The sequence below is a fragment of the Neisseria sp. P0020.S003 genome (assembly GCF_051957095.1).
Classification (GTDB): Bacteria; Pseudomonadota; Gammaproteobacteria; order Burkholderiales; family Neisseriaceae; genus Neisseria; species Neisseria subflava.
In genome coordinates this window covers 1-57,671 of record NZ_JBQCWU010000008.1, presented here as the reverse complement: position 1 = coordinate 57,671, position 57,671 = coordinate 1, and the positions used below count along the sequence as shown (strand labels likewise).

Here is a 57,671-nt window from a genome sequence, read left to right as displayed (position 1 = left end):
TTTTTTTACTCTGCTGATAGATATTTTGGGCATTTTGTGGGATTGCTTCCAAATTCAAAGGCTGATTAGTGTACATATCATCCCCATTGCTAGGAGCTGGAGTATGAGCCATGTTGGTATTCCAAGGTTGACGCAAAATCTTAATACCATCTATTCCCGTAGCAGAATGTACTCTAACAACATCATTATATTGGCCTGTTTTTTGGCCTGTTTTTTGTTCTTTTAAATGAATTCCTAAATCACCATTTTTGAAATTTTCAATTTTAAGACCATTTACATCTAATGTCCCTGTATTTCTATCCCATTCATATACCATTCTAGAACTGCGGTAAACAAAACGGTCTGGCTTAGATAAATCGCGTACACCTCCCTGTAATATATAACCATTTAATGACACTTCACCCTTGCCGTCTGAATCTCGGATAATATCTGAATTATCAGCACGATATTTGTCATATCCTTTACCACCAAACAATTTATCTCTTCCGGAATTACCAGCTAAAATATCATTGCCATTACCACCAATTAATACATCATTACCATTACCGCCTAATAAAATATCATTTTGATTAGTACCTTTTAGAACATCATCTCCAGCATCTCCATACATATATGCACCACTTTTTAAATAAGTCTTAGATCTGCCTATCAATAAACTATCACGACTATATGATCCATCAGCAACAATTTTATTGTTACCCTTATTTCCAAAAGTGTCATAATTTGCCATATGTTTAACAAATAATTGTTTGAAATTGGGGCTTAAGAATGCTTCTTCAAAGTCTTTGGAAAAATTGGTACGAGTATTCAGGAAATATTCAATATCAGTTTCATAATAAGTCATTCTGATCGATCCAGTTCCATTACTTGGGTACATGCCATACATATTCTGACGAGCAATTAGATCTTTAACCTCTCCAAAACTCTTACCTTTAACGTATGGGTAAAGATTACCACTAATTCCTGTGCTATATGCTCTACCATTATATCTTTCTTCGTAAGCAACCATACGCGCTTCGTTAAAGATTGCCTCAGCTTCTCCATAGCCTCGCGCTTGAGCATAAGCCTTAGCAGTATTGTAGTAACTAGCTGCTTTAGCTTGATGTTTACCTAATGCATGGCCCACTTCATGAGATATTGTCCTAGCGGTAATATATCTGGAACCTTGTTCTAAATAGATATTCCCATCTTTCGAATTATAAAAGGCCCCCTTACTTCCATCTACAATCCTAAAAAATCCATGACCTTGACTGCCAAATTGATTAATTTGCCTTACTAACTCATCATTAGCCTTTATTCTATCCAATTCAGACATAGTAGAATTAAAACGTTGATTATGGAAACCTAATATTTTTAATTGAGCTTCTGCTTTTTCATTTAATCTAGTCATGATTTATTAGCCTTTGTATCAAAAACCCATAGGGCTCATTTCTGTATTACTGTAAAAAGTAAATGCATGAATAGCACCGGAACCATTGTTTGCCGCAACCATTTCTCGACCATTTTCACGCCAATAATAATTAACTAATTCTTTAATTGGGTCATTTTCTTGACGTGGGTAATAGTCCCCATATCTAGGAGGCATTTCTCTTTCATTAGGTTTAGGCAAAAAATCAGGAAATTTATTTTCAGGGAAAATACTTATTTTTTCTTTGTAGTATTGTTTAGTTGGTAAAATAACGAAACTTGTTTGAAAAGAATCATGTCTTATTGCTACATACAAACCAATGGATGATGAGAGATTTCTATGTAATTGATTACTATCATAACCTTCAACAACCGGAATTTTCCAAATATTTTCTAATTCTAGCGCATACATTGCATACAGGCAGTCATCCTTAAATGCTGTATCATACATCTGCTTAATTAGATCATCCCGATTTTCCACTTTGTGCAACATACTTCGGCAACGATTGCGCACTTGTTCCATAGTTATTTCCTTTTGTATATTCTGCATCTTGGAAGAATCCTTAATATTTTTATTACTAATCTGCGGAGTACAGGAGGTCACCAAGCATGCAGTTAATATGGCTGTAATCGCTGATAGTTTCATATAAATTCCTTTTTAATTATTCTGGAAATTTAATTTTCAGACGGCCTTGAGCTTTTATTACTATTACCGTTTTCCTTTTAATGAGGCAACTTTCACTGCCTCCATCAGTCGTTTGGTAAATGTTCCATCTTGATAATAACGGATTTTCCCCACTTGCGCCGGATGTGACATACCTTCGTAAAGGATAATTTCTTTATCTTGGCTCATTGCCTTTAACTCTTGCGGCAACATCAGTGCGCGACGCTCTTCGCTTTCTGAGACACTACGTTCACGTCCACGGCTGACATTTTTTCTTTTCACTGTAGTATAGCCCAACATTTCGGAGTATTCATTTGCATCCTGCTGTTCTCTAGGTGTATAGATGATTTGCAAAGCATGGTTGGTGATAATAGTACGTGCATATTCTTTGCCATAGACAGCATCCAGCTGGGCAACTGATTGGATAATCGGAAATAGGCGAATGTTGTAACCTGCCATATAGCTGACAGAATGAGCAATAATTTCAACTTTACCGATACTGGTAAATTCGTCCATTAACAGCATACATTGGTGCTTCAAATCTGGGTTGTCCTGAGGCAGCTCTTTCGTATTTTGGTTGATAAGTTGAGAGAAAAAGAGGTTAACAATGACTCTTGACTCAGCAAGTTTGTTAGGAAGAATGCCGATATAAATAGTCATTTTCTTTTTACGTACGTCAGTCAACAGAAAATCATCAGCGGAAGTGGCGGCATCAATGACAGGATTAATCCACGGGTTGAGGGGTTCTTTAAATGTACCCATGATAGAACCGAAGGTTTCTTTTTCTTGAGAGATTAAACCGGAAAAAGCAGTTTTTGTAGCCTCGCTGAGGTATGGTTGTTGTGATAGAGATGTAAAGTATTCCTTGAGTTCTGTTCCATTACCTGATGAAAGACGGTATATTTTTCCTAATGTACAGGCCGGCTCATTTTCTTTGCCCACCACGGGAAAATCAGCCATTGCTTCATGCTCATCAAAACAATAAAGTGAAAACGCCAAAAACGCATTTCTTGCCTGCGCTACCCAGAACTTATCACGACTATCCCCATCAGGATATAGCATTGCAGCTATCGACATTAAATCCGATACTCGCTGGTCAGGATCGGAAGAAACATAGGTAAACGGATTCCAACGGTGCGTCCTTCCATCTTCGGCAAACGGGTTGAACAAATAGACTTCCTGACCTAATACTTCTTTGCGGTAGCCACTAGTCAAATTGAAATTCTCCTGTTTGATGTCCAAAACCACTACCGATCCTTTATAACTTAACAGGTTCGGAATAACGATACCGACACCTTTACCCGAACGTGTTGGCGCTGCCAACAATGCGAATTGCTGGCCATTGTAATGTAACAATTTGCCGTTGTATTTACCGATGACAATTGAAGTATCCGTTTGTTTGAAAAATCCTGCTTTTGTCAAATCAGCCATCCCGGCAAATCGTGCTTCTCCATGAAGACTTTGGGAAGCTGTACGCCAAATAGGAATTAAACCAAGCAGACCAATCAGAAAAGTAAAACCAAATCCAACAATTCCTGATGTTTTAATTTGTAGTGAATATTTGGCAACCTGAGGAATATCTAGCGTATTATAGTATTTGAACCATGTTGTAAGTAGTAAGGGAGTTTTATCTAAGCCTAACCATTGCAGCAGGATAAAGCCTGAAAGGTAACAGCCTAATATGAAAGAAATTAATAGTAAAACTACCGTAATAATAGATTTGTTTTTTAGAGTCATTTCAATACCTGTAAGTCAAAGTAATAGATTATTTTAGCTTTCTAGTGAAGATATTAGTTTTCAGATAGCCTAAGGTTAAGGTGATGAGTGTATTATGAAATTTATCACTCTCTTTTAGTACTATCCTTGGCAGTTTCACTGTATGTTTGAACTAAATATTTTTTGCTTTTTTTGATAATACTCATGCACACTGCTCTATACAAACTCTTAGGGATACAGCTGGCAATAGAACTATAGATAATAGTAGGACGAGAGGCTTCATCAGCAATTATCCTTTATGATAAACACATAATGATTAGGCCGTCTGAAAAAAACAGACGGCCCTTTAAAATTACTGCATAACCGAACTAAAATCAATGTCCTGGGCAGTATAAATATTAATCAAGGTCCCTTGGTTGATCGTTACTGTATTAGGACGAGCATTATTTCGCTCAAGCTGGCTGATAGCCTGTTGCTTCAATGTATTGGCTGTATCACTCTCGTAAGGATTAGTGGTAGTCGATGTGTTGGTTGTAACTGTTTGTCCTTGTGGACCATATTCAGTAGCAGCATATTTAAAAGCATCTGAAATCATACTAATCAATAAAGCCGATGCCAAACGTGATCCCCAATGAGACTTAAATTTACCAACATGGCCAGCCGCACCAAGATTATCTACTCCAGGGGATTCTAGTGTTACATCAACGCCTTCTGGTGTTATGATTCGATTCCAAATGACCTCCATCCGCGGGCCAGTAGGATTGCTGGAACCATATTGTCCCATTACTTTCGAACCTTTCGGCAACAAGAGATATTTTCCACTGGCAGAGTATACAGGCTCAGTGATGATACAAGATGTAAACCCTTTTACTTCAGAAACAATTTTAGTTTCTAATACACAGCGTAAATAAGTACCCTGCAAAAGTAATTTATCCCTGTTATGCATATAACGGACAGCATTAGCTTGAGCTATGCCTGCTCCCGATTCTTTCTGAGCAGCCTCCCCATCTTCAACAAATTTAGAATCCGTGTTGGCATACATATCCGCCGGCTGCACGGGAATATTAGGAATTATAGGCGGAGGGGTATCTATTATCGGTGGAGATAGTGTTTCTATTGGTGGCGTAACAGATTCGGTAGTTTTAGAACTCTCTGGATCAGGCTTCTGCTCTTCCACTAAGTCAACCGGAGGTATCTGAGTAGCTTGAGGCTCCGGAGCAGGTAAATCTGGAACAGTAACCACCTGAGGACGTTCCGGTGGAGGTGTCTCCTCAGTGCCACTAAATTGATGATATGCAAATGCCCCTAACCCAGCCAATCCAAATCCCGCTGCCACAATAAAAGCAATTGCTTTTTTGTTAACAGTACGATCAACTGGAGCATTCAGTTGAGGAGCATTCTCCTCCAGCCCTGCCAATTGATCTTGCTCATACTGATTTGAATATAAGTTTTGTGATGACTCACTATCTTTATGATGTTCATTATTTAGCTTATCAGACATACTCAATTTCTCCTCAACCCAACTACATCATCTCCATGTCTTAAAACTAAAAACGGATAAGTTCCATGGATAATAACCACATTACCTTCAACATTACTATTTAGGACAAACTCAGTCCCTCTTTCAAACTTTCGACCATAAACGGTAGGAAAATCTCCTGTGAATTTTCCCTTACTCAAATGTACATAAGTAAATCTACCGTCATCATAAACCTTTAAAGGAACTAGCCAACGAGATGTGTCACTTACAGCCACATCATAATTAGTATTGTAAGTTTTAGAAGAATCATATTTCAGGCTATAACCAGCTAAAGTACTTGCCCGGAGACTAAAGTCTGTAGAATCAGGATATCTGAATTTAACTTGATAATTCACTCCCTTATCTGAAGCGTCAGCCAAGTTACCTACAACATTTTTCATAACTTTAAGTTCAAAAATGTATTGATGTTCCTGAGTACGCACAATGAGATTTGTATCAACTGCATCAGATTTTGGACGCAGATAAAATACATTTTCTCGGCGTACCAAGTCCCAACCACCACTCAGACCTGCACCAAAATCTTTAACCTTTTCACGAGAATCAAGTTCAATTTGTGTAACCACACCCTGTGCAGTATGAACAGGATATGTCGTATTTTCTTGAAACGTATATTCTTGAATAGCTGCAGCATAGACACTTCCTTGCAACAACCACGTTGCTGTTGCTGCTAAAACCATTTTTTTTAACATTATTAATTCCCACTTTCAACAGATATAGGAGAAGTACCGGGGACAGCATTATCCACAGATGTAGGGACTTCTGGTTGAGGTACACTTTGTATTTGTTGCTGAGTCTGACTTTCAGGCAATGTTCCACTAGAAAGATAATCAGAAGACAGATCTTGAACAGAAGATTCGCTGGCATCAGGATCGACACGATAAGACAACACTTGGAATCCTAGAGGGTTTTTTAACCTATACTTTTCATCCATCTTCAAATTACTATTATAAGTGTAGGTTAGAGTAGCAACATTACTATCTATGAATCTTGATATACCAGTACTCTTATTCAATAAAAATCTTTGGAATCTAACTGTCGCACTGGCATCACGACCATCAGCCTTTCCGCTATTATTAAGAACGATACTCAAAATTTTAACGCGAATTGACTGAGTTGACCCGTAAAGATTAAATGGACTATTCGGGTTACTTTTATTCATTAAGTTACGATAGCTATCTGATACTCCTGCCACCGACATAGAATAAACTGTTGCCCAGTCATTATCATAAATAATTTGACTATCAAAAGACTCTCTAGCAATAATGAAGTGAGAAATATTACTCTTACTTACCGCCTCATTTTTAGTAATATCTAAATTATTCCAATCACCAGTCAACTTGGCAACAGTAGCTTGCCCTGTGTAGACATCTGCCATGACAAGATAAGGTTCTTTTTCTTTCAACGGCAAGATATAAAATAACCCCCCGAGCAAGCACAAAGAAGAAAAAGTAGCAACACCGGCAACTACCCATGCCCTTTTCTCACTTTTCTTACGGATATCGACTAGAGTCGTTTCGAAATCCAAAGATTTTTTGATAGCTTTTTGAATTTTATCATTGGTAGTATTTTTATTTGAGTTAAACATATATTCCCATTTTAGTTTTGAGATTTAACATCAGTTTTTACTGATTTCTCATGCTTTCTCTTTTCGCTGTTTTTTACAGCAGCCCCCATTTTTTTATGCGCCATAATGACACCATTCTGAATGTAGAAAACCATTCCACGATCCTCATAGAGTTTGGATAATTCACCTAACGCATTTTCAATATTGGTATTTCGTACAGTCAATACCTTCTTATACAATGTAAAATCAAGCGTATGGTCATAAACGACAGGCATTTTTGCCTCTTCCCCCCAACGCTCTAGCAAACCTTTTACAGTCGTATCAAGTTGCGTCACCTGATAAACATGGGGCCTAACAAGAGGAATTTCAGTTACCTGATCTGGCAATTCATTTAATTGCTTCCATGACTTTGGAAAATCTGGAGCAGACTGGCTTGCGCAACCCACCACTAGCACGCCTACACCCACAGACAGCAACAACGTTCTTAAAAGAAACATACATAGCACCTTAATAAAACAACTGTAGTAACAACCAAAGCACCTTAACCAAAAGTTAAGAAAGACAATTTACGCTTGGTTATTTTTATTGGTTAAATCTTGTTAATTATTTTAATCTGTGCTAAATTTCACGTCAATACAAATTCATATTTTCATCTCAACATCATGTTTTTTTCCTGCACCGACTTAGCTGTCCCGCATGATATTATGCATCATGTCGTGAGAGTTGAATCCTCAGGCAACCCATACGCTATAGGTGTTGTAGGCGGACGCTTACAAAGACAGCCTAAAAATTTGGCTGAAGCAGTTGCTACTGCTAAAATGTTGGAACAAAAAGGATTTAACTTCTCCTTAGGATTAGCTCAAGTTAACCGATACAATTTAAAAAAATACGGGTTGCATTCCTACGAACATGCATTCCAAGTGTGCCCAAACGTCAAGGCAGGTTCGCATATATTGCGAGAATGCTACAATCGTGCAAAAGACTGGGGTAAATCTTTCAGCTGTTATTATTCCGGTAACTTTGTAACTGGTTATAAGCATGGATATGTGCAAAAAATTTTTTTATCTATGGGGAAAGGGAGAGCAATCCCACAAAATGCCATTCCAGTCATCAGCAATACTGTGAATACCCCTCGCCCTATGGGCCAAATGCCAGCACAACAAGCTAACCGCCCAAATTTGACAGTTACCGCTAATCCACAACCATACTCGGCCACTGTCTCTAAAAACCAACATTCCTTGCAAGATAATAGTACTGCACAAGCGAAAAGCAATATTTATACAGATAGTGCAGCAGTCTTCTAGACAATACGATTTTTTTCCACATCAACCTGTAATAAACATAGGAAATTTCAAATGAAAAACACTCAGATCCAAAAAAAATCCCGCTTTACTGCCGAAAACGTTGCAACAGCAGCTTTTGTTGCTGCAGCATTTTTAGCGCCAGCTGTAGGTATGGCAGCCGATGATTTCACCTCAGCTTCTGGTGGTGCCTGTAAATTTATTAAAAACATCCATACCGTATTGAACTTGATGTCTGTTGCTGTCGTAACCATCGCCATCATCTTTGCCGGTTACCAAATTGCTTTTGCTCACAAACGCATTTCCGACGTCGCACCTATTTTAATTGGTGGTGTGTTAATTGGTGCAGCTGGTCAAATCGCAAAAATGCTGGTTGGTAATGCAGACTCCTGCTCTGCAGGTACAACTTCAGCAATGATGCAAGTATTGCAATTCTTCGCATAATTATTCATTATGCAAAAAAACATCGTTTTTCGAGGATGTACTCGTCCGGCAACCTTTCTCGGCGTACCCTATATACCTTTCTTTATAGGAGCCGGCTCAGGATTATTAATGGGAATGTACTTCAATTTGTTTTTTTTGCTAACCATCCCATTCATCATTCTGATTATGAGGCAGATGGCCAAGCGAGATGACATGATTTTTCGTTTTCTAGGCTTACGCCTGAAATTTAGGCTTAAAGCCAGAAATCGAGAAGAGTTTCCTGACACATGGTGCTTCTCGCCTAACGAGTACCGCAACAATCCTCCCAAACAATGACAACAAAACGTCCGACAGATATTTTTTTCTGTCGGACAATTCCAACACAAAAAACAAATAAAATGTTTACTCCTGACGCATCAATCAGTCAATTCGTATCCCTATCCACTCATGTCTCTCCAACCATTGTTAAAACCACTGGTGGAGATTACCTGACAACATGGCATCTATCCGGCCTTCCCTTCGTAGGTCGTGAAGAATGGGAGCTTGAGCACAAACACAATACATTTAACCGTTTGCTCCAATCCTTGCGTGCCCCCGACTACGTAAATGTCGCCTTTTGGGTACATGACATTCGACGTCATCGTAATATCGATTTACGTCCTGAATTTCAAGAGTCTTTCAACCAAAGCCTCTCTGATCGTTATTTCTCTCGACTCTCCCAAGAAAAGCTCATGAATAACGAGCTTTACTTGACCATGATCTATCGCCCAGTTGTCGATGGCAAAAAATTCGTTGATAAATCGGGTAATATCGATCGTCTCAAAGCCGAGCAGGAACAAGCTATTGGTACACTTAACGAATTAGCAACCAACCTTGAAGCTGTTCTCAAAGACTACCATCCATACCGACTTGGTATGTATGAAGGTAAAAACGGGACTGTATTCTCTGAAACCCTCGAACTTTTCGGTTACATCCTTAACCGCATTAACGAGCCAGTTCCTGTACTTCCTGCACCAGTTTACAACTACTTACCCCTTAGTCGACATCTCTTTTCTTCCAAAACCGGCGACTATATCGTCCGTACTCCTGAGGGTAAAAACCACTACGGGGCCATACTCAACCTTAAAGAATATCCTGATGGTACCTACCCTGGGATACTGAATGGTCTCAAATATTTGGATGTTGAATACGTCATCACCCATAGCTTCAGCCCAATGAGCCGATACGATGCTATGAAAACCCTCGAGCGCACTCGTGGCATGATGATCTCTTCCGGCGACAAATCCTTTACCCAAATTGCAGAACTCGACCATGCAATGGACCAGCTCGCATCTGGCAATTTTGTTCTTGGCGGCTACCATTTTAGCCTTGCTATCTATGCCGACAGCCAAGAGCAACTTTCCCAAAACATTGCCTCTGCCCGAGCCGAACTTTCCAATGCCGGCTTTGTAACGACTAAAGAAGACTTAGCTGTCTGCGCCGCATATTATGCCCAACTTCCAGGCAACTGGAACTACCGCACCCGCATTGCCAACCTCTCATCGTTAAATTTCTTGGGCCTCTGTCCTCTTCACAACTTTGCCGTTGGTAAACGTGAGGGCAACCCATGGGGGCAATGCGTTACCGTTCTTCAAACAACCAATGGTCAGCCCTACTACTTCAACTTCCATGCAACCCTTGAAGGCGAAGATTCCGAAGGTGAAAAAGCCATTGCCAATACCATGGTTATCGGTAAGTCCGGTACCGGTAAAACGGCACTTATCAACTTCCTCCTCAGCCAGGTACAAAAATATGATCCCAAACCCACTATCTTCTTCTTCGATAAAGACCGTGGTGCCGAGATCTTCGTCAGAGCTTGCGGCGGTGCTTATATGGCGCTGGAAAGCGGTCAGCCGACCGGCTTCAACCCCTTCCAATGCGAAAATACAGAGGCAAATGTCCAATTCCTCTGTGGCCTTATGAAGCAATTAGGTGGCAAGGCGCACTATTCAGCAGCAGAAGACGACGATATCCTGCGCGCCGTTCGAGCCATGCTTGATACCCCAATGGCACTGCGCAGTATTTCTAACTTCCAAAAATCGCTGCCCAATACCGGCGACGATTCCCTCTATGCCAATATCCGCAAATGGACTAGAGGAAACAGTCTCGGCTGGGTCTTTGATAACCCTCAGGACAAAATCGACTTCAGTGGTGCCAACATCATCGGCTTCGACTACACCGACGTGATTGAAAACCCACAGGTACGCGATCCAGTCATCGGTTATCTGATCCATCGAATGGAAGAGCTTATCGATGGTCGCCGCTTTATCTATATCATGGATGAATTCTGGAAAATCCTTGATGGCGAAGGCGGCTTGAAAGAGTTTGCCAAAAACAAACAAAAAACCATCCGTAAGCAAAACGGTATGGGTATCTTTGCCACCCAGTCTCCGGAAGACGCCCTCAAAAGCGATATTTCTGCAGCACTGATTGAGCAGACAGCTACCATGATACTGCTGCCAAATCCGAATGCAGATAAAAAAGACTACATCGATGGACTGAAGCTGACCGATTCAGAGTTCCAAGTGATTAAAAGCCTGGACGAGCGCAGTCGCTGCTTCTTGGTCAAACAGGGTCATGCTTCCGCAGTATGCCAGCTCAACCTGCGCGGATTTGACGATGAATTGGCAGTCATCTCCGCCAGTACCGACAACATCGACATCATGGACGGCATCATTAAGAAAACAGCTGAACGTTTAGGTGTCGACATTGATGCGGTAAGGCCAGAGGATTGGTTACAAACCTTCTACGATGAACGTAAAGGTTCCGGCAAGAAGGCGGCTACTAATCTCATGCGCAACGCTGATTAGACCTCTTCGAAATGAATGTACAGAAAATAGGGCCGCCTGAAAATAATAGATTTTCTGACAACCCTATAATAAGAAAAACTTGGATATTCGAAATTAATTGAATCAAAGAAAGATAAAAAAATGAAAATTGGAATGAAAAAACTGGCAGCTATTCTAGTATGCGCCGGAATGTTGGGAAGTATGCCCGCAATGGCTGGCGGAATTCCCGTATTTGATGGTGCAGCCTTAGGTCAAATGATCAAAGACGGTATAGAAAAGTTTACTCACTATAAAAAAATCTATGATCACTATAATAAGCAATACGAACAATGGAAAGAGCAATTTAACAGCCAAATTCGTGGTCCGCTTTCTTCTGTTCAGCAAATAGATTCGATCAAAGAAATGTCAAATGAGGAAATTTTGCAGATTTTGAATAAACGCATCCAACAGTGTAATAGTCTAGTCAATGAAAAATCTAAACAACTGTGTAGTAACTCCATTCAAATCGACAATCAGAAGATCAAACTTTATTTTACTGCCGAAGACCGCATCTCGCAAAATATGAAAAGACTAGAGGCAACATTAAAGAATTATGAAAGAGTCAGTTCAAAAAACAATGACGGTAAAAACTCAGGTGTTCTCCAAACCATAGAATCCGACATCCGTAACCAAATGTTGAACATCAACAATATCGTCAAAATCTACGAGCATCAAATCAAATTGTTGGATGCTAAACAAGAAATGATTCAGAAGGCCCGTACTGCCGTAACACAAGAGCAACTCCAAGGTTCTTTTTCAGTAAAAGGGATGGCTGCAAAAGCCGCTGTTCATGCTGCTATTGTCACTACGCTAAAAAGCCAGGCAGGGGACTATAAAACTAAAGCTGAAGGTCTTCGAAAAGGATCCTCAGATTCTTCAAATAAAGCATTTTACCGATAACAGAAAAAGATTAACACTATGGATCAATTTATCAGTGGCGTTGGCGAATTAGCCATCTATACCAGTATCCGTGACTACATCTATGCTCGCATAGAATTTTTAACGGAACACCTACTTTCCAAAAACCTCAGTATGGCTTTGTCTTTGGTCTTAGCTCTACTTACCCTTTGGATCATGGTTCAAGGTTATCTGATTGCAACCGGTAGAAGCCAAGAAGGGCTTAAAGGGTTTGCATTTGGTTTGGGTAAAGCCTATTTTATTGTCTTTGTCGCCTTGGGCGTTGCCTCAAGCAGTAATTTTGCCATAAGAACACTGACCGATACGACAGCAGATACCCTATCTGAAATTATGCGTGGCGACAATAAAATTGGGGCAGCCTGTCTGACCCAATCAACCGACAGCTTTGTTGGCTGTAAAATCGACCAAAACCTTACTGTTGCCCAATCCATTATGGGCATGTTGAACAGAATCGATACCGCAGGTGATCCAAACATTTTCACCCAACTCAATCAGGCAAAATGGTTTGCCGGTGTCGGTACGGCCGGACCGGGCGTAGTAGCAGGAACCATGCTGATCGTATTCCGCATCGCCATGGCTCTCTTTATCGGCTTTGCGCCCATCTTTATTTTATGCCTTCTGTTCAAAAAGACCGCCCCGCTCTTTCAGAAATGGCTATACTATGGGCTGGCAACTATCTTTTCAGGGGTTATGCTCGGCGTGATGTCAGATATTGCCATGGACTTAGTTTCCAATGTTGGTACCAGTCTTTTTCTTTCAAAAGAAGCTGTACAGTTTGTGACTAAAGAAACCATTTTGGGCCTTGCCGATACAGCTACCCAACAGTTGGGTTTAGGTCTGATTCTCTCGACTTTGCTGATTGTAGTGCCGCCTATGGCAGGAATGTGGTTTAATGGCGTGATGGGCAGCTTCAGTGGCTACAACCCAGCAGAACGTTGGAATAATCCAAGTAATGGACAACCGAGTACGATGCCAGGGCATAATGCACCTCCTCAGATTAATTCTACTCAGCAGCAAATAGGAAATAATACTGACTTAAATACTAATAGACCTCAGGGTAACTGGCAATCTGGTAACGCAGTCTCAAATACAAATGTAGTTAAAACTCAAGGACAATCTACATTAGGAATAGCTACTGGTGGCAAAGATCCGAAGAATCCAATAAATTGAGGAACAAATATATCATGAAAAAAGTAACCTTTATTCTTTGTATGGGCCTGTTTCCCATGTTTTCTTTTGCCTGTTCTCCTGGGGTAGGCGGTGGCCCCTCTGGAGATCCACACTGTATGGCTCCCATTTTAGCAAATGATCCATACTACAACGGTTCCATGAATCAACAACAAACTCCAGTTATTGTTCATATCCCTTCTAAATACGGTGCTGTGGCTATGAATATGGATACTGGCTATGCAAGCGGTGTATTAAATCAGGACTCTTTGTCTAAAGCAAAAAAAGCAGCTTTGACTCAATGTAGACAAGGAAACCCAAAGGCTTCTTGCAGAGTAGCTTCTTGGGTTAGAAACGGTTGTATTGCTGCTGCGAGAGGCCAGATAATTAATAACCCAACTCAATGGACGTCTTTTTTTGCAGGAAAAGAAAAGGGATTGGCAGAAGCTGCTGCATTGGCCAAATGTAAAGCTGATCCTAAAGTGAGAGATTGTCAAGTTTATTTACCTGAAGGCTGCTCCCTACCTTAATAGCTATCCCCAAAAGGCCGTCTGAAACTTCAGACAGCCTATACTGAAATATATAACTTTTATCCATTTTAACTTTATGAATAAATTTATTTTAACCCTTTGTTTCGGTATCTCTTCTGCATTCTCTTTTGCCTGTTCTCCAGGTGTAGGTGGCGGGCCCTCTGGAGATCCACACTGTATGGCTCCAATTTTGGCAAATGATCCTTATTACAATGGCTCTATGAATCAACAATCTAGGCAGCCTCAAACTATACCTTCTAAATATGGTGCCGTAGCTATCAATAACAATATACCAACCTCTGCAGGAGTCCTTAACATGAAGTCCCTGCGTGAAGCTAAACGAGAAGCTATTAGAAGATGCGAGGCTGGAGGAAATGCTCCGTGTAAAGTTTTAGGTTGGATTCGTAATGGCTGCATTGCAATAGCTGAAGGTAAAAAAGGGGATAAATGGGTTTCATATTTTGCAGGAGAAGAACAACCTGGGGTTGCAGAGAGAAATGCTGTTAATAAATGTATTGCAGCAAACGCCTCTAATTGCAGAATTTTTGTTCCAGAAGGCTGCTCTCTACCTTAATAGCTATCCCCAAAAGGCCGTCTGATATTTCAGTCTGAAATTCAGACGGCCTTTTGTAAATAGTCGGTTTCGCGCCTATCTTTATATTGTGCCTCCTATTCAAAAGAACCGCTCCGCTGTTCCAAAAATGGCTATACTTCGGATTGGCTACCATCTTCTCCAGCGTCTTACTCGGTGTCATGGCGGAGATTTCCATGGACTTGGTGGGCCACTTATTTGGCGGTGCGGCAGCCGGCAAATTTGTGGCAACCGTTATCGGTGAAGGCGGCACTACCGGCATTATGGAAACCGTTACCCAGCAGCTGGGCTTGGGCCTGATGCTCTCCACCCTGCTGATTACCGTACCGCCTATGGCAGGCATGTGGTTTAATGGTGTAATGGGCAGCTTCAGTGCTTACTCAGTCATCGGCAATGGAAATGGAAATCGTCAAGAAGTACCACCACATTTGGATGGAGGAGCAAGTCAGCGGACTAATTATAATGTACAAAATAACACTACTAGCGCTGATACGTCCAGACATAATATTCCACAACAGCCAATATGGACAACAGGTGGTAGTCAGACAGGAAGTACCACTACCGATGCCATGAAACAACCTCGGCAACCTGGCAAAGGAAGTAATCCATCCTAATCTAGTATTTTTACATTCAAATATTAAAAATCTAAGAAACAAAAGATTGGACTTATAATGAAAAATTTGCTTTTTGTATTATTCGGACTGACAAGCCTTAATATTTATGCTGCTGACCCCGTAACTAGAGGAGCATTACAAAACAATCCGGCGCTGTGTCAGTATGGCTATAATCCCAACTGTACGTCGTCTCGGCAGTATCAACAAAATCAACCTACGGAAATTGTTAATATCAATGTTCCTTCAAAATATTTGGCACTGGCCATAAATACAAAAACAGGTATGTCAGGTGGTGCACTCGATATGGATTCTCGAGCTGCAGCAGAGAGAGAAGCCATCAGAACTTGTGAACGTGGAGGAAGTAATGCTCCATGTAAAGTACTTGTATGGGCACGGAATGGTTGTGTCGCCAGTGCACACGGTGATGAGGGCAAGAGACCAAGACTATTCTCAGTTACAGGGAAACCTGGATTTGCTGAAGCAGAAGCTTTAAGAAGATGTCGAGCTGCTGGTGTCCCTGGATGCAGGATTTTAATCCCAGAAACTTGCTCTCTGCCTAAATTCTGATAGACTCAAAGCCATCTGTTGTTCACAAGACCTTTGATATCCTCCTCCAATTACCAATTTAATTTTAACGAGTACGACACGATGAAACACTTATCCATTTTTGTTTTAACCGCGGCTCTGTTGCCGTTTTCTGCCTCTGCCGTCAACGCTTCAGATATTGCCGGCAAACTGCTGACTGGTGATAAAAAATATGCCTGCGAGGCCATCACCTGCCTGACTTCTCCGGGTACGCCGCCTAAAGAATGCAACCCTGCACTGCACAGGTTCTATTCCATTCACCACAAATACGCGCAAGACACCATCAGCGCACGCCGCCGCTTCCTCCAGCAGTGCCCTGCTTCCCGGTGACAAAGAGATTGCACCCATTATCGAAATAGTCGTACATCGATAATCTATCGACACAAAGGCCGTCTGATATTCAGACGGCCTTTTCTCTTACAAAGAGATTTTGCAAGTTACCTTCAAATCTAACCGTCTAGTCTGCTAGATTATTTACACAAGCTTAATCTTATCTTTGCCAATATAGGTTAAGGCTTTTATATGGATTTGAAATGCCGTCTGAAACAACTGAGCACCATCCGCAAAGCGGATCGAACAAATAAAGAATGGTTTGTTTTGTTCTGATTCTTCCCTTTTTACCCCACCAAAACCGACGTCATACTAAGCGAGCCTGCAATCAAATTATCATTGAAAAACGTAACTTCATCTTGCGGTTCGCATAATGCCATGATGTACAGTAAGGGCAAGTAATGATCCGGCGTTGGCACGGAAAGCTCGGCCTTTTTGCCTAGTTGCTCATAATGTACCAAAGTTTTATCATCTCGCGTTGCAATCGCCTGATTGACTGTTTCACGGAAAGCAAACGCCCAGTCATACCCTGCACCGATTTGATCGATATGTTCCCAGCTTATCGCTCTTAGATTATGCACAATGTTGCCACTGCCGATAATCAACACGCCTTGTTCTCGCAAAGCAGCTAATTTTTTCGCCAAGTTGAAATGCCATTCTGCCGATTGCAAACGGTTAAGGCTAAGTTGCACTACTGGAATATCGGCATCGGGATAGAGATATTTCAACACCGCCCATGCGCCATGATCAAAGCCTCGTGTTGACATTTTCCGGCTGTAATAATGATCGCACTTGCTCCGCCAACTCAGGCGAACCAGGCGCAGGATATTGCACTTGGCTGAGTTCATCGGGGAAGCCGTAGAAATCGTAAATCATTTCAGGGTGTTTGCCAGACGTAACCTGCAAACGGCTGCTGTACCAATGCGCTGAAATCATCAAAATGGCTTTTGGTTTGGCAAACTTTTGCGTAATTAGGCTAAAATTCTGATTGAACGGGTTTTCTTTATCTAACGCATTCATCGGACTACCATGCCCGACAAACAATACAGGCATTTTTTTCATGATTTACTCCTCGTTATCGGATACAGCAAATTGTACGGATAAATTTTTATTCAAAAAATACCGGTTTATGAACAACATTTTTTACTAATAAGAAATCATGACTGATAGGGGCTTGAGTTTCTGAGAGAATATGTAGGATAAGGATTTATATAAAAGGCCGTCTGAACATTTTATTTCAGACGGCCAAAAATTTCTTTATTTCTGTATTGACAGAAATAAAAGATAAAAATAGAATACCATCACTATGAAACTGAATCCGACCACTGAAAAATTTATCCTCCATTGGGGCGAAATGGGTACAAAATGGGGCGTAAACCGTACCGTTGCGCAAATCCATGCCCTGCTCTACATCTTAGGCAGACCGATGAACGCCGAAGAAATCACCGAAACACTCGGCGTAGCGCGCTCCAATGTCAGCAACAGTATTAAAGAGCTGCAAAACCTGAGACTGGTGCATACTGTGCATATCTTGGGCGACAGGCGTGATCATTTTGAAACTTCTGATGATGTCTGGACTTTGTTCCGCACCATTGCAGAAGTACGTATGCAGCGTGAAATCGAACCGACGCGGCAATTTTTGCAAAGCCTGATCGACAGCCCTGAATTCAGCCAGGAAAATGAAACTGCTAAGCAGCGAATCCAACAAACCCATGATTTCATCAGTACGCTGACCGTGTGGGCAAATGAAATGCTGAAGCTTTCTACTTCAACCATGGTGAAAATTTTGAAAATAGGCGCGGGGATACAGAAATTTTTCCGATGATGGCAATGGACTTGTGAGCAATAAACACAGGCAATATTATTTTAGAATATGGAAACATGCACATGGCGACCTTGTATGGGCATGTTTATCTGAAGCTTAATGTTCCTTTGTAGATTTTGAATCACTTGATATGGATTTCCCACCCAAAGAAACAATCCCGAAGCCTATCCAAAATTTTTTACGCTATAATTTCGCTTTTAACAGAAATTATAGAAATTTCAGACTGATTATATTTTTGAACTGAAATGAAATTAGGAAACCAATATGCCTGACAACACTACGCACAATCTCCCCGCCTACCTGCCTTACTCGATGGGGCTGCTATGGCTCTGGAGCGGTACCCAGCCTCTGTTTTTCATGCCTGAAATGTCATTGGATTTACTGCATTCAGTCGGCATTCCCAATCCGTTGCAATGGCCAACATTAATTACCGCTTCACTATTGGATATCGGTTTTGCCTTTTTATGCTTCAGCCGCTTTCGCTCTTGCTCTGCAATATGGCTGCTGCAATTGATAACCGTCGCGGCATACAGCCTGATCATTGCCTTCAGACTGCCCGAAATGTGGGCACATCCATTTGCGCCTTTGGTAAAAAACCTGCCAATCATGGCTACTTTGTTTTTCCTGTATCAATCCGTAGGAGATAAAAAATGAACACCTATTTAATCGTTAAAACCCTGCACATCATCTCGGCTACTTTAATGGTCGGCACTGGTTTTGGTACAGCGTTTTACCTCTTTTGGGCAAACCGCAGCGGTTCAGTTGCCGCGCAGTCGGTCGTCTCGCATTGGGTTATCAAAGCCGATTGGTGGTTTACGACCCCCGCCGTCATTTTCCAACCCTTATCCGGCTTATGGATGCTGTATGAACGCAGCTACACTGTTGCCACTATGCTGGAACAAAATTGGGTATGGATGACGTTTGCCTTATACATCTTTTCAGGCATTTGCTGGCTGCCCGTTGTCTGGCTGCAAATCCGCATGGCCAAGATTGCCGAACAAGCACACAAAGAAAACGCAGATACCATTCCGGAACCCTACTGGCGTTACGCTAGACGCTGGGAATTGCTCGGCTACCCTGCCTTTTGCGCCACTATTGTGATTTACTTCCTGATGGTGATGAAACCGATTTAAAGGTTTTCAGACAGCCTCAGCAACAACATAAAGAAAAAAACATGAACATCATTATTTTCGGAGGCAGCGGCTTTATCGGCAGCCGTACCGTTCAAATCCTCAAAGAACAAGGCCACCAAGTTTTCACGCCCGACCGCCGCGCCTTCGATTTTCTTCATCCCAACGAAACCGCCGCACGCCGTTTATTGGAAGGACAAGACGTCCTCATCAACTGCATCGGCATCATGAGCCGTCATGCCGAAATACTAGAAACCGTACACTACCACACTCCCAAACAGCTCGCCTCATGGGCAAAAGCAGCAGGCGTAAAACGCTGGGTGCAACTATCCGCACTGGGTGCCGATCCATCTCAACCCATCAACTTTGTCGGCAGTAAAGGACGTGGAGATGATGCCGTTACCAAAAGCGGCATCCCGATTGCCATAGCCAGACCATCCGTCGTTTATGGGCGAGGAGGAACCAGTTGCGAACTATTCATCAAACTAGCCCGCTTCCCTTTACTTCTCCTACCGGAAGGCGGCCGCTTTCACTTGCAGCCTGTACACCTTGCCGATGTTGCCGAAGGTTTGGCGAAACTTGCCGCCCAAACCGACACCGGCCATAGTGTCATCAATATGACCGGCAGACAACCCCTGACTTTGGCGGAATACCTGACCATCCTCCGTCAAACACTGCACCATAAACCGCCACAACGTATCCTACCCATTCCCCTGCGTCTGATTGATCCAGCGCTACCGTTGGCAAACATCCTCAGCAACGGCATTATCAGCCGCGACAGCTTTGCCCTACTCAAGCAAGACTCATGCGCCGACTATTCTGATTTTGCAGCTTTACTAGGCAGGGAACCATTGGCAGCAAAAAACTTTGCCGGTTGCCTATAATTTGTTTAGTTTTAAAATGACAAAACAAAGGCCGTCTGTTTGTTGTTCAGACGGCCTAAAGCTTTTATAAAATACTTCTTTGCAAAACAATTCACACTTTTATCGGCTTATTGCTTCTACCTACCCAACTACAAAGGCTGGGCCAAATCATTTTCCGTGTTGTAGCTGATAAAATCCTGTTCATGAGGGAAATGGACAACCCTTGCACGCTGTTGCTGCAGCCAGCCGCGGATGCTGCGCATTCCTGAATAAAGGTATGGCACGGTACTTTGCAGGATTTGCGGCCGGATGAACATCACGCTGTAATGCGGTCTGGCAGGGGTCTCCACATAAAACGCATTGCACAATGGCGTGCGCCGCGCGATGGTTTCAAATTGGGAAACCAAGTTTTCCGGCAAACGCGGCATATCGCAGGATACGATTAACAGCCAATTGGCAGTGGCAATTTGCAAATCGTTGGCGGCAGTACACAAAGCAGCTAAAGGGCCGTAATGCTGCCATTGGCGCGCATCCGAGAAAACGTGTGCGCTGCGTTGTGCGTAAGATTCAAGATTACGGTTGGCACTGATGGCGATATGGCTGACTTGGGGGCGGATTTTTTCGATAACATGATCTATCAAGGCTTTGTTGTGCCATTGCACCAACCCCTTATCGACACCTCCCATCCGGCTTCCCTGCCCGCCGGCCAATATCAGTGCGAAAATTTTCATTTTGGTAGTCCTTTGCGAAGCAGAGTATGGAGTATGGTTCAAGATGTTGTGTTTATTGGATAAGTTTCAAGGTTTCAGGCCGTCTGAAACCTTATTTTTATGATTTAATTCACTTGAGATGAATTTTATCATAACATGATTTTACATTAAACCCCTGTTTTTTCTTATCATAACCATACAATTATTTTAGACAGGTTGTTTATAGACCAAAAGAATGATATTTTTATAAGATTATCGGATTAGTTCCCTGCGTGCTTTATGCGTTTATTCTCCGGATCTTCAGACGGCCTGAGCCTGTCTTCGCGTTTAAAACTGCTGACTTTTTTATGGGTCAGTTCGGCGTTTTTGTCGATTGTCTTTACCCTGCTGCTTTCTTGGCGTTTGGAAAACGCAGCCAAAACGATTGAAGATGCGGGCAGTTTGAAAATGCAGGTGTATCGTTTGGCTTATATGGCAAGCGTCCGTACACCCAATGCGCAAATTGACAACCAAATCAAAGAATTTGAGCGTACGCTGGCCAATGTGACGCAAAGTGATGCCATTCATCCGCTGATTCCGTCTCAAACGCCGCTGGCTTATGACTTGATTCAATCGATGCTGTTGATTGATTGGGAATCTAACATCAAGCCGTCTTTACAGCATTACGAGCGTCCGACCCAAATCGGCCTGTATCGTTTTGCCGGCAACATCGAGCTGTTTTTACAGGCGATGGAAAATGCCAACGAGCAAAATACCTTGTGGCTGCGCCGCTTTCAAATGGCCATGATGCTGATGATTGTTGTGGCTGCCGGTTTGATGATTGTTTGGCATTATTCATGGGTTATCCGGCCCTTGGAAAAACTGCGCGATGGTGTAGAGACCATCAGCAAAGGGCATTTCGGCGTTCAAATCGAGACAGACCAAATTCGTGAGTTTGCCCAAGTAAGCAAGGGCTTCAACCAAATGAGCCGCCGTCTGCATACGCTTTATACAGACTTGGAAGGACAAGTTGCCAAACAAACCCAAGACTTAGCGCGGCAAAACCGTGATTTGACCCTGCTCTACCAAACCACGCGCAATCTGCACCAAACTTTTACGCCGCAACAGGCGGCAGAAGAATTTTTGACTCAGATTCTGCCGGCGTTTTCCGCTTTGGGCGGTACGGTATATCTTTCCGATGAGGAGCGTAAACGTTCTGATTTGGCGGCAAGCGTCGGTGAAACCGAAGAAGGAAATCGTGTAGAATTTCCGATCGTTTATCAAGATGAACAGCTTGGCGTATTGACCCTATATTTTTCAGACGGCCATATGCCTGATGAGCAAGACGAAAAACTGCTGCATACTTTAAGCGGACAGCTGGGCATTTCCATCGCCAACAACCGCATGGAACAAGAGCGCCGCCTGCTTGCAGTCTTGCAGGAGCGTAACTTGATTGCGCAAGGTTTGCATGACAGCATCGCGCAAGCTTTGACCTTTTTGAATTTGCAGGTACAAATGCTGGAAAGCGCGTTTGCTTCAGACCAACGCGAGCAGGCCGAAGAAAATATCGGCTTCATCAAAGACGGCGTGCAGGAATGCTACGAAGACGTACGCGAACTTTTGATGAATTTCCGCACCAAAATCAGTAATAAAGATTTTCCTGAAGCGGTAGAATCGCTGCTGGCGCGTTTTGAACGACAAACCGGTATTCCAGTTGATTTAAAATGGCAGGACGACGGGCAGGCTTTGAATTATGATGAGCATTTGCAGATCATCTTCATCTTGCAGGAAAGCCTGTCTAATATCCGGAAGCACGCGCGTGCGCAACATGTCAGCGTCGAAATTGCTAACCACGGCGATTTTGTCATGACGATTCGTGACGACGGCGCAGGCTTTAATAAAGAACACCTATCAAACCGGCCTTCAGGCGAACATGTCGGCTTGGGCATTATGCAAGAACGGGCCCAACGGATTAACGCAGAATTGGCCATTACATCGCAGATTGGGCAAGGTACGGCGGTTATGCTGACTTTGCCGCAACAAATGAGAACAGCATCATGACGATTAAAATTACCCTTATTGACGACCACACCCTATTTCGCAGCGGTATCAAGGCCTTGCTTTCGCGCCAGCCTGATTTTGAAGTCGTCGGCGAAGCTTCAGACGGCCTGGCCGGCGTAAAAATGGTTGAGCAGCTCAAGCCTGATGTGGTCTTGCTGGACTTGGATATGCCGGTTATGAACGGCCGCGAAGCATTGGCACAAATTTTAAGTATCAATCCGCAGCTGACCGTCATCATGCTGACTGTTTCTGAAGACAGCGATGATTTGACCGAGTGTATGCGTATGGGTGCAAAAGGCTTTTTGCTGAAAAACATCAACGCCGACTTCCTGTTGGAAAGCATCCGCAAAGCTGTCGATGGCGACAACGTCTTTTCTCCAGAAATGACCAGCCGCTTGGTGCAATCGCTGATTTCTCCCTCTCCTTCCCGCTCCGACCATCTGCTGGAGCAACTGACCCCGCGCGAAATGGAAATCTTGGGCTATCTTGCCGCCGGACACAGCAACAAAATCATTGCCCGCCATTTGAATCTGGCAGAGTCAACCGTCAAAGTGCATGTACAAAACCTGTTGCGCAAGTTAAACCTAAGCAGCCGCGTCCAAGCAGCGGTTTATGCGGTGCAACACAAAGTACCGCAACCGGTATTGTCTTAAAAAGGCCGTCTGAAACCTTCTTTTTAAAAGGTTTCAGGAAAAGCGTTTATTCGCTATAATCACGCCGATTTATATGCAGGGTTGTCTGATTCTTTCAGACGGCCTTTTTATTTGATTTTTCACTGATTTAAAACAACATGTCCGAAAACATTCCAGAAAATACACCCGAAAATACCGTTCCGGAAGAACACAAACGCAGCATCCGCAGTTTCGTCTTGCGCCAAGGCCATATGACCGCTGCCCAACAGCGCGCCATCGATACGATGTGGCCGCAATTTGGTGTGGACTTTCAAGAGACTCCTTTGGACTTGAACCGCGCTTTTGGACGGGACAATCCTAAAGTATTGGAAATCGGTTTCGGTATGGGCGTCGCGACAGTAGAAATCGCCAAACGTCTGCCCGATACCGACTTTTTAGCGATTGATGTTCACGGCCCAGGTGTCGGTAATATTTTGAAGCTGATTGATGAAGAACACATTTCCAATATCCGTGTGATGCGTCATGATGCGGTGGAAGTAGTGGAAAAGATGCTGGAAGACGGTTCTTTAGACGGCATTCATATTTTCTTCCCTGACCCTTGGCACAAAAAACGCCACAATAAACGCCGCTTGGTACAAGTGCCGTTTGTTGAAAAGCTGCTGCCCAAACTCAAAAGCGGCGGCTATGTCCATATGGCGACCGACTGGGAAGAATACGCCGTGCAAATGCTGGAGGTTTTGAGCAGTTTCGACGCTTTGCAAAACACGGCTGCCGATTACGCCCCTACACCTGATTATCGCCCTGAAACCAAATTTGAAGCTCGAGGCAAACGATTGGGTCATGGCGTTTGGGACTTGGTGTTCCGTAAGAAATAAAGCCAAACATAAAACACAAGGCCGTCTGAAAAATTTCAGACGGCCTTTTATCTTATTGATTAAGCCAAGAAAAGTTTATAAGCCGGATTATCGGTTTCTTCTTTATAAACATAACCCAAGCTCTCCAAAAAGTCGGTAAAGGCTTCATTGTCGCTTTCAGGTACATCGATACCGACCAAAATACGGCCGTAGTCCGCACCATGATTGCGATAATGGAACAAAGTGATATTCCATTCGGCGCGCATATGGTTCAAGAAACGGGACAATGCGCCGGGGCGTTCCGGAAATTCAAAGCTGACCAAACGTTCACTGGATACTTTTTCCGTACGTCCGCCGACCATGTAACGGATATGGATTTTGGCGATTTCGTCATTGGTCAGGTCAACATTCGGCAAACCTGCGTCAGCCAGTTGTTTGCTGATGACGGCCAAGTCTTGCGCACCGGCAGTTTGCAAGCCGACAAAAATATGAGCATTGTTGTCATTGCCGTAGCGGTAGTTGAACTCGGTAATATTCCGACTACCCAATATATTGATAAACTTGAGGAAGCTGCCTTTTTCTTCAGGAATGGTAACGGCAAAAATACCTTCATTACCCTCGCCCAGCTCACTTCGTTCTGAAACATGGCGCAGGCGGTGGAAGTTCATGTTGGCACCGCTGGTGACGGCGACCAAGTTTTGACCTTGGATATTGTTTTTCGCAACGTAAGCCTTCAGGCCGGCAAGGGCCAATGCGCCCGCAGGCTCGGTAATGCTGCGCGTATCGTCAAAAATATCTTTAATCGCGCCGCACAACATATCCGTATTGACCGTAATAATCTCATCCAGCAGCTCTTTACACAGGCGGAAGGTTTCATCACCGACAACCTTGACCGCCGTGCCGTCTGAAAACAGGCCGACATCTTTCAAATGTACGATTTCCCCAGCCTCTACCGATTGCTTCATACAGCAAGAATCATCGGTTTGCACGCCAATGACTTTAATTTCAGGGCAAACCTGTTTGATAAACGCCGCCACGCCTGCTGCCAAACCGCCGCCGCCAATCGGGACAAAAATCGCATTGATATTGCGGTGTTGACGGAGGATTTCCATGCCGATGGTTCCCTGGCCCGCAATCACATCAGGATCATCAAACGGCGCGATATAGGTCAGTTTTTCCTTTTCTGCCAACTCCATCGCATAATCATAGGCATCGTTGTAAGACACACCTTTCAATACCACTTCACCGCCACGGCTCTTTACTGCATCAATTTTGATTTTCGGCGTAGTTTCCGGCATCACGATGACGGCGCGGCAACCCAAATATTGAGCCGATAAAGCCACACCCTGCGCATGGTTGCCCGCGCTTGCTGCAATCACGCCGCAATCCAAGGCTTCTTTTGGCAGCTTCGCCATTTTGTTGTACGCGCCGCGAATTTTGAACGAAAACACCGGCTGCAAATCTTCACGTTTGAGCAAAACCTGATTGTTCAGACGGCCTGACAGACTACGTGCCAAATCCAAAGGCGTTTCTACGGCCACATCATAAACAGAAGCGGTCAAAATACGGGTTAGATAATCAGAAAGAGGAAGGGAATGGTTCATGGTATTTTAGTGTTCGGAAATAAATTGCAATTTGGTCAAATCGACCGGAGGAAAAAGTTAAAACCATACCCCTGAGGCCGTCTGAAGGCAAGAAAAATCTTAGCAAAGCCTAAATGAGACGGTATAATGCCCGCTTAATATCTATTTAATATGCCAAACTGTTTGCCTCATAACAGTGTCCACTCATATTCAAATCTACAAATAATGATGAAAAAAACGCTACTTAGCTTAATTTTTGCTACTCTTATTAGTACTCCTGCCCTTGCGGCCGATCCGGTTGTATCCGCACCTGCCGTACAAAACGAGGCTCAAACGCAGCCGCTGCTGCACAGCATCAACAGCCCGACAACGCCGCCGGAAATTGCGGCAACTGCCTATATCGTTACCGACCTGCACAGCAAGCAAACCTTGGCATCCAACAATGCCGACACGCCTATCGAGCCTGCCGCGTTGACGCAAATGATGACCGCCTACCTTGCCTTTAAAGCACTGGAAAACGGTACGCTTGAGGCAGGACAAATGTTGACCGTTTCCAATGCTGCATGGAAAGTCGAAGGTTCGCGCATGTTCCTCGATCCCAAAGTTCCTGTCAGCGTCAGCTCCTTGATTAAGGGTACAACCATCCAATCGGCCAACGATGCCGCCATTACCCTTGCTGAAGCCCTTGGCAACGGCTCTATCGATGAATTCGTCAAACAAATGAACGAAGAAGCCAAACGCTTGGGCATGAAGCACACCCACTTCAACAACCCGACCGGTATTTCTTCTAACGGCCATGTTTCAACCGTTGGCGACCTTGCCATCTTGGCTGCCGCACTCATTAATGACTATCCGAAATATTATCCTTTATTTGCAAACAAATCTTTCAAATACAATAATATCGAGCAACCCAACCGCAATCTCCTGCTCTATCGCGACAGCAGTATCGACGGTTTGAAAACCGGCTATAGCGAAGGCGCAGGCTATCATCTTGCCGCTTCCAGCAAACGCAACAACCGCCGTATTGTATCCATTCTTGCCGGTGCCGAATCCACCGAAGCGCGCGCCAGCGAAAGCAGCAAACTGCTCAACTGGTCATTGCAGGCATTTGATACGCCTAAACTTTACAACGGCGGAGAAGTGATTTCCCAAGTCAAAGTTTACAAAGGCAGCACCAAAGCCGTAGATATCGGTTTCTTGGACGATGTTTACATTACCATTCCTCACGATACCGGCAAAAACGTCAAACCAATCTTAGAAACGCTTCAGCCCGTCCTCGCCCCGATTGAAAAAGGCCAAGTATTGGGCAAGCTGAAAGTCATGAAAGACGGTAAAATTATTGCCGAAAAAGACGTCGTCGCCCTGACCGGCGTAGAAGAAGGCAGCTGGTTGCGCCGTATGTGGGACGCGATTGTGTTGTGGTTTAAAAGTTTATTCAGTTAATCCTCTTTCTATCAAAACATAAATAAAGGCCGTCTGAAATTTTCAGACGGCCTTTTGTATATCTATTTTATGGCTTTAATAAAAATTCCTAACAAGAAATTTATCCATTTTAATCTTAGCAGTTTCAGTGATTGCCAATATGAAACGCTTCAAAAAATGCCGTCTGAAAACACAACGGTTTTCAGACGGCATTTCAATACCTTAATAGCTTATCAGTATGGGCTTAAACTAAGCCTTTTTTCTCCAGATAGCTTTCGTAATCGCCCAAGTAGTGTTCATATCCGCCTTTGCCATCCAATTCGATGATTTGGGTAGCCAATGAAGATACAAACTGACGGTCGTGCGATACGAAAATCAACGTGCCGTTGTATTTTTCCAGCGCCATGTTCAAGGATTCGATGCTTTCCATGTCCATGTGGTTAGTCGGTTCGTCCATGACCAAAACATTGGGTTTCAACAGCAACAGTTTGCCGTAAAGCATACGGCCTTTTTCGCCACCTGAGAGAACCTTCACTTTTTTCACGACATCGTTGCTGCCGAAGAGCAAGCGGCCCAAAGTGCCGCGGATGACTTGTTCGTCATCGCCTTCCTGGCCCCATTGGCGCATCCATTCGCTCAGATCCATATCGACGTCGAAGTCGTTTTCATGGTCTTGCGGGTAGTAGCCGACACTGGCTTTTTCCGCCCATTTGATGGTACCTTCGTCCGGCAACAGGCCGTCTGAATATTCGGGGTTGTATGCGCCGGCCAAGAGTTTCAGCAAGGTAGATTTACCCGCGCCGTTCGGGCCGATGATGGCGAGGCGCTGGCCTGCTTCAAGGATGAAGTTCAGGTTTTTAAACAACTGGGTTTCAAAACGTTTGGCCAGTTTTTCAACTTCCACAGCCTGACGGTGCAACTTGGCTTTTTCGTCGGCTTCAAAACGGATATACGGGTTTTGACGGGTAGAAGGTTTGACTTCGACCATCTCCGATTTGATTTTGTCTGCCTGTTTCAGACGGCTGGTTGCCTGACGGGCTTTGGATTTGTTGGCGGAGAAACGGGCAACGAACTCTTGCAACTCTTGCAGTTTCTCTTTGGCTTTGGCGTTGTCTTTCAGGGCGCGCTCACGCGATTGGGCGGAAGCGAGCATATAGTCGTCGTAATTGCCCGGATAGATGGTGATGGTGTTGTAGTCCAAATCCGCCATATGGGTGCAGACTTCATTCAAAAAGTGACGGTCGTGCGAGATGATAATCATGGTGGAGTCGTATTGGTTCAACACGCCTTCCAGCCAGCGGATGGTATTGATGTCCAAGTTGTTGGTCGGCTCGTCAAGCAACAACACATCAGGTTTGGAGAACAGGGCTTGCGCCAGCAATACGCGCAGCTTGAAGCCCGGGGCGACTTCCGCCATGGTCGCATTGTGCAAATCTTCGGAAATACCTACGCCGCTCAACAGTTCGGCGGCGCGCGCTTCGGCGGTATAGCCGTCGTATTCTGCGAACTTGGCTTCCAGTTCGGCGGCTTTCATGTAGTCGTCTTCGGTGGCTTCGGGATTGGCGTAAATCGCATCACGCTCGGTCATTGCCGCCCACATTTCGGTGTGACCCATCATCACCACGTCCAGCACGCGCATGTCTTCGTAGGCAAACTGGTCTTGGCGCAATTTACCCAAACGTACGCCGTTTTCAATCGCGACTTCGCCGGCAGTCTGTTCCAAATCGCCGCCGAGAATTTTCATGAAGGTAGACTTGCCTGAGCCGTTGGCGCCGATCAAGCCGTAACGGTTGCCTTCGCCAAATTTGACCGATACGTTTTCAAACAGCGGCTTTGCGCCGAACTGCATGGTGATGCCGTTGGTAGAAATCATTATTCGTAAAACCTTTATAAATAGAATGTTATAATCGGACGCGATTGTAGCATATTTTTGCAAAGACCTCAGGATTGAGGCTATGGCAAATGTGCCCAATGCCGATGCAAGATGAAGACAGGCAACGCTTCACGCAAAAATGTGTTGTAGTCAGTATTTCAGGCCGTCTGAAACGGAGAATCTATATGGAAACGCACAAAATCTATTACGCCGTGATTATTTTGGTATGTGCCGCTTCCATGCTGCTCAGCCCGTTTTTCTATATCCGCCGCACGCGCTCTGGCACTGAATTACGACGTGCGCCCAGACAGTGGAAACCCATCCTCTTCGCCAACATCATCATGATTGCGGCTTTATTTGTTTGGTGGAAATGGTTTTAAGGAAAAATAAAAAATGAACAAACTCTGGATCAGCACATTACTGCTCGCTTTGGCAACTGCGGTTTCCGCCGCGCCTATTTTTGAATGTACCGATTCTGCCGGCCGCAAAGTCTATACCCAAGCCGGCGGCAAAAACTGCAAAGCCAGCAATATCGGCAAACCGTCCGTATATACTTCTGCGCCTGTTTCAACACCGGCAACGCCGATTTCCCCAAGCAAAGCCGAGCAGGCAGAAGAAGCTGTCGCCCCGGTCAATCCGACTGATGTCGGCGCGGCCAAGCGTGCTTTAGATACCGCCAAGAAAAATTTGGAAGAAGGCAAAAAAGTGCGTTATGGCAATGAACGCAACTATGCCCGCTATCTCGAACGGATCAACGGTTTGGAAAAAGCCGTCCGCTCGGCTCAGGAAAACTATGACGCGGCGCAACGCCAGCCTGCATCTCAAGATCCTGTTGCCTATTGATCCTTACCACACCAGCAAGGCCGTCTGAAATTTGGTTTTCAGACGGCCTTTTCATGTCTTCAATATAACAAAATCGTCTTTATACCAAACAAAGCATTATTTCCAGTTTTCAGATGGCATTGTTAAAGTAAGCGTGTATTAAATTCTGACGATTGCCATTATGTTGTTACTCAAAACGCCTTCTGTATTGCCGGGTTTCAAACTCAGCCTGGGTTTGACGGTTTTGTGCCTGTCGCTTTTGGTGGTGTTGCCGTTTGCGATGATGGCGGCCAAAGCGGCGGAAATCGGCTGGAGCGGATTTTGGAACACGATTACCGAACCCAATGTCTTGGCGGCCGTCTGGCTGAGTTTGCGGATGTCGTTTTATGCGATGTTGACCAATATCGTATTCGGTACGTTGGTTGCCTGGGTATTGGTGCGCTATGAATTTCCGGGCAAAGGGTTGGTAAACGCATTGGTCGATTTGCCGTTTGCGCTGCCGACTGCGGTAACAGGCATTGCGTTGGCAACCCTATATGCGCCCAATGGCTGGATAGGCCGTTTTTTCGAGCCTTTGGGCATCAAAATCGCCTTTACGCCCATCGGCATTTGGATTGCGCTGATTGTTGTCAGCCTGCCCTTTATCGTCCGCGCCGTGCAGCCGGTATTGGAAGAATTGTCGGGGGAATATGAAGAAGCGGCGGCAACTTTGGGCGCAAGCCGTTGGACTACGTTTCGCCGCGTCCTCTTGCCAGAAATCACACCGGCACTGTTAACCGGCGCAGGCATGATGTTTGCCCGCTCTACCGGTGAATACGGCTCGGTCATTTTTATCGCAGGCAATATTCCGATGGTGTCTGAAATCCTGCCCTTGATTATTACTGGCAAACTGGAGCAATACGATGCTCAGGGCGCATCTGCCGTTGCTCTGTTTATGCTGATGATTTCGTTTGTCATCCTGCTGATTTTAAACATCATGCAATGGACTTTGAGCCGCCGCGCCGGAGCGAAGGTTTAACAAACAACAGGCCGTCTGAAACATCAAGCAGACATTTTTCAGACGGCCTAAACGGATACAAGAATAAATAGAGGCTTCACTAACATGAAAACCCATTCTACCAATCCAAACCTGAGCGAACCGCGTTGGCTGCGCGTATTGCTGACTGCTACCGCCTTGGGCTTTCTGCTGCTGATGCTGGTCGTACCGCTTATCGCCGTATTTTACGAAGCACTGAAAGGCGGTTGGGATTTGTACCTGCAATCCTTGACCGATCCCGAGGCATGGTCTGCCATCAAATTGACGCTGATTACCGCGCTGATTGTCGTTCCCGTCAATGCCGTATTGGGCGTGGCGATGGCGTGGCTGCTGACCCGCTTCGACTTCCGTGGCAAGCAGTTGCTGACCACCCTGCTCGATTTGCCGTTTTCCGTATCGCCCGTGGTGGCCGGTTTGATGTTCGTCTTATTGTTCGGCACACACACGGCATTGGGCGGCTGGCTGGAAGCGCAAGGCATACAGATTATCTTCGCCATCCCGGGCATTATTTTGGCTACCTTGTTCGTTACCTTCCCCTTTGTCGCACGCGAAATTATTCCTTTAATGCAGGCGCAGGGCGACAGCGAAGAACAGGCCGCCTTGATACTCGGCGCCAGCGGCTGGCAGATGTTTTGGCGCGTTACCCTGCCCAACATCAAATGGGCGCTGCTCTACGGCATCATCCTCACCAACGCCCGCGCAATGGGCGAGTTCGGTGCGGTCAGCGTAGTATCGGGACACATCCGCGGCGAAACCAACACCATCCCGCTTTTGGTCGAAATTTTCTACAACGAATACAACTTCACCGGCGCATTCGCCCTCTCAGGCGTATTGGCACTTTTAGCCTTGGCCACCTTGCTGGTACAAAACATCATCACCAAATTACAAGATAAAAAACTCGCCGCCGCCGAAAGGAACGCAGCATGAGCATCACCATCCAAAATCTAAACAAACACTTCGGCAGTTTCCACGCGCTGAAAAACATCAACCTCAACGTCCCCACTGGCAAACTCGTTTCCCTGCTCGGCCCATCCGGCTGCGGCAAAACCACACTCCTGCGCATCATCGCCGGACTGGAAAACGCCGACGGCGGCCAAATTCTCTTTGACGGGCAAGACGTCACCGCCAAGCATGTGCGCGAGCGCAAAGTCGGCTTCGTGTTCCAACACTACGCCCTCTTCCGCCACATGAACGTGTTTGACAACGTCGCTTTCGGTTTAACCGTATTGCCCAAGTCCGAACGCCCGTCCAAAGAACAAATCCGCACCAAAGTCGAAGAACTGCTCAAACTCGTGCAGCTCTCCCACCTCGCCAAATCCTATCCGCACCAGCTCTCTGGCGGCCAACGCCAACGCATCGCCCTTGCCCGCGCCCTCGCTGTCGAACCCAAACTCCTGCTTTTGGATGAACCCTTCGGCGCGCTGGATGCCAAAGTACGCAAAGAATTACGCACCTGGCTGCGCGACATCCATCACAACTTGGGCGTAACCAGCATTTTGGTCACACACGACCAAGAAGAAGCCCTTGAAGTTTCCGACGAAATCGTCGTCATGAACCACGGTAAAATCGAACAAACCGGCAGCGCCGAAGCCATTTACCGCAAACCCGAAAACGCCTTCGTTACCGAGTTCTTAGGCGAGACCGACGCCTTTGAAGGCAGAATCGAAAAAGGCATCTGGCACTACAACGGCTTCGCGTGGAAATTGGACGCGCAATACAAATGGCAGGAGCAAACCGCCACCGGCTACATCCGCCCGCACGAATGGCAGATCGCCGCCGAACACGAAACCCCGATGATCCGCGCCGAAATCGAAAAAATCCACGCCGTCGGCGCATTGACGCATATTTTGGTCAAACACGGCAAACAGGACGTGCATATCACACTGGCAGGTAGCGATGCCGCGCGTTACCAAATCGCCGAAGGCAAAGAATTGAAGCTGATTCCGAAACAGGTTTATGTCTTTTCTCAAAACGAACTGATTGAATATTCGATTTGAAACTAAATCATAAGGCCGTCTGAAAATCTACTTTCAGACGGCCTATCATCTTATTTAAACCTGCCAATCAATCGGCTCTAAACCATGCGCCTGCAAATAAGCGTTTGCCTGCGAAAAATGTTTGCAGCCGAAAAAGCCACGATAGGCCGACAAGGGAGAAGGATGCCGCGCGGTCAGCACCAAGTGACGTTTGCGGTCGATAAACGCACCTTTCTTCTGCGCATGGCTGCCCCACAGCATAAAGACCAAATGCTCGCGTTCCTTATCCAATTGTCGGATAACTTCATCGGTAAACGCCTCCCAACCAAAAGTCGCATGGGAATGCGCCGAGCCGGCACGGACAGTCAACACAGTGTTCAACAGCAACACGCCCTGTTCCGCCCAATGCTGCAAATAGCCGTGTTGCGGAATCTGAAAGCCTCCAATATCCGTCGCCAACTCTTTATAAATATTGACCAACGACGGCGGCACCGCAATTTCAGGCTGCACGGAAAACGCCAAACCATGAGCCTGACCCGCGCCGTGATACGGGTCTTGCCCCAAAATCACTACTTTTACATTTCCAAATTCAGTCGTCCGAAAGGCATTGAATACATCGCGTTCAGGCGGATAAACGGTTATCCCCGCCTGCCTTTCATGGCGTACCTTCTCCAAAATCGTTTGAAAATACGCCTTTTCTTTTTCCGCACCAATTGCCTCGTGCCAAGTCTGCATTATTTGCCGCTCCGTATTTGAACGGACTTATTATAACTGAAATAAATTTCAACCTTAGCCTTTTCATTTCAAGCTGCTGCCATTATGATAAGGATTCTCAAAAGATTATTAAAAGGATATGCCGCATGACGATATGGTTTGTTGCCGCCGCCGTTGTTCTGATTGTCGAATTATTTATCGGAACGGTTTATCTTTTGGTAGTCAGCGTAGCGCTGGTCGCCGCCGGAATCATGTACGGATTAAGCGGACACTTTTCTGCCGCCGTTTTGACTGCCGCCATCATCAGTGCACTCGGTATCTGGCTGGTACACGGCCGTCTGAAAAATCAGTTGGCTCCCCAAGTGCTTAACGATGATTTGGATATTGGGCAAAACGTCCGCATCCTACGCCACCTGCATGACAATATTTACGAAGTCGCCTACCGCGGCACACATTGGCAGGCACAAGCCGAACGGCCTCAAGATACTTTTCAGACTGCCTCAAGCGCAGTCATTACCGCCAAAAACGGCAATCTTCTGATTATCCGCACACTCTCCCAACCATCATCATAAGGAAACATTATGGAATTTCTGCTCAGTCTCCCCGTCCTCATACTCATCGTCGTTGTTGTTTTTGGTTTCAAATCCTTTATCGTTGTACCGCAGCAGGAAGTTTATGTGGTCGAACGATTAGGCCGTTTTCACAAAGCGCTGACTGCTGGCCTGAACATCCTTATCCCATTCATCGACCGCGTCGCCTATCGTCATTCGCTGAAAGAAGTTCCTTTGGATGTTCCCAGCCAAGTCTGTATTACCCGCGACAACACTCAGCTGACTGTGGACGGCATTATCTACTTCCAAGTTACCGATCCAAAACTCGCTTCATATGGTTCCAGCAACTACATCATGGCGATTACCCAGCTTGCGCAAACAACTTTGCGCTCTGTCATCGGCCGCATGGAATTGGATAAAACCTTTGAAGAGCGCGATGAAATCAACAGCATTGTTGTTGCTGCTTTGGACGAAGCGGCAGGCGCTTGGGGCGTGAAAGTCTTGCGTTACGAAATCAAAGACTTGGTTCCGCCGCAAGAAATCCTGCGCTCAATGCAGGCGCAAATTACCGCCGAACGTGAAAAACGCGCGCGCATTGCCGAATCCGAAGGCCGTAAAATCGAGCAGATCAACCTTGCCAGCGGTCAGCGCGAGGCAGAAATCCAACAATCCGAAGGTGAAGCGCAAGCCGCCATCAACGCGTCAAACGGTGAAAAAATCGCCCGCATCAACCGCGCACAAGGTGAAGCCGAAGCCCTGCGCTTGGTGGCCGAAGCTAACGCCGACGCCATCCGCAAAATTGCTGAGGCTGTCCGCTCAGAGGGCGGTGCTGAAGCCGTCAACCTGAAAGTTGCCGAGCAATACGTTGCCGCCTTCAGCAATTTGGCTAAAGAAAGCAACACGCTGATTATGCCTGCCAACGTTGCCGACATCGGCAGCTTGGTCTCCGCCGGTTTGAAAATCATCGACGGCAACAAGCCTAAAGCGTCATAATAGCGTTCTGACTCAGGCCGTCTGAAAACCCAATACGGCTTTTCAGACGGCCTTTTTATATCGTTCGATTTTTATATGAATACACAAACCATCAAAACCTATCTTGTCGGCGGCGCCGTCCGCGACCATCTGTTAGGCCTGCCCGTTAAGGACCGCGATTGGGTAGTCGTCGGTGCAGATGCGCAAACCATGCTGGCTCAAGGCTATCAACCTGTCGGCAAGGATTTTCCCGTCTTTCTCCATCCGGACAGCCACGAAGAATACGCCCTCGCCCGTACTGAACGCAAAACCGCCAAAGGCTATGCCGGATTCAGCTTTCATGCCGATAAAGACGTTACGCTGGAACAAGACCTGATGCGCCGCGACCTGACCATAAATGCCATGGCTCAAGATTCAGACGGCACGATCATCGATCCTTTGGGCGGACAACAAGACTTGGTGGCCGGCATCCTGCGCCACGTTTCGCCTGCCTTTGCCGAAGACCCCGTGCGTATTTTGCGTATCGCCCGTTTTGCCGCGCGTTATGGTTTTCAAATTGCCGATGAAACCATGTCGCTGATGCGGCAAATGGTAGAAAACGGCGAAGCAGATGCCTTGGTTGCCGAACGCGTCTGGCAAGAATTGGCCAAAGGCTTGATGGAGAAAAATCCGCGCCGAATGATTGAAGTTTTGCACGAATGCGGCGCACTCAAAGTTTTACTGCCCGAGCTTGATGCTCTTTTCGGCGTACCGCAACGCGCTGACTATCATCCCGAAATCGACAGCGGTATTCATACGCTGATGGTTGTACAACGAGCTGCCGAGATGAACCTTTCCCTCGCCGAACGCTATGCCGCCTTATTGCACGACTTGGGCAAGGCAAAAACACCGGCCGATATTCTGCCTAAACACTACGGACATGACGTCAACGGCGTCGAACCCGTCCGCGAAGTCAATCAACGCCTGCGTGCGCCCAAACACTGCGCCGAGCTTGCCGAACTTGTCTGTCGCTGGCACATCATGCTCCATCAAGTCGGGCAGTTCAAAAGCAAAACCATTTTGAATGTTTTGAAAAAAACCGACGCATTCCGCCGCCCCGAACGTTTTCAGACGGCCTTAAACGTCTGCGTGGCCGACAAACAAGGCCGTCTGAATCTTGAAGACGCCCCCTATCCGCAACGCGAACACTGGCTGGCCTTACTTGAGGCCGCCAACCGAGTAGATGCAGGCAAAATTGCCGCCGAGTGCCGCACACAAGGGAAAGCCCATTTAATTGCTGAACAAATCGATCATGCCCGCTTGGCACAAATTACACCGCTGCAAAAAGCGTATCAGGCTGAAAAAGTAGGAGGCTATTCAAGAGGCGGTTGTTTCCCATTTGAATGATGAACAGACTGTTTTAAAAGGGCGATACCGTTTGGAAGGCTCAAAAGTGTTTTATAATGGGCAAACCGATATTGCTGTCGTTTTTGATAAAGACAATAGGTTTGAAACGGCAATGAAGATAAGTGGAAAACAGCGCGAGCATTATTTGAATACGGATTATCTGCAATGAAAAGAACGGTTTTTTCCAAGATAGCGCAAGATTTCTTCGACGGGAAAACGGATGCCGAAACGTTTTACAACCGGTTTATGGACGATTGGATTGCCAACAGTAGCAAGCCGGATGACGTGCGTGTGCCTGTTCCCTATATCGAACAGTCTTTGAGTTTGGCTGTCGGCAGTTATTGTCCTGTGGAGTTTCGGGATGATATGCAGCCGTATGATTATGATGAAGAGCAGTTGAAGCGGGTTGTTGGTATTTATCTGCAAACCGATGATGTGGATGAGGCTTATCGGATGATGAGGCGGCAGGGTTTGATTTGATGGCTTGATGCCGTCTGAACTTGGTTTCAGACGGCATTTTTATTGCCCTTTGTTTGGAAAAACGGGGCGTTTTGCGGCGGATGCCGCTTTTTTTACGGAGTTTTGAAACATGAAATTGAAATTGGATGAAAACGGTTATGTGGTGGTATCCGACGGCAAGCCGGTATATGTACATGACGACGGGAAGGAAATCCCGTTTAACGCGCCTGCCGCGATGCAGAAAATCAGCGGCCTGAATGCCGAAGCCAAGCAGCACCGCGAAGCCAAAGAGGCGGCTGAAGCGAAGTTGAAGGCGTTTGATGGTATAGACAAGCTTTGAAACATCCGCCACAATATCCGCTATAATCTGCACCTTGACCATCTTATTTCAACAATAAAAATCATGACTATCCAGACCGATTTACTTCACGAAAAAATCAGCAATGAAGATTATCGACGCCTCATTGTCAAACACAGCGAATCTTTCAGTGACGGCGAAATCCACCTATTAAACGAAATCCTTGAAAAATTCCGCTTTGATGTCGTACAGGCGCAGGCTTTGGCGCAAGCCGTCATGCAGCAGGTGCGCTTCGATCCAAACGACTACCATATCGACAGCGATGATGAAGATACAACCGGCATCTGTCCGCACTGCATCAATCCGCCCATGCCGCCCCTGCGCGATTATTTAGTTTGGCGCGAAACGCGCGGCTAAAAATTTTCCTAATCGATTTTGATAAGTTACTAACTATTCGCTATTGAACAAGGCCGTCTGAACAGGTGTATTCATTACATTTGTTCAGACGGCCTTTTGTAAATAAATGTTCACGACTAGGATAAATCAGTATAATCTGCGCCGTTTGAATTTTCTTTGGAGCTTTTATGAACCAGCTTAAAACGGCGATAGCCGGTACGCAGATTTTGTTTGTCGCATTCGGTGCCATGGTACTTGTGCCGCTTCTGACGGGACTGAATCCGGCTTTGGCATTATTGGGCGCAGGCTTGGGCACTTTGCTGTTCCAATTGGTTACCAAACGTAAAGTGCCGATTTTCCTCGGCTCTTCTTTTGCCTTTATTGCACCGATTATCTACTCCATCGGCGAATGGGGCCTGCCTTCTACCATGTTCGGCCTGTTTGCGGCAGGTTTCATGTACTTTGTCTTTGCCGCGCTGATCAGATGGCGTGGTCTAGATGCGGTACACAAGCTATTGCCGCCCGTGGTTATCGGCCCGGTGATTATGGTAATCGGCTTGTCCGTGGCCGCTGCAGCCAGCAGCATGGCCATGGGTCAGGCAGATGGAAAACAGGTCATCGACTATATCGACTCGCTGATTCTGTCCGGCTTTACCTTTGCGGTAACCGTCATTGTTTCCGTCTTCGGCAGCAAAATGATGAAGCTGATTCCGATTCTGATCGGCGTGGCTTCCGGCTATGTATTAGCTTTGATCATGGGCCTGGTCGATACCAGCGCCATCATCAACGCTCCTTGGTTTGCCGTCCCTCATTTTGAAACGCCTCAAGTCAACTGGCAGGCTGCCCTGTTTATGTTGCCCGTCGCCATTGCCCCGGCCATCGAACACATCGGCGGCATTATGGCTATCGGTAATGTAACCGGCAAAAACTACACTCAAGACCCGGGCTTGGACAAAACCCTTGCCGGCGACGGCTTGGGTGTGTGCGTGGCCGGTTTGATTGGTGGCCCTCCTGTGACCACTTACGGCGAGGTAACCGGCGCGGTGATGATTACCAAAAACAGCAACCCCGTCATCATGACTTGGGCGGCAATTTTTGCGATTTTGATGGCGTTTTTCGGTAAGTTCAATGCGTTTTTGGCTTCGATTCCTATGCCGGTTATGGGCGGTATTATGTTGCTGCTATTCGGTACAATCGCCTCTTTAGGCATCAAAACATTGATTGATGCAAAAGTCGATTTGATGCAGCCGAAAAATCTGGTTATCGTCAGCTCCGTATTGACGACCGGTATCGGCGGCATGATTATCAAAGTAGGTACTTTGAGCTTCGCCGGTGTAGGCTTGTGCGCCGTATTGGCCATTATCCTGAACTGCGTTTTGCCCAATACAAAATCAGAAGAAGCATAAATAGCTGGTTCATAAACTCAAAGGCCGTCTGAAAATGAGATTTCAGACGGCCTTTTTATTTTTATTACGCTTTATACAATGAAAAATGCCGGAGACTTAACTATCTCCGGCATTTTTGAATAAGGTGGCGAGCCGAACCCCCGGCACTGGCTCATCAGAGTGGGCTGCTGGCTTCCGCCCCTGACCCGGTGTTCCGAATTACCATGCGGGGAGACCCGCCATAGAAGAAACGCATTATAGCGGTTTTACAGAAAAACTCAAGCGATAAAATCTATCAGGCCGTCTGAAAACCATTTACACGACAAGATTGTAAACAATATTACCTAGTTGCAAATCATTCCCATTGAAATGTTTATTGTCTTTTCCATTGAAAAATATCGAAAATTACACTACATTAACACTTTACGCCATCAAGAAGAATTTGTATTTTTCAGACGGCCTTTAATATAAAAACATTACATCCATCAACGGAACACGACCATGACCACGACTACTGCTCCTCAGCGTATTCGAGAAATTCCCTATAACTATACTTCTTATACCGACCGCGAAATCGTCATCCGACTGTTGGGTGACGACACGTGGCAAATCCTGCAAGACCTGCGTGGTCAACGCAAAACAGGACGTTCGGCACGAATGTTGTTTGAAGTATTAGGTGATATTTGGGTGGTCGTGCGCAATCCGTATCTGGTCGATGACTTATTGGAGCACCCTAAACGCCGCGCCGCGCTGGTGCGTGAAATGCGCCACCGTTTGAACGAAATCCGCAAACGCCGCGACGATAATCCGCAAGTCGATTTGTTGGTTGCGGCGGCGGAAAAGGCGGTCGAGCGTTTTGACGGCAGCTTTGACGAAACGCGCCAAAAGCGGCGGCAGATTTTGGAGCGTTTGAGCAAAATCACCAAACCGCACAATATTATGTTCGACGGGCTGGCGCGGGTAACGCACGTTACCGATGCGACCGACTGGCGCGTGGAGTATCCATTTGTTGTCGTTAATCCTGATACCGAAGCAGAGATCGCGCCTTTGGTGCGCGCCTTAATCGAGCTGGATTTGGTCATTATTCCGCGCGGCGGTGGTACGGGTTATACCGGCGGCGCCGTGCCTTTGGATGCAAACAGCGCGGTCATCAATACGGAAAAGCTGGACAAGCATCGCGGCGTCGAATATGTTGAGCTGGCAGGTTTAGACGGCAGACATCCTATTATCCATTGCGGCGCGGGCGTGGTCACGCGGCGGGTGGAAGAAACCGCACATCAGGCAGGTTTGGTGTTCGCTGTTGATCCGACTTCCGCCGATGCGTCTTGCGTGGGCGGTAATGTGGCGATGAACGCAGGCGGTAAAAAAGCCGTGCTGTGGGGTACTGCCTTGGACAACCTCGCCTACTGGAACATGGTTAACCCTCAAGGCGAATGGTTGCGTATCGAACGCGTGCACCACAATTTCGGCAAAATTCACGACGAAGAAACCGCCATATTTGACGTACATACGCTGGATTCAGACGGTCGCAATATCATCAATACCAAACGTTTGGAAATCCCCGGCCACAAATTCCGCAAAGTCGGTTTGGGCAAAGACGTTACCGACAAATTCTTGAGCGGCCTGCCCGGCGTGCAGAAAGAAGGCACGGACGGCATCATCACCAGCGTTGCCTTCGTGTTGCACAAAATGCCGAAATACACGCGCACTGTGTGTATGGAGTTTTTTGGTACGGTCGCCACCGCTACTCCGTCCATTGTTGAAATCCGCGATTTCCTGCTTACCCATGAAAGCGTGCGGCTGGCGGGTTTAGAACATTTAGACTGGCGTTACGTCCGCGCTGTCGGCTATGCCACCAAAGCGGCGGGCAAAGGCCGACCTAAAATGGTCTTGCTGGCAGACGTGGTTTCCGACGACGAAGCAGCCGTACAGGCAGCCGCCGAACACATCTGCGAACTCGCCCGTGCTCGCGACGGCGAAGGCTTTATCGCCATATCTCCCGAAGCGCGCAAAACCTTCTGGCTTGACCGCAGCCGCACCGCTGCCATCGCCAAACACACCAACGCCTTTAAAATCAACGAAGACGTGGTAATCCCACTTGAGAGGCTCGACGAGTATTCAGACGGCATCGAACGCATCAATATTGAGCTTTCCATCCAAAACAAACTCAAACTCTGTGCCGCCTTGGAGCAATATCTGTCCGGCAAACTCCCCATCGACAAAATGGGAACAGACCTGCCAACCGCCGAACTGTTAGGCGAACGCAGCAAACACGCCCTAGCCCACGTTTCCGCTGTCAAAGCTCGATGGGAATGGCTGCTTGCTAACTTAGACGCGCCGCTTGCCGACTATAAAGCACGCTATGGCGCATCCGTCCACGCCGCTCCCGAAGCCAAAGACAATGAAAGCTGCTTTATTGCCTTCCGTGATTTCCGTCTGCGCGTGTCTGTCAAAGCGGACGTAATGAAGCCACTTTCTGAAATCTTCAGCGGCAAAACAGATACCAAAATTATCCAAGGTTTGGGCAAAATCCACGCCAAAACCGTACGCAGCCGCGTCTTCGTCGCCCTGCATATGCACGCCGGCGACGGTAACGTTCATACCAATATTCCGGTTAACTCAGACGATGCCGAAATGCTTCAGACGGCCTATCGTTCGGTCGAACGCATCATGAAAATCGCTCGTTCGCTCGGTGGCGTAATTTCCGGCGAACACGGCATCGGCATTACCAAGCTCGAATTTTTGACCGATGAAGATTTGCAACCGTTTTGGAACTACAAAAACCAAGTCGATCCCAAACACACCTTCAATCGTCACAAACTCATGAAAGGCTCGGACTTACGCAACGCCTACACGCCATCTTTCGAGCTTTTGGGAGCGGAATCACTGATTATGGAAAAATCAGACCTCGGCACCATCGCCGATTCCGTCAAAGACTGCTTGCGCTGCGGCAAATGCAAACCTGTTTGTTCTACTCATGTTCCGCGCGCCAACCTGCTGTACAGCCCGCGCAACAAAATCCTCGGTGTAGGCTTGCTGACCGAAGCCTTCTTATACGAAGAACAAACCCGCCGCGGCGTTTCCATCAAACACTTTGAAGAACTCATGGACATCGGCGACCACTGCACCGTGTGCCACCGCTGCGTCAAACCCTGCCCCGTCAACATCGACTTCGGCGACGTAACCGTAGCCATCCGCAACTACCTTGCCGATTCCGGCCACAAACGCTTCGCACCCGCCGCATCTATGGGCATGGCGTTTTTGAACGCCACCGGCCCGAAAACCATCAAAGCCCTGCGCGCCGCCATGATACAAACCGGCTTCCCCGCGCAGAATTTCGCCTACAAAATCGGCAAACTCCTGCCCGTCGGTACCAAAAAACAAAAAGCCGAACCCAAAGCCACCGTCGGTACCGCTCCGGTTAAAGAGCAAATCATCCACTTCATCAACCGTCCTTTGCCCAAAAGTGTGCCCGCCAAAACACCGCGCTCCATGCTCGGCATAGAAGACGACAAAAGCATCCCCATCATCCGCAACCCTGCCGCGCCCGAAGATGCCGAAGCCGTGTTCTACTTCCCAGGCTGCGGTTCCGAACGCCTGTTCAGCCAAATCGGGCTTGCCGTCCAAGCCATGCTCTGGCATGTCGGCGTACAAACCGTCCTGCCGCCGGGCTATATGTGTTGCGGCTATCCGCAAGACGCAGGCGGCAATAAGGCTAAAGCCGAAGAAATGAGTACCAACAACCGCGTGGCTTTCCACCGTATGGCAAACACCCTTAACTACCTCGACATTAAAACCGTCGTCGTCAGTTGCGGTACCTGCTACGACCAACTGGAAAAATACCGTTTTGAGGAAATCTTCCCAGGCTGCCGTATCATCGACATCCACGAATATCTGCTTGAAAAAGGTGTGCAGCTAAACGGAGTACAAGGTCAGCAATACCTCTACCACGACCCTTGCCATACCCCGATCAAAACCATGAACGCCACCCAAATGGCCAGCAGCCTGATGGGACAGAAAGTCGTCTTAAGCGACCGCTGCTGCGGCGAGTCCGGTATGTTTGCCGTCAAACGGCCAGACATTGCCACTCAGGTCAAGTTCCGCAAACAAGAGGAAATTGAGAAAAACCTCAAAGAGCTGCCGCAGGGCGAACCCGTCAAAATACTTACCTCCTGCCCAGCCTGCCTGCAAGGCTTGAGCCGCTACGCCGATGACAACAATATGCCTGCCGACTATATCGTCATCGAAATGGCGAAACACATCCTCGGCGAAAACTGGCTGGATGAGTTTGTGAAAAAAGCCAATAACGGCGGTGTAGAAAAAGTATTGCTCTAAGGACTTAGGCAAAAACTTTTGACTGTAATAAAGGCCGTCTGAAAATCTTTCAGACGGCCTTTTTATTCAAAAGAATCAAGATAAAATCATCAAATCAAACGCCTTTACAAATAGCGATGCCACACTAGCAGTATTCAATAAAAAATAAAACCTGAGGCCTTTTAATCCTCAGGTTTTATTTATCAAGCCTTATGCTTTTTCTTTCTGGAGTTTCTCTGCCATCAGTTGATGCAGCGTTTTCTTAGCCGGTTTCATCGGAACACGGTTATTCGTCCAGCCCAGCTGCTTGCTAGGCGTCAATGCGCGGAATTTAGTGGCTGTCCAACCGAATGCACGGTAAGCTTTACTGCCGCTGAAAATACCGTCAAACGTACGCCACGCCATTTGTTCGCCGAAAGTATGCGATGCGCCTTGACCACGGATAGGATGCGGAACGATTTCGGTTGGTGAACGTTGCGCTTCAACACGCAGACGTTGCATTTGCTCGGTAATCGGAATACGTACCGGACAAACCTCAACACAGGCACCACACATGGTACACGCAGTCGGCAGATCGCGTGTCGCATCCAAGCCCAACAAATGCGGAGAGATAATCTCGCCAATCGGGCCGGGATAAGTCGTACCGTAAGCCGCACCACCGATACGGGTATAAACCGGACAGTGGTTCATACACGCACCGCAACGGATACATTGCAAGGTACGGCGCATTTGATCTTCTGCATACGCTTGGCTGCGGCCGTTATCAAGCAGTACCAAGTGCATTTCTTGAGGGCCGTCCAACTCTTCGCTACGGCGAGGGCCGGTAATCATATTGAAATAAGTGGTAATGTTCTGACCGATGGCGGAGCGTGGCAACAGGCTGTACAAAGGCGGAATATCAGACAGCTTCGCAACCACTTTTTCAATACCAGTAATGGCGATGTGCACAGGCGGTACAGTGGTACTCAAGCGACCGTTACCTTCGTTTTCGACCAGACACAAAGTGCCTGTTTCCGCGACAGCAAAGTTCACACCGCTCAAACCGACATCGGCAGTGCTGTAAATATCGCGCAATGCTTTACGCGCAAATCCGGTCAACTGGTCTACATCGTCTGTCAATGGAGTGCCAAGATTTTGATGGAAAAGCTCACTCACCTGCTCTTTGGTCTTGTGAATGGCAGGCATCACGATATGAGTTGGTTTCTCGCCGGCCATTTGAACGATAAACTCACCCAAGTCACTCTCAACCGCTTTGATGCCTTGATCTTGCAGATAATGGTTCAGCTCAATCTCTTCGCTGACCATAGATTTACCTTTCACCATCAGCTTACCGTTTTTATCGGTAATGATGTTGTGAATGATTTGGCAGGCTTCGGCAGGGGTTTCCGCCCAGTGGACTTTAACGCCTAACTTGGTCAGGTTTTCTTCCAGCTGTTCCAACAATGCAGGCAATTTGGACAACGAACGTTGACGGACATGCTCACACAAGTCACGCAGGCTTTGCAGCTCTTCTTCATCTGTCAAAACGGCTTTGCGCTTGGTCATCAGCATATCCATCGCTGTACGCAAGCTTTTACGCAGAGGCTTGTCTTGCAAAGAAATCGCAGCGTTTTGCTTGAACGTTTCCGGCTTCATATGGAATTTAATGGTTTGGGAACTCATGCTTTTTCCTCCAAATCGGCAGGGGAAATATGATCAGGCAGAACGGCCAAAACCACCAAATCGCGCGGGCCGTGTGCACCATAGGCCAAAGTTAATTGAATATCGGCAGTCTTAGATGGGCCGGAAATCAAAATAACGTTGGTAGGCATGCCTTTTTCTACCAGTTTTTCGCCTTCAACAGCATTATGGAATTCGTTGTACATTTTGCTGGTGTCAAACAAGCAGAAATGCACAGGCGGAACCAAACTCAGGCTGCGCGGCTCGACAGGACTGGACTCCAGCATAATCGTACCGGTACGGGCAATACCGCATTTAGAGCCGCTAAAACCCGCCTCAATATCTGTAAAGAATTCGTTTTTCCAATCGTCGATTTTTCGCTCAAAACCACGCGGTTCAATATTGGTATCGGCCAAAGCTGCACGGGCCAGCTGACCATGTTCTGTTTCCAATGGGAGCAGAATGTTTTTCAAGCCTTTGCCTTCGGCTACTTGGCGGAATACTTGCGGCCAGTTGGTTTTAGTAACCCAATAGATTTCAGTTTTGACGGCACGCATGGCAGCCGCCCAATGTTTCAAACGCTCGACATCGTTTGCCCAAGAAACACCCATTTCACGGTAATAATCGAAAACCGGCGGTTCTTCCATTCGCAAGGCATCGGCTTTTTTCAATTTCGCTAAAATATTTTCGCGCGCGCTCATGCTTTACCTCCGGTACGTTCCAACAGGAAAGATGCAATATGTTTCGGACGTGGCATATTGGGTTCGTCTTTGGCAATTTTGCCGCCGATATTCATCATGCAACCGCAATCCGCGCTGATGATTTCAGTGGCGCCTGTTTCTTTTAAGGCTGCGACTTTGTCGGTTACCATCGCGCCGGAAATATCGGCTTGTTTCACAGAGAATGTACCGCCAAAACCGCAGCACTCGCTTTCATGGTCGTGAACGATACGTTCAACATTTTCCATGCCGTCAATCAGCTGCCAGCCTGACAAATGGACATTCATCTCACGACGTGCCGCGCAGGAAGTATGAACGGCCACTTTAACCGGCTCGCCTTTATCTTCAGGTTTGTAACCAATCGCCAGCAGGAAGTGGGTAAATTCAATGATACGGTTGGCACAATCAATCGCTTTTTGCTCGTACTCGGTGCCTTTGAACAAAATCGGCCAGTGGTGTTTCATCATGCCGCCGCAAGAACCGGAAGGCACGACAATCGGCCAATTTTCAGGGAATAAATCCAGTTGCGCTTTGGCAACATCAAAAGCTTCTTTAGGATGACCTGACGAATAGGCAGGTTGGCCGCAGCAGCTTTGCTCCATAGGATAATGGATATGGATGCCCTGTTGTTCGATTAAAGTGATGGCATCCATGCCTGCTTCGGGCATGAAAAGGTCGAGAACGCAAGTACCGAAGAAATAAGCATCGGTTGGCTTGCTGTCGAATACGGTGATTTGTGGTGGTTTGATTGCGCTCATTTTTTTGGAACGGGATAACCCATTTTCTTGTGTAAAAATAAGATGGATACTTTAAGTAATTGCTTGTAATGGGTCAAGTCTAATTTTAAAAAATAATATTAAAAAAGCATGACAAACCAGGCAGACACCTCTCCCTTATTGATTTGATAATCTACATAATAACCACTATCAATAAGAAATTTTATGGGTTCATTTTTAAATAAATGAAATTCAACCATTCACTCTCTCTTCAAAACACAATAACTGCCTCTTTATAGAATCTTGATTTACATCAGAAGTCATGAACTTAATCTCTATGACACGTTTTGAAACAAAATAAGCAACCCGTTATGCTGCACATATGTTTCAGACGGCCATACTTAGCATAAAAAGATGTCTAATATAATAAAAATAAAAGTTTTTTTCACAAGACTCAGGCCGTCTGAAAGATAAGTTCGTCAAAAGGCCGCTTTCCATATGCTCAATCCTACTTTTAATCAAAATCAAACACTTGAAAAATCATCGTTCCCAACCTTGAAAACCCTATGCACACTCAAGCACTTTCAGTATTATTGTGACAGTTTCTTGACGCAAAATTACAGTCTTAGTCGCCCACAATCGGCATGGATTTGCAAAAGAATTGAAACCAAGCTTCAAAACAATTTCACCTTAACCTCGGAGTAGGCATTATGTTGACCCAGACTCAACAGGTTGATTTGACCTTGCATCACCTTAAAGAACGCACCCTATCGATTTATACCCCCGAACAGCGTGCAAGTATCGAGACATCTGAAGACTGGAAACAGTTTGACAGACGACTTGAGGAACGCTTCCCCAAACTGATGCATGAGCTGGACAATGTTTACAACAACAACGAAGCCGTCCTCCCCATGCTGGAGCAACTGATTGCCCAAGCATGGCAAAGCTATTCACAACGCAACTCATCCTTAAAAGATATTGATTGCGCGCGAAAACGATCCTGACTGGATTTTGTCCAACAAACAGGTTGGCGGCGTGTGCTACGTCGATTTGTTTGCCGGCGATCTGCAAGGCTTGAAAGCCAAAATCCCTTATTTCCAAGAGTTGGGCCTGACCTATCTGCACTTGATGCCCCTGTTTAAATGTCCTGAAGGCAAAAGCGACGACGGCTATGCAGTCAGCAGCTACCGTGATGTCAATCCGGCACTGGGTACGATAGACGACTTGCGCGATATCATTGCCGCCTTGCACGAAGCAGGTATTTCCGCCGTCGTCGATTTCATCTTCAACCATACTTCTAACGAACACGAATGGGCAAAAGGCTGCGCCGCCGGTGATCCGCTCTACGATAACTTCTACTACATCTTCCCTGACCGCTGGATGCCCGATCAATACGACCGCACCCTGCGTGAAATCTTCCCCGACCAACATCCGGGCGGCTTCTCCCAACTGGAAGACGGACGCTGGGTATGGACGACGTTCAACTCCTTCCAATGGGACTTGAATTACAGCAACCCATGGGTATTCCGTGCCATGGCAGGCGAAATGATGTTCCTTGCCAACTTGGGCGTTGATATTCTGCGCATGGATGCCGTTGCCTTTATTTGGAAGCAAATGGGCACAAGCTGCGAAAACCTGCCTCAGGCACACGCTCTGATTCGCGCGTTTAACTCCGTAATGCGTATCGCAGCGCCAGCCGTGTTCTTCAAATCCGAAGCCATCGTCCATCCTGACCAAGTTGTCCAATACATCAGCCAAGACGAATGTCAAATCGGCTACAACCCTCTGCAAATGGCACTGTTGTGGAACACCCTCGCCACACGCGAAGTCAACCTGCTCCATCAAGCACTAACCTACCGCCACAACCTGCCCGACCACACTGCATGGGTCAACTACGTCCGCAGTCATGACGATATCGGCTGGACGTTCGCCGACGAAGACGCATCGCAATTCGGTATTCACGGCTACGACCACCGACAATTTCTCAACCGCTTCTTCGTCAACCACTTCGACGGTAGCTTCGCGCGCGGTGTACCGTTCCAATACAACCCAAGCACAGGTGACTGCCGTGTCAGCGGTATAGCCGCAGCATTGGTCGGCTTGGCTCAAAACGATCCGCATGCCGTTGACCGCATCAAACTCTTGTACAGCATTGCTTTGAGTACCGGCGGCCTGCCGCTGATTTACCTAGGCGACGAAGTGGGTACGCTCAATGACGACGACTGGTCGCAAGACAGCAATAAGAGCGACGACAGCCGCTGGGCACACCGTCCTCGTTACAATGAGGAATTGTACAACCAACGCCATGACAGCTCGACCACTGCCGGTCAAATCTTCCAAGGTTTGCGCCATATGATTTCCATCCGCCAAAGCAATCCGCGCTTTAATGGCGGCAGATTGGTCACCTTCAACACCAACAACAAACACATCATCGGCTATATGCGCAACAACGCGCTTTTGGCATTCGGCAACTTCAGTGAACATGCGCAAACCATCAGTGCGCACACTCTGCAGGCCATGCCGTTTAAAGCGCACAATTTAATCAGCGGCCAAACCGTTTCTCTGAATCAGGACTTGGTACTGCAACCCTATCAAGTCATGTGGCTTGAAATTGCATTAGCTGAATTTTTTATACATCATTTAAGGCATAAGATGTATTTTGTATTTTGGGCAGTTTCGCTTAGAATGCACGCTTTAATACCAAATGACACACTTAAAGTCAGGAGTAAAAATCCATGTTGAAAAAATTCGTACTCGGCAGCATCGCTGCAGTAGTTTTGGCTGCTTGCGGTGGAGAAGGCAGCAACTCAGCTTCTTCTGCTCCGGCACAATCCGGTGCGGCCTCCGGCTCACTGATTGAGCGTATCAACAATAAAGGTACCATCACTGTCGGTACGGAAGGCACTTACGCACCATTCACCTACCACGACAAAGACGGCAAATTGACCGGCTACGATGTCGAAGTAACCCGCGCAGTTGCCGACAAACTGGGCATCAAAGTTGAATTTAAAGAAACACAATGGGACTCCATGATGGCAGGTTTGAAAGCCGGCCGTTTTGACATAGTCGCCAACCAAGTCGGCCTGACCAGCCCTGAGCGTCAAGCGACTTTTGACAAATCCGAGCCTTACAGCTGGAGCGGTGCCGTATTGGTTGTCCGCAAAGACAGCAACATCAAATCCATTGATGACATCAAAGGCGTGAAAACCGCACAATCCCTGACCAGTAACTATGGTGAAAAAGCCAAAGCTGCAGGCGCAGAACTCGTACCGGTAGATGGTTTGGCACAATCTCTGACCCTGATTGAACAAAAACGTGCCGACGCAACCCTGAACGACGAATTGGCAGTATTGGATTACCTGAAGAAAAACCCAAATGCCGGCGTACAAATCGTTTGGTCTGCCCCTGCTGACGAAAAAGTCGGCTCCGGCTTGATTGTCAATAAAGGCAATGATGAAGCATTGGCCAAATTCAGCACAGCCATGACTGAGCTGAAAGCCGACGGCACGCTGAAAAAACTAGGCGAACAATTCTTCGGAAAAGACATCAGTGTTAAATAATTTCCTTGCCTCTCTGCCGTTTATGACGGAAACACGCGCTGATATGCTCATCAGCGCGTTTTGGCCTATGGTCAAAGCCGGCTTTGCAGTATCTTTGCCTTTGGCGATCGCTTCTTTCGTTATCGGCATGATTATTGCCGTAGCCGTTGCTTTGGTGCGAATCATGCCCTCCGACAGCATTTTCCAAAAATGCTTGCTGAAGCTGGTTGAATTTTATATTTCCGTCATTCGCGGTACGCCGCTATTGGTGCAGTTGGTCATCGTATTCTACGGTTTGCCTTCCGTCGGTATCTATATCGATCCGATTCCTGCCGCCATCATCGGCTTTTCGCTCAATGTCGGCGCATACGCTTCCGAAACCATACGCGCGGCAATTTTGTCCGTACCTAAAGGACAATGGGAAGCAGGTTTCTCCATCGGTATGACCTATATGCAGACTTTCCGCCGCATTGTCGCGCCACAGGCATTCCGCGTTGCCGTACCACCTTTAAGCAACGAATTTATCGGCTTGTTCAAAAACACCTCGCTTGCCGCCGTGGTAACGGTAACGGAGCTTTTCCGTGTCGCTCAAGAGACAGCAAACCGTACTTATGACTTCTTGCCGGTTTATATCGAAGCCGCATTGGTCTATTGGTGTTTCTGCAAAGTGCTGTTTTTGATTCAGGCGCGTTTGGAAAAACGTTTCGACCGCTATGTCGCCAAATAAGGAGTTGTCATGATTAAAATCCGCAATATCCATAAGACCTTTGGCGAAAATACCATTTTGCGCGGCATCGATTTGGATGTCGGCAAAGGACAAGTGATTGTTATCTTAGGTCCTTCCGGCTCAGGCAAAACCACGTTTTTACGCTGTTTAAACGCTTTAGAAATGCCTGAACAAGGTCAGATCGAGTTTAACAATGCGCAGCCGTTAAGCATCGATTTTTCCAAAAAACCAAGCAAACACGATATTTTGGCACTGCGCCGCAAATCCGGCATGGTGTTCCAACAATACAACCTCTTTCCACACAAAACTGCGTTGGAAAACGTCATGGAAGGGCCGGTTGCCGTACAAGGCAAGCCTGTCGCCAAAGCGCGTGAAGAGGCTGTCAAATTGCTTGAAAAAGTCGGTTTGGGCGATAAGATTGACCTCTACCCCTACCAACTCTCCGGCGGTCAACAGCAGCGTGTCGGCATTGCCCGCGCGTTGGCAATTCAGCCTGAATTAATGCTGTTTGACGAACCGACTTCCGCGCTTGACCCTGAATTGGTGCAAGATGTTTTGGATACCATGAAGGAATTGGCGCAAGAAGGCTGGACCATGGTTGTCGTTACGCATGAAATCAAATTCGCCTTAGAAGTGGCAACCACCGTTGTCGTGATGGACGGCGGAGTTATTGTCGAACAAGGCAGCCCGCAAGATTTGTTCAATCATCCCAAACATGAGCGGACACAAAAATTCCTGCGCCAAATCCGTGCGGACAATGGCGATCTTCAAATTTAATTGAAACAACAGACAATTTGAAAGCATTTCCGACTGTCATTTCATAAAGGCCGTCTGAATAAGTGAAATAGAAATCGTTGATTTCGTCTTCATACTTGTTCAGACGGCCTTTTATATATCTTTTCAGGTAAAATAACGCCTTTCGTTTTACTTATCCCCTTGCCTGCCATCATGATAGAAATTAAAAAACTCACCCTGCAACGCGGTTTGAAAGTCCTGCTTGATAAAGCCGATGCCGTAATCAACCCCGGCCAACGCGTTGGTTTAATCGGTAAAAACGGTACGGGAAAATCCAGCCTGTTTGCGCTGATAAAAGGTGAAATCACACAAGATGGCGGCGAAATCCTTATTCCGAAAACATGGCGTCTGACTTCCGTCTCTCAAGAAACGCCTGATTTAGATATTTCCGCTTTAGACTACGTTTTGCAAGGCGATGCCGAATTGCAGGCTTTTCAGACGGCCTTAGCCCAAGCAGAAGCGCAAAACGACGGCATGAAGCAAGCCGAATATCACGCCAAACTTGAAGAAATCGATGCCTATACTGCTCCGGCACGCGCCGCCAAACTGCTTAACGGCTTGGGTTTCTCACAAGAAGAACATACTCACTCCGTCAAATCCTTCTCCGGCGGCTGGCGTATGCGCCTCAACCTTGCCCAAGCGCTGATTTGTCGTGCTGATTTACTGCTTTTGGACGAACCAACCAACCACTTGGATTTAGAAACCGTGTTGTGGCTGGAAAACCATCTCGCCTCCCTGCCCTGTACGCAAATCATCATCTCCCATGACCGCGACTTCTTGAATGCCACCACAACGCACACCATCGAACTGTCGCAACAAAAACTGACCCAATACGGCGGCAATTACGATTTCTACCAAGCCGAACGCGCCCAACGTCTGGCGCAACAACAAGCCGCTTACGTCAAACAGCAGGCACAAATCAAACATCTGCAATCCTTTATCGACCGTTTCAAAGCCAAAGCCACAAAAGCCGTACAAGCCCAAAGCCGCATGAAGGCATTAGCCAAACTCGAGCGCATCGCCCCTGCGCATTTGGATAGCGAGTTTTCCTTTGAGTTTGCCAATCCGACACATCTGCCCAATCCATTATTGAAACTCGACCATGCCGACTTAGGTTATGGCGACAATACCGTTTTGCACGATATTACCTTGTCTCTGGAAAGCGGCGCACGTTACGGCCTGTTGGGTGTTAACGGCAGCGGTAAATCCACATTTATCAAAGCATTGGCAGGAAAAATTAATTTACTTTCCGGCAGCATCGTCTGCTCCGAAAAGCTCAATATCGGCTATTTTGCCCAGCACCAACTGGATACTTTACGCGCCGACCAAAGTCCGGTTTGGCATATCCAACAGCTTTCGCCCGAAGTCCGCGAACAGGAAATCCGCAACTTTTTAGGCGGTTTCAACTTTGTCGGCGATATGGCGGTTCAAAAGACCGAGCCGTTCTCCGGTGGGGAAAAGGCGCGGCTTGCCCTTGCCATGATTATCTGGCAAAAGCCTAATCTGCTCCTGCTTGACGAACCGACCAACCACCTAGACTTGGATATGCGCCACGCTCTGACACTTGCCCTGCAAAGTTTCCAAGGCGCATTGATTGTCGTTTCGCACGACCGCAGCCTGCTTGAAGCGACTACCGATAGTTTCCTCCTTATCGACAAAGGCCGTCTGAACAACTTCGACGGCGATTTGAACGACTACCGTCAATGGCGGTTGGCACAAGAAAACGCCGCAGCTACCCCCGCCGCTTCTGCACAAAGCCAAAGCCGTAAAGACACCAAGCGCATAGAAGCACAAATCCGTCAGGAAAAAGCCAAACGCAGCAAACCGATTCAGCAGAAAATCGACAAAGCCGAAAAAGAAATCGCGCGTTTGACTGATATTCAGACGGCCTGTGAAGCATTTTTGGCACAAGAATCTGCTTATTCAGAAGAAAATAAACCCAAATTGCAAGAGACACTCGCACAATTAACAGAAACTAAAGTAAAATTAACGCAACTGGAAGAAAACTGGCTGCAATGGCAGGAAGAGCTTGAGCAAATCCAAGTTGATGTCGAAGCCGAGTTTTCCCAATAAAAATAGAGCCATCAGGCCGTCTGAAATAAAACACAATACGGAAAAACATGACTTCAATCATCAAACAAGCCGGATACTTCCTCGTATCCTCTTTCGTCTTGAGCATTTCTCTTCACGCAGCCGCCGCAGTTTATTCCTGCGGCAACGGCAGCTATACTTCCGAACCCAAATCCTCCTGCGCACAGGCCGAATTGCCTAAAATCAGCGGCCATCAAGGCAGCGGTTACCATCTCAACATCCGCAGTCTCAATGCCTCTGATGAACGTGCAAGTGCAAAGCCTAAGAAAAAGGCACGCACGGGAAAATCCGATAAACAAGAGAAAAAAGCCGACAAACCGAGCAAAAACAAAAACAGTGCAAAAGCTAAAAAACAGCAGCCCATGCCGTCTGAACAAGAATAAAATGCTCAACTGCAACGAATCAGCCCTACCTGAATCATGAAAAAATATCTGCTTACCCTATCCCTGCTGCCGCTTGCTGTTTTCAACAGCCAAGCCCACGCCGCAAAAATCTACACCTGTGAAGTCAACGGCTCGATTGTCTATACCTCGCGTCCAAGCGGCAACTGCCAAGCCGTCAATGATTTACCGATTGTCGGCAAATACAGCAGCAGCCGATACGACACTCCGGTTAGTGATGCGCCGACACTCGATGCACCGACATCACAAACGGCTCCGGCAAAAAGCAAAAATACGGCTGCAAAATCCAACCATAAGGCAACACCCAAACCTGCCCCTGTCCGTACTGCTTCTGAAACGGCTCCTCCTCCGGTTCCAAAATCCTCCGGCGTCAACAGCCGCCGCTCTATTTTGGAAACCGAGTTATCCAATGAACGCGCGGCTTTGGCCGATGCCAAAAAGCAACTGAGCCAAGCTCGGACAGCCAAAGACGGCAGCGTCAATCAACAGGCCATCAGCACATTGCAAGGTGCGGTTTTAGATAGGGAGAAAAACATTCAAGCCCTCCAGCGCGAACTGGGCAGAATGTAAGTCCAAATCAATCAAAACATCAGGCCGTCTGAACAGGTGGAAACGAAATCCCAAATTTTCGTCACACCAAACAGACGGCCTAAATCCTGTAATGATTACGCCCGTTTCAATTTCTTGTGCCTAGTAAATACGGTATAATTTGCCCTTTACGCACATTACCTCCGGTCTTTTCAGACGGCCTTTATCTCATGACTGCAAAATCTTCTAAAACCCAAACAAAAAAACGCGTCTCTACCAAACCGGCAGCCAAACCGACCACACGCAAATCCACCAAAGCACAAACTCTAGCCGACAATAAAGTCTCTCAACGCCTGAAAGCCGCCAAAGAGCTGCAAAAAAACGAAGAAAAAAAAGCGCGTCCCGAGCATGTCGTCAACTTGATTAATGATGCTTTATGGCTGTTTGGCTTGGTTATCACCATTTATCTGGCCATTTCCCTGACCAGCTTCAGCATGGACGACCCTGCATGGTCGCGCAGCGTTCCCAAAAGCAACGATGTCGCCAACCTCGGCGGCCTCTTTGGCTCCTATCTTTCCGATGTCGGATATTATTTGTTCGGCTTATCGTTTTGGTGGTGGATAGCCGCCTCTTGCGTTTTTCTCTACAAAAATTTCCGCCCCATGAAAAAGCAGGAAAACCACAAGCCCTACAATCACGGCGTAGCCGCTTTGGCATTGTTCCTCCTGCTGGTGTGCAGTCCGATTATCGAGCATTTCCTGTTTGATAATGCATTGAGCGAATCCCTTCCCGTCGGTGCAGGCGGCTTAGTCGGCTTGTTGGCCGGTTCAGGCTTGGCTTGGCTGTTGGGCAAATCGGGCAGTCTGTTAATTATGCTCGTAATGTTGCTTTTATCCATTTCCCTGCTGGCTCAGGTGTCATGGTTGGAAGTCATGGCCAAATCCGGCAGCCATATGGGCGGCCTATTTGGCAGCTTGATGAAAAAACTGTCTCAATTCCAAAATAAAAAAGAAGATGTCCACTCCGAGGCTTTGGAAACCCAAAATACGCGCCGCATGGTTAAAGAGGCCAAAACCATTACCGCCACTCCGGTTGCTCCGTTGGCAGGCAGCAGCAGCAACCGTAAAACCGTTGCCGTATCCGTTGCGCCGCCTCCTAAAATCCAAACTTCCCTGTTTGACGATACTGAACCTAAAAACAACGGCGAATATCACAAGCCCAACATGAACCTGTTGCGTATGCCGTCTGAAGAACCGGTTGCCGTCAATCCGGATGAATTGCAACAGACCGCAGAATTAATTGAAGCCAAGCTGGCTGAATTCGGCATCGGCGTACAGGTTGTTTCCGCCACTTCCGGCCCCGTGATTACCCGCTACGAAATCGAACCGGCACAAGGTGTCAAAGGTAGCCAAATTGTCGCCCTGTCCAAAGATTTGGCGCGCTCGATGTCTCTGCAAGCTGTACGTATCGTAGAAACCATTGCCGGTAAAAACACCATGGGTATTGAATTGCCCAATGAGAAACGCCAAGACGTGATGTTGAGCGAAATCCTCTCTTCATCCGTATTTACCGATGCCAAGTCCAAACTGACCGTTGCTTTGGGTAAAGATATTGCGGGTACGCCAGTTGTCGGCGACTTGGCAAAAATGCCGCATCTTTTGGTTGCAGGCATGACCGGCTCGGGTAAATCCGTCGGCGTAAACGGCATGATTATGTCCATGCTCTTCAAAGCCACGCCCGACGAGGTCCGCTTCATTATGATTGACCCGAAAATGCTGGAATTGAGCATTTACGACGGCATTCCACACCTGCTCTGCCCGGTTGTGACCGATATGCACGAGGCTGGACAAGCATTGAACTGGTGTGTTGCCGAAATGGAAAAACGCTATCGTCTGCTTTCTCACGCCGGCGTGCGTAATTTGGACGGCTTCAACCAAAAAGTCGAACAAGCCAAAGCGGCAGGCAAGCCATTACTCAATCCGTTCAGCTTAAATCCTGACGAGCCTGAGCCTCTGGAAAAACTGCCGTTGATTGTGGTCGTTATCGATGAGTTGGCTGACTTGATGATGACCGAACGCAAATCCGTTGAGCAGCAAATCGCACGCCTTGCCCAAAAAGCGCGTGCAGCAGGCATTCACATGATTGTCGCCACCCAACGCCCGAGTGTCGATGTGGTTACCGGCCTGATTAAAGCCAACATTCCGACACGTATGGCCTTTACCGTACAAAGCAAAATCGACAGCCGCACTATTCTTGACCAAATGGGTGCGGACGAATTGCTCAAATACGGCGACTCGTTATTCCTGCAACCGGGCAGCGCAGAACCGACACGCCTACAGGGTGCATTTGTTTCTGATGATGAAGTACATCAAGTCGTCAATTTCGTCAAAGAACAGGCTCCGACCAATTATGTGGAAGGTCTGCTCAGTGGCGAAGCAGCCATCGAAACTACTAATATTGTCAATCCGAACGCAAACAGCGATGAGTTATTCGATCAAGCCGTTGCCTTCGTATTGGAGAGCCGGAAAACTTCCATTTCCGCACTCCAACGCCAATTGCGCATCGGCTACAACCGTGCCGCCAATTTGATAGATGCGCTTGAAAATGCCGGTGTTCTCTCTCCGGCAGACATCAACGGTAGCCGACGGATTCTGGCACAAAAAGACCAGCTGTAAAAAACAACAATATCGAAACGCAAAGGCCGTCTGAAAAGTGAACTGCACCCCAAAAGTTGGACATCCCCTCCAACTCACAAGGTGCAGTTTTTTTATGAGCAAATATACATTACACTTCAAATACCAAGCCGTACTCCACTACCTGCACATACGCAGCCAACAGCGTACCGCAGACCACTACGGCATTTCCCGAACCCACCTGCGACGATGGATAACCGCCTATCAAGAAGGCGGCATCGGCGCACTCGAACATCCCCAATCCAAAACCATGCCCCAACACCGCAAAAACCCCTTCATCGCCGACAAACCCGACCAAGAAAAAACACAGGCAGAGCTTATCGAAGAGTTGTGCTATATGCGCG

At 46.7% G+C, this 57,671-nt stretch carries 53 protein-coding genes, 1 other RNA gene and 4 pseudogenes (1 of these 58 running past the window's edge); 42 read left to right on the top strand and 16 right to left on the bottom strand.

The annotated features are described in order from the left end of the window. From ACTHTQ_RS06280 to ACTHTQ_RS06250, 7 genes are all read right to left on the bottom strand, one after another. Positions 1 to 1,390, bottom strand: the 5' portion of a protein-coding gene (locus tag ACTHTQ_RS06280; RefSeq protein ID WP_440363437.1) for a calcium-binding protein. It extends 314 nt beyond the left edge of the window; only the first 1,390 of its 1,704 coding nucleotides appear in the window; its start codon is at positions 1,388 to 1,390; its stop codon lies off the left edge, out of view. Between the two features lie 18 nt (positions 1,391 to 1,408). Further along, the gene (locus ACTHTQ_RS06275; RefSeq protein ID WP_440363436.1) at positions 1,409 to 2,053 is read right to left on the bottom strand and encodes a hypothetical protein; all 645 of its coding nucleotides are present in this window, start codon (positions 2,051 to 2,053) and stop codon (positions 1,409 to 1,411) included. Positions 2,054 to 2,116: 63 nt separating this feature from the next. Continuing rightward, on the bottom strand, positions 2,117 to 3,808 hold the full coding sequence (locus ACTHTQ_RS06270) for a type IV secretory system conjugative DNA transfer family protein (RefSeq protein ID WP_440363435.1): 1,692 nt from the start codon (positions 3,806 to 3,808) through the stop codon (positions 2,117 to 2,119). 331 nt (positions 3,809 to 4,139) lie between these two features. Next, entirely contained in the window at positions 4,140 to 5,288 is a 1,149-nt protein-coding gene (locus tag ACTHTQ_RS06265; RefSeq protein ID WP_049329379.1) for a TrbI/VirB10 family protein, read from the bottom strand. A gap of 2 nt (positions 5,289 to 5,290) precedes the next feature. After that, positions 5,291 to 6,016, bottom strand: a complete 726-nt coding sequence (locus ACTHTQ_RS06260; RefSeq protein WP_440363434.1) for a TrbG/VirB9 family P-type conjugative transfer protein — start codon at positions 6,014 to 6,016, stop codon at positions 5,291 to 5,293. Between the two features lie 2 nt (positions 6,017 to 6,018). Further along, positions 6,019 to 6,912 (bottom strand): virB8 family protein, encoded by an 894-nt coding sequence (locus ACTHTQ_RS06255; RefSeq protein WP_440363433.1) that lies wholly within the window; start codon positions 6,910 to 6,912, stop codon positions 6,019 to 6,021. 11 nt (positions 6,913 to 6,923) lie between these two features. Next, positions 6,924 to 7,388 carry a hypothetical protein gene (locus tag ACTHTQ_RS06250; protein WP_440363432.1) on the bottom strand — a complete coding sequence of 155 codons (465 nt, stop codon included), beginning with the start codon at positions 7,386 to 7,388 and terminating at the stop codon, positions 6,924 to 6,926. Between the two features lie 99 nt (positions 7,389 to 7,487). Here ACTHTQ_RS06250 and ACTHTQ_RS06245 point away from each other — a divergent pair, with 99 nt between their 5' ends. The 11 genes from ACTHTQ_RS06245 to ACTHTQ_RS06195 all read left to right on the top strand — a co-directional run bounded on the left by ACTHTQ_RS06245 (position 7,488) and on the right by ACTHTQ_RS06195 (position 16,218). Continuing rightward, complete coding sequence (locus ACTHTQ_RS06245) at positions 7,488 to 8,195, top strand: lytic transglycosylase domain-containing protein (RefSeq protein WP_440363431.1); 708 nt, start codon at positions 7,488 to 7,490, stop codon at positions 8,193 to 8,195. 51 nt (positions 8,196 to 8,246) lie between these two features. Next, entirely contained in the window at positions 8,247 to 8,636 is a 390-nt protein-coding gene (locus ACTHTQ_RS06240; RefSeq protein ID WP_003683398.1) for a TrbC/VirB2 family protein, read from the top strand. A gap of 9 nt (positions 8,637 to 8,645) precedes the next feature. Continuing rightward, positions 8,646 to 8,951, top strand: coding sequence for a type IV secretion system protein VirB3 (locus tag ACTHTQ_RS06235; protein ID WP_036472428.1), 306 nt, complete (start codon positions 8,646 to 8,648; stop codon positions 8,949 to 8,951). A gap of 62 nt (positions 8,952 to 9,013) precedes the next feature. Beyond that, positions 9,014 to 11,464 carry a VirB4 family type IV secretion/conjugal transfer ATPase gene (locus ACTHTQ_RS06230; RefSeq protein WP_440363430.1) on the top strand — a complete coding sequence of 817 codons (2,451 nt, stop codon included), beginning with the start codon at positions 9,014 to 9,016 and terminating at the stop codon, positions 11,462 to 11,464. A 132-nt stretch (positions 11,465 to 11,596) separates the two neighbouring features. Next, positions 11,597 to 12,382 (top strand): hypothetical protein, encoded by a 786-nt coding sequence (locus tag ACTHTQ_RS06225; protein WP_440363429.1) that lies wholly within the window; start codon positions 11,597 to 11,599, stop codon positions 12,380 to 12,382. A gap of 18 nt (positions 12,383 to 12,400) precedes the next feature. After that, positions 12,401 to 13,570 (top strand): type IV secretion system protein, encoded by a 1,170-nt coding sequence (locus ACTHTQ_RS06220; RefSeq protein ID WP_440363428.1) that lies wholly within the window; start codon positions 12,401 to 12,403, stop codon positions 13,568 to 13,570. A gap of 14 nt (positions 13,571 to 13,584) precedes the next feature. Continuing rightward, complete coding sequence (locus ACTHTQ_RS06215; RefSeq protein ID WP_440363427.1) at positions 13,585 to 14,097, top strand: DUF4189 domain-containing protein; 513 nt, start codon at positions 13,585 to 13,587, stop codon at positions 14,095 to 14,097. A gap of 178 nt (positions 14,098 to 14,275) precedes the next feature. Next, positions 14,276 to 14,671, top strand: coding sequence for a DUF4189 domain-containing protein (locus ACTHTQ_RS06210; protein ID WP_440363426.1), 396 nt, complete (start codon positions 14,276 to 14,278; stop codon positions 14,669 to 14,671). Positions 14,672 to 14,730: 59 nt separating this feature from the next. Next, on the top strand, positions 14,731 to 15,303 hold the full coding sequence (locus ACTHTQ_RS06205) for a type IV secretion system protein (protein ID WP_440363454.1): 573 nt from the start codon (positions 14,731 to 14,733) through the stop codon (positions 15,301 to 15,303). A 57-nt stretch (positions 15,304 to 15,360) separates the two neighbouring features. Then, positions 15,361 to 15,870 (top strand): DUF4189 domain-containing protein, encoded by a 510-nt coding sequence (locus tag ACTHTQ_RS06200; RefSeq protein WP_440363425.1) that lies wholly within the window; start codon positions 15,361 to 15,363, stop codon positions 15,868 to 15,870. A gap of 81 nt (positions 15,871 to 15,951) precedes the next feature. Then, a complete protein-coding gene (locus ACTHTQ_RS06195) occupies positions 15,952 to 16,218 on the top strand; it encodes a TrbM/KikA/MpfK family conjugal transfer protein (RefSeq protein ID WP_440363424.1) in 267 nt (88 codons plus the stop codon). Between the two features lie 287 nt (positions 16,219 to 16,505). Here the strand turns inward: ACTHTQ_RS06195 and ygiD are convergent. Then, positions 16,506 to 17,280: pseudogene (gene ygiD, locus ACTHTQ_RS06190) on the bottom strand (4,5-DOPA dioxygenase extradiol). 244 nt (positions 17,281 to 17,524) lie between these two features. Between ygiD and ACTHTQ_RS06185 the strand changes: the two are divergent. The 4 genes from ACTHTQ_RS06185 to ACTHTQ_RS06170 all read left to right on the top strand — a co-directional run bounded on the left by ACTHTQ_RS06185 (position 17,525) and on the right by ACTHTQ_RS06170 (position 20,057). Continuing rightward, complete coding sequence (locus tag ACTHTQ_RS06185; protein ID WP_063068990.1) at positions 17,525 to 18,043, top strand: GbsR/MarR family transcriptional regulator; 519 nt, start codon at positions 17,525 to 17,527, stop codon at positions 18,041 to 18,043. Between the two features lie 264 nt (positions 18,044 to 18,307). Next, positions 18,308 to 18,697, top strand: a complete 390-nt coding sequence (locus ACTHTQ_RS06180; protein WP_440363423.1) for a DoxX-like family protein — start codon at positions 18,308 to 18,310, stop codon at positions 18,695 to 18,697. Continuing rightward, the gene (locus ACTHTQ_RS06175) at positions 18,694 to 19,176 is read left to right on the top strand and encodes a DUF2269 family protein (protein WP_440363422.1); all 483 of its coding nucleotides are present in this window, start codon (positions 18,694 to 18,696) and stop codon (positions 19,174 to 19,176) included. Before ACTHTQ_RS06180 ends, ACTHTQ_RS06175 begins: the two co-directional genes overlap by 4 nt. 41 nt (positions 19,177 to 19,217) lie before the next feature. Beyond that, positions 19,218 to 20,057 carry an NAD-dependent epimerase/dehydratase family protein gene (locus ACTHTQ_RS06170; protein WP_440363421.1) on the top strand — a complete coding sequence of 280 codons (840 nt, stop codon included), beginning with the start codon at positions 19,218 to 19,220 and terminating at the stop codon, positions 20,055 to 20,057. Positions 20,058 to 20,185: 128 nt separating this feature from the next. On the opposite strand, the gene mobA is transcribed toward ACTHTQ_RS06170, so the two are convergent. After that, entirely contained in the window at positions 20,186 to 20,767 is a 582-nt protein-coding gene (mobA, locus tag ACTHTQ_RS06165; protein WP_154953616.1) for a molybdenum cofactor guanylyltransferase MobA, read from the bottom strand. Positions 20,768 to 21,025: 258 nt separating this feature from the next. Between mobA and ACTHTQ_RS06160 the strand changes: the two genes are divergently transcribed. The 3 genes from ACTHTQ_RS06160 (at position 21,026) to trmB (ending at position 24,293) form a co-directional block, all read left to right on the top strand. Further along, positions 21,026 to 22,786 carry a histidine kinase gene (locus ACTHTQ_RS06160; RefSeq protein ID WP_440363420.1) on the top strand — a complete coding sequence of 587 codons (1,761 nt, stop codon included), beginning with the start codon at positions 21,026 to 21,028 and terminating at the stop codon, positions 22,784 to 22,786. Then, on the top strand, positions 22,783 to 23,439 hold the full coding sequence (locus ACTHTQ_RS06155; RefSeq protein WP_003680203.1) for a response regulator: 657 nt from the start codon (positions 22,783 to 22,785) through the stop codon (positions 23,437 to 23,439). The genes ACTHTQ_RS06160 and ACTHTQ_RS06155 overlap by 4 nt, the downstream gene beginning before the upstream one ends. A gap of 137 nt (positions 23,440 to 23,576) precedes the next feature. Continuing rightward, entirely contained in the window at positions 23,577 to 24,293 is a 717-nt protein-coding gene (gene trmB, locus ACTHTQ_RS06150) for a tRNA (guanosine(46)-N7)-methyltransferase TrmB (protein ID WP_440363419.1), read from the top strand. A gap of 59 nt (positions 24,294 to 24,352) precedes the next feature. Here the strand turns inward: trmB and ilvA are convergent, their stop codons facing one another. Next, positions 24,353 to 25,876, bottom strand: a complete 1,524-nt coding sequence (ilvA, locus tag ACTHTQ_RS06145; protein WP_440363418.1) for a threonine ammonia-lyase, biosynthetic — start codon at positions 25,874 to 25,876, stop codon at positions 24,353 to 24,355. A gap of 204 nt (positions 25,877 to 26,080) precedes the next feature. On the opposite strand from ilvA, the gene ACTHTQ_RS06140 reads away from it, so the two are divergent. Then, on the top strand, positions 26,081 to 27,298 hold the full coding sequence (locus ACTHTQ_RS06140; protein ID WP_308887579.1) for a D-alanyl-D-alanine carboxypeptidase family protein: 1,218 nt from the start codon (positions 26,081 to 26,083) through the stop codon (positions 27,296 to 27,298). A gap of 223 nt (positions 27,299 to 27,521) precedes the next feature. Here the strand turns inward: ACTHTQ_RS06140 and ACTHTQ_RS06135 are convergent, their stop codons facing one another. After that, entirely contained in the window at positions 27,522 to 29,150 is a 1,629-nt protein-coding gene (locus tag ACTHTQ_RS06135) for an ABC-F family ATPase (protein WP_003683571.1), read from the bottom strand. 185 nt (positions 29,151 to 29,335) lie between these two features. Between ACTHTQ_RS06135 and ACTHTQ_RS06130 the strand changes: the two genes are divergently transcribed. From ACTHTQ_RS06130 to ACTHTQ_RS06110, 5 genes are all read left to right on the top strand, one after another. Further along, positions 29,336 to 29,530 (top strand): hypothetical protein, encoded by a 195-nt coding sequence (locus tag ACTHTQ_RS06130; protein ID WP_070632972.1) that lies wholly within the window; start codon positions 29,336 to 29,338, stop codon positions 29,528 to 29,530. A gap of 13 nt (positions 29,531 to 29,543) precedes the next feature. Continuing rightward, positions 29,544 to 29,993 (top strand): DUF4124 domain-containing protein, encoded by a 450-nt coding sequence (locus ACTHTQ_RS06125; protein WP_049328529.1) that lies wholly within the window; start codon positions 29,544 to 29,546, stop codon positions 29,991 to 29,993. A gap of 160 nt (positions 29,994 to 30,153) precedes the next feature. After that, positions 30,154 to 30,990, top strand: coding sequence for a sulfate ABC transporter permease subunit CysT (gene cysT / locus ACTHTQ_RS06120; RefSeq protein ID WP_003683475.1), 837 nt, complete (start codon positions 30,154 to 30,156; stop codon positions 30,988 to 30,990). 84 nt (positions 30,991 to 31,074) lie between these two features. Further along, complete coding sequence (gene cysW, locus ACTHTQ_RS06115; protein ID WP_440363417.1) at positions 31,075 to 31,935, top strand: sulfate ABC transporter permease subunit CysW; 861 nt, start codon at positions 31,075 to 31,077, stop codon at positions 31,933 to 31,935. Then, on the top strand, positions 31,932 to 33,005 hold the full coding sequence (locus ACTHTQ_RS06110) for a sulfate/molybdate ABC transporter ATP-binding protein (protein WP_440363416.1): 1,074 nt from the start codon (positions 31,932 to 31,934) through the stop codon (positions 33,003 to 33,005). Before cysW ends, ACTHTQ_RS06110 begins: the two co-directional genes overlap by 4 nt. Before the next feature lie 54 nt (positions 33,006 to 33,059). On the opposite strand, the gene ung is transcribed toward ACTHTQ_RS06110, so the two are convergent. Further along, positions 33,060 to 33,719, bottom strand: a complete 660-nt coding sequence (gene ung, locus ACTHTQ_RS06105; protein WP_440363415.1) for a uracil-DNA glycosylase — start codon at positions 33,717 to 33,719, stop codon at positions 33,060 to 33,062. 125 nt (positions 33,720 to 33,844) lie between these two features. On the opposite strand from ung, the gene ACTHTQ_RS06100 reads away from it, so the two are divergent. The 7 genes from ACTHTQ_RS06100 (at position 33,845) to ACTHTQ_RS06070 (ending at position 39,166) form a co-directional block, all read left to right on the top strand. After that, positions 33,845 to 34,270 (top strand): NfeD family protein, encoded by a 426-nt coding sequence (locus tag ACTHTQ_RS06100; RefSeq protein ID WP_003683491.1) that lies wholly within the window; start codon positions 33,845 to 33,847, stop codon positions 34,268 to 34,270. 9 nt (positions 34,271 to 34,279) lie between these two features. After that, complete coding sequence (locus ACTHTQ_RS06095) at positions 34,280 to 35,242, top strand: SPFH domain-containing protein (RefSeq protein ID WP_039863787.1); 963 nt, start codon at positions 34,280 to 34,282, stop codon at positions 35,240 to 35,242. Between the two features lie 75 nt (positions 35,243 to 35,317). Then, on the top strand, positions 35,318 to 36,607 hold the full coding sequence (locus ACTHTQ_RS06090) for a multifunctional CCA addition/repair protein (protein WP_440363414.1): 1,290 nt from the start codon (positions 35,318 to 35,320) through the stop codon (positions 36,605 to 36,607). A gap of 165 nt (positions 36,608 to 36,772) precedes the next feature. After that, positions 36,773 to 37,087: a hypothetical protein gene (locus tag ACTHTQ_RS06085; RefSeq protein WP_440363413.1), complete on the top strand. Its 315-nt coding sequence runs from the start codon at positions 36,773 to 36,775 to the stop codon at positions 37,085 to 37,087. A 109-nt stretch (positions 37,088 to 37,196) separates the two neighbouring features. Beyond that, positions 37,197 to 37,406 carry a hypothetical protein gene (locus ACTHTQ_RS06080; protein ID WP_440363412.1) on the top strand — a complete coding sequence of 70 codons (210 nt, stop codon included), beginning with the start codon at positions 37,197 to 37,199 and terminating at the stop codon, positions 37,404 to 37,406. A 63-nt stretch (positions 37,407 to 37,469) separates the two neighbouring features. Beyond that, positions 37,470 to 37,781, top strand: coding sequence for a hypothetical protein (locus tag ACTHTQ_RS06075; RefSeq protein ID WP_440363411.1), 312 nt, complete (start codon positions 37,470 to 37,472; stop codon positions 37,779 to 37,781). Between the two features lie 167 nt (positions 37,782 to 37,948). Next, positions 37,949 to 39,166, top strand: a complete 1,218-nt coding sequence (locus ACTHTQ_RS06070; protein WP_440363410.1) for a uracil-xanthine permease family protein — start codon at positions 37,949 to 37,951, stop codon at positions 39,164 to 39,166. Positions 39,167 to 39,289: 123 nt separating this feature from the next. On the opposite strand, the gene ffs is transcribed toward ACTHTQ_RS06070, so the two are convergent. After that, positions 39,290 to 39,386, bottom strand: an RNA gene (gene ffs / locus ACTHTQ_RS06065) — signal recognition particle sRNA small type. 260 nt (positions 39,387 to 39,646) lie between these two features. Between ffs and ACTHTQ_RS06060 the strand changes: the two genes are divergently transcribed. After that, positions 39,647 to 43,480 carry a DUF3683 domain-containing protein gene (locus ACTHTQ_RS06060; protein WP_440363409.1) on the top strand — a complete coding sequence of 1,278 codons (3,834 nt, stop codon included), beginning with the start codon at positions 39,647 to 39,649 and terminating at the stop codon, positions 43,478 to 43,480. Between the two features lie 189 nt (positions 43,481 to 43,669). Here the strand turns inward: ACTHTQ_RS06060 and ACTHTQ_RS06055 are convergent, their stop codons facing one another. From ACTHTQ_RS06055 to ACTHTQ_RS06045, 3 genes are read right to left on the bottom strand one after another with little or no spacing between them, the layout of a single operon-like run. Further along, positions 43,670 to 45,121, bottom strand: coding sequence for a LutB/LldF family L-lactate oxidation iron-sulfur protein (locus ACTHTQ_RS06055; RefSeq protein ID WP_440363408.1), 1,452 nt, complete (start codon positions 45,119 to 45,121; stop codon positions 43,670 to 43,672). Beyond that, on the bottom strand, positions 45,118 to 45,819 hold the full coding sequence (locus ACTHTQ_RS06050) for a LutC/YkgG family protein (protein WP_440363407.1): 702 nt from the start codon (positions 45,817 to 45,819) through the stop codon (positions 45,118 to 45,120). Before ACTHTQ_RS06050 ends, ACTHTQ_RS06055 begins: the two co-directional genes overlap by 4 nt. Beyond that, positions 45,816 to 46,595 carry a (Fe-S)-binding protein gene (locus ACTHTQ_RS06045; RefSeq protein WP_308887590.1) on the bottom strand — a complete coding sequence of 260 codons (780 nt, stop codon included), beginning with the start codon at positions 46,593 to 46,595 and terminating at the stop codon, positions 45,816 to 45,818. Before ACTHTQ_RS06045 ends, ACTHTQ_RS06050 begins: the two co-directional genes overlap by 4 nt. A gap of 668 nt (positions 46,596 to 47,263) precedes the next feature. Between ACTHTQ_RS06045 and ACTHTQ_RS06040 the strand changes: the two are divergent. The 10 genes and pseudogenes from ACTHTQ_RS06040 to ACTHTQ_RS05995 form a co-directional block, all read left to right on the top strand. After that, a pseudogene (locus ACTHTQ_RS06040) lies at positions 47,264 to 49,169 on the top strand (alpha-amylase family protein); the annotation flags it as partial. A gap of 119 nt (positions 49,170 to 49,288) precedes the next feature. Beyond that, positions 49,289 to 50,113, top strand: a complete 825-nt coding sequence (locus ACTHTQ_RS06035; protein WP_440363406.1) for an amino acid ABC transporter substrate-binding protein — start codon at positions 49,289 to 49,291, stop codon at positions 50,111 to 50,113. After that, a complete protein-coding gene (locus ACTHTQ_RS06030; RefSeq protein WP_083311721.1) occupies positions 50,103 to 50,819 on the top strand; it encodes an amino acid ABC transporter permease in 717 nt (238 codons plus the stop codon). The genes ACTHTQ_RS06035 and ACTHTQ_RS06030 overlap by 11 nt, the downstream gene beginning before the upstream one ends. A 9-nt stretch (positions 50,820 to 50,828) precedes the next feature. Then, entirely contained in the window at positions 50,829 to 51,596 is a 768-nt protein-coding gene (locus tag ACTHTQ_RS06025) for an amino acid ABC transporter ATP-binding protein (protein WP_440363405.1), read from the top strand. 171 nt (positions 51,597 to 51,767) lie between these two features. Further along, complete coding sequence (locus ACTHTQ_RS06020) at positions 51,768 to 53,687, top strand: ATP-binding cassette domain-containing protein (RefSeq protein WP_440363404.1); 1,920 nt, start codon at positions 51,768 to 51,770, stop codon at positions 53,685 to 53,687. Positions 53,688 to 53,734: 47 nt separating this feature from the next. After that, complete coding sequence (locus tag ACTHTQ_RS06015) at positions 53,735 to 54,088, top strand: nucleolar protein (RefSeq protein ID WP_250600583.1); 354 nt, start codon at positions 53,735 to 53,737, stop codon at positions 54,086 to 54,088. Positions 54,089 to 54,124: 36 nt separating this feature from the next. Then, positions 54,125 to 54,676: a hypothetical protein gene (locus ACTHTQ_RS06010; protein WP_440363403.1), complete on the top strand. Its 552-nt coding sequence runs from the start codon at positions 54,125 to 54,127 to the stop codon at positions 54,674 to 54,676. A gap of 188 nt (positions 54,677 to 54,864) precedes the next feature. Then, positions 54,865 to 55,567 (top strand): annotated as a pseudogene (locus ACTHTQ_RS06005) (DNA translocase FtsK 4TM domain-containing protein); the annotation flags it as partial. Positions 55,568 to 55,668: 101 nt separating this feature from the next. Beyond that, positions 55,669 to 57,309 (top strand): annotated as a pseudogene (locus ACTHTQ_RS06000) (DNA translocase FtsK); the annotation flags it as partial. A 94-nt stretch (positions 57,310 to 57,403) separates the two neighbouring features. Then, the coding region (locus ACTHTQ_RS05995; protein ID WP_440363402.1) for a helix-turn-helix domain-containing protein at positions 57,404 to 57,671 on the top strand (268 nt) is incomplete at its 3' end.

What these genes read in the sequence shown, in the direction of transcription:
- ACTHTQ_RS06275 (WP_440363436.1), bottom strand. Translation starts at nt 2,053, where the DNA reads ATGAAACTATCAGCGATTACAGCCATATTAACTGCATGCTTGGTGACC.
- ACTHTQ_RS06270 (WP_440363435.1), bottom strand. Translation starts at nt 3,808, where the DNA reads ATGACTCTAAAAAACAAATCTATTATTACGGTAGTTTTACTATTAATT.
- ACTHTQ_RS06265 (WP_049329379.1), bottom strand. Translation starts at nt 5,288, where the DNA reads ATGTCTGATAAGCTAAATAATGAACATCATAAAGATAGTGAGTCATCA.
- ACTHTQ_RS06260 (WP_440363434.1), bottom strand. Translation starts at nt 6,016, where the DNA reads ATGTTAAAAAAAATGGTTTTAGCAGCAACAGCAACGTGGTTGTTGCAA.
- ACTHTQ_RS06255 (WP_440363433.1), bottom strand. Translation starts at nt 6,912, where the DNA reads ATGTTTAACTCAAATAAAAATACTACCAATGATAAAATTCAAAAAGCT.
- ACTHTQ_RS06250 (WP_440363432.1), bottom strand. Translation starts at nt 7,388, where the DNA reads ATGTTTCTTTTAAGAACGTTGTTGCTGTCTGTGGGTGTAGGCGTGCTA.
- ACTHTQ_RS06240 (WP_003683398.1), top strand. Translation starts at nt 8,247, where the DNA reads ATGAAAAACACTCAGATCCAAAAAAAATCCCGCTTTACTGCCGAAAAC.
- ACTHTQ_RS06235 (WP_036472428.1), top strand. Translation starts at nt 8,646, where the DNA reads ATGCAAAAAAACATCGTTTTTCGAGGATGTACTCGTCCGGCAACCTTT.
- ACTHTQ_RS06230 (WP_440363430.1), top strand. Translation starts at nt 9,014, where the DNA reads ATGTTTACTCCTGACGCATCAATCAGTCAATTCGTATCCCTATCCACT.
- ACTHTQ_RS06225 (WP_440363429.1), top strand. Translation starts at nt 11,597, where the DNA reads ATGAAAAAACTGGCAGCTATTCTAGTATGCGCCGGAATGTTGGGAAGT.
- ACTHTQ_RS06220 (WP_440363428.1), top strand. Translation starts at nt 12,401, where the DNA reads ATGGATCAATTTATCAGTGGCGTTGGCGAATTAGCCATCTATACCAGT.
- ACTHTQ_RS06215 (WP_440363427.1), top strand. Translation starts at nt 13,585, where the DNA reads ATGAAAAAAGTAACCTTTATTCTTTGTATGGGCCTGTTTCCCATGTTT.
- ACTHTQ_RS06210 (WP_440363426.1), top strand. Translation starts at nt 14,276, where the DNA reads ATGGCTCCAATTTTGGCAAATGATCCTTATTACAATGGCTCTATGAAT.
- ACTHTQ_RS06200 (WP_440363425.1), top strand. Translation starts at nt 15,361, where the DNA reads ATGAAAAATTTGCTTTTTGTATTATTCGGACTGACAAGCCTTAATATT.
- ACTHTQ_RS06195 (WP_440363424.1), top strand. Translation starts at nt 15,952, where the DNA reads ATGAAACACTTATCCATTTTTGTTTTAACCGCGGCTCTGTTGCCGTTT.
- ACTHTQ_RS06185 (WP_063068990.1), top strand. Translation starts at nt 17,525, where the DNA reads ATGAAACTGAATCCGACCACTGAAAAATTTATCCTCCATTGGGGCGAA.
- ACTHTQ_RS06180 (WP_440363423.1), top strand. Translation starts at nt 18,308, where the DNA reads ATGCCTGACAACACTACGCACAATCTCCCCGCCTACCTGCCTTACTCG.
- ACTHTQ_RS06175 (WP_440363422.1), top strand. Translation starts at nt 18,694, where the DNA reads ATGAACACCTATTTAATCGTTAAAACCCTGCACATCATCTCGGCTACT.
- ACTHTQ_RS06170 (WP_440363421.1), top strand. Translation starts at nt 19,218, where the DNA reads ATGAACATCATTATTTTCGGAGGCAGCGGCTTTATCGGCAGCCGTACC.
- mobA (WP_154953616.1), bottom strand. Translation starts at nt 20,767, where the DNA reads ATGAAAATTTTCGCACTGATATTGGCCGGCGGGCAGGGAAGCCGGATG.
- ACTHTQ_RS06160 (WP_440363420.1), top strand. Translation starts at nt 21,026, where the DNA reads ATGCGTTTATTCTCCGGATCTTCAGACGGCCTGAGCCTGTCTTCGCGT.
- ACTHTQ_RS06155 (WP_003680203.1), top strand. Translation starts at nt 22,783, where the DNA reads ATGACGATTAAAATTACCCTTATTGACGACCACACCCTATTTCGCAGC.
- trmB (WP_440363419.1), top strand. Translation starts at nt 23,577, where the DNA reads ATGTCCGAAAACATTCCAGAAAATACACCCGAAAATACCGTTCCGGAA.
- ilvA (WP_440363418.1), bottom strand. Translation starts at nt 25,876, where the DNA reads ATGAACCATTCCCTTCCTCTTTCTGATTATCTAACCCGTATTTTGACC.
- ACTHTQ_RS06140 (WP_308887579.1), top strand. Translation starts at nt 26,081, where the DNA reads ATGATGAAAAAAACGCTACTTAGCTTAATTTTTGCTACTCTTATTAGT.
- ACTHTQ_RS06135 (WP_003683571.1), bottom strand. Translation starts at nt 29,150, where the DNA reads ATGATTTCTACCAACGGCATCACCATGCAGTTCGGCGCAAAGCCGCTG.
- ACTHTQ_RS06130 (WP_070632972.1), top strand. Translation starts at nt 29,336, where the DNA reads ATGGAAACGCACAAAATCTATTACGCCGTGATTATTTTGGTATGTGCC.
- ACTHTQ_RS06125 (WP_049328529.1), top strand. Translation starts at nt 29,544, where the DNA reads ATGAACAAACTCTGGATCAGCACATTACTGCTCGCTTTGGCAACTGCG.
- cysT (WP_003683475.1), top strand. Translation starts at nt 30,154, where the DNA reads ATGTTGTTACTCAAAACGCCTTCTGTATTGCCGGGTTTCAAACTCAGC.
- cysW (WP_440363417.1), top strand. Translation starts at nt 31,075, where the DNA reads ATGAAAACCCATTCTACCAATCCAAACCTGAGCGAACCGCGTTGGCTG.
- ACTHTQ_RS06110 (WP_440363416.1), top strand. Translation starts at nt 31,932, where the DNA reads ATGAGCATCACCATCCAAAATCTAAACAAACACTTCGGCAGTTTCCAC.
- ung (WP_440363415.1), bottom strand. Translation starts at nt 33,719, where the DNA reads ATGCAGACTTGGCACGAGGCAATTGGTGCGGAAAAAGAAAAGGCGTAT.
- ACTHTQ_RS06100 (WP_003683491.1), top strand. Translation starts at nt 33,845, where the DNA reads ATGACGATATGGTTTGTTGCCGCCGCCGTTGTTCTGATTGTCGAATTA.
- ACTHTQ_RS06095 (WP_039863787.1), top strand. Translation starts at nt 34,280, where the DNA reads ATGGAATTTCTGCTCAGTCTCCCCGTCCTCATACTCATCGTCGTTGTT.
- ACTHTQ_RS06090 (WP_440363414.1), top strand. Translation starts at nt 35,318, where the DNA reads ATGAATACACAAACCATCAAAACCTATCTTGTCGGCGGCGCCGTCCGC.
- ACTHTQ_RS06085 (WP_440363413.1), top strand. Translation starts at nt 36,773, where the DNA reads ATGAAAAGAACGGTTTTTTCCAAGATAGCGCAAGATTTCTTCGACGGG.
- ACTHTQ_RS06080 (WP_440363412.1), top strand. Translation starts at nt 37,197, where the DNA reads ATGAAATTGAAATTGGATGAAAACGGTTATGTGGTGGTATCCGACGGC.
- ACTHTQ_RS06075 (WP_440363411.1), top strand. Translation starts at nt 37,470, where the DNA reads ATGACTATCCAGACCGATTTACTTCACGAAAAAATCAGCAATGAAGAT.
- ACTHTQ_RS06070 (WP_440363410.1), top strand. Translation starts at nt 37,949, where the DNA reads ATGAACCAGCTTAAAACGGCGATAGCCGGTACGCAGATTTTGTTTGTC.
- ACTHTQ_RS06060 (WP_440363409.1), top strand. Translation starts at nt 39,647, where the DNA reads ATGACCACGACTACTGCTCCTCAGCGTATTCGAGAAATTCCCTATAAC.
- ACTHTQ_RS06055 (WP_440363408.1), bottom strand. Translation starts at nt 45,121, where the DNA reads ATGAGTTCCCAAACCATTAAATTCCATATGAAGCCGGAAACGTTCAAG.
- ACTHTQ_RS06050 (WP_440363407.1), bottom strand. Translation starts at nt 45,819, where the DNA reads ATGAGCGCGCGCGAAAATATTTTAGCGAAATTGAAAAAAGCCGATGCC.
- ACTHTQ_RS06045 (WP_308887590.1), bottom strand. Translation starts at nt 46,595, where the DNA reads ATGAGCGCAATCAAACCACCACAAATCACCGTATTCGACAGCAAGCCA.
- ACTHTQ_RS06035 (WP_440363406.1), top strand. Translation starts at nt 49,289, where the DNA reads ATGTTGAAAAAATTCGTACTCGGCAGCATCGCTGCAGTAGTTTTGGCT.
- ACTHTQ_RS06025 (WP_440363405.1), top strand. Translation starts at nt 50,829, where the DNA reads ATGATTAAAATCCGCAATATCCATAAGACCTTTGGCGAAAATACCATT.
- ACTHTQ_RS06020 (WP_440363404.1), top strand. Translation starts at nt 51,768, where the DNA reads ATGATAGAAATTAAAAAACTCACCCTGCAACGCGGTTTGAAAGTCCTG.
- ACTHTQ_RS06015 (WP_250600583.1), top strand. Translation starts at nt 53,735, where the DNA reads ATGACTTCAATCATCAAACAAGCCGGATACTTCCTCGTATCCTCTTTC.
- ACTHTQ_RS06010 (WP_440363403.1), top strand. Translation starts at nt 54,125, where the DNA reads ATGAAAAAATATCTGCTTACCCTATCCCTGCTGCCGCTTGCTGTTTTC.